General features: G+C 44.1%; 33 protein-coding genes and 1 other annotated feature. Of the genes, 16 read left to right on the forward strand and 17 right to left on the reverse strand.

The window, feature by feature from the left end; genetic code table 11:
• Positions 1-377: 377 nt before the first annotated feature.
• The 3 genes from clpB to rluD form a co-directional block, all read right to left on the reverse strand.
• Positions 378-2,951 (reverse strand): ATP-dependent chaperone ClpB, encoded by a 2,574-nt coding sequence (gene clpB, locus AB6E52_RS16040; protein ID WP_017062851.1) that lies wholly within the window; start codon positions 2,949-2,951, stop codon positions 378-380.
• A 142-nt stretch (positions 2,952-3,093) separates the two neighbouring features.
• Complete coding sequence (gene pgeF, locus AB6E52_RS16045) at positions 3,094-3,834, reverse strand: peptidoglycan editing factor PgeF (protein ID WP_065584732.1); 741 nt, start codon at positions 3,832-3,834, stop codon at positions 3,094-3,096.
• 2 nt (positions 3,835-3,836) lie between these two features.
• Positions 3,837-4,811: a 23S rRNA pseudouridine(1911/1915/1917) synthase RluD gene (rluD, locus tag AB6E52_RS16050; RefSeq protein ID WP_102321443.1), complete on the reverse strand. Its 975-nt coding sequence runs from the start codon at positions 4,809-4,811 to the stop codon at positions 3,837-3,839.
• 137 nt (positions 4,812-4,948) lie between these two features.
• On the opposite strand from rluD, the gene AB6E52_RS16055 reads away from it, so the two are divergent.
• The 6 genes from AB6E52_RS16055 to yjjX all read left to right on the forward strand — a co-directional run bounded on the left by AB6E52_RS16055 (position 4,949) and on the right by yjjX (position 12,619).
• A complete protein-coding gene (locus AB6E52_RS16055) occupies positions 4,949-5,677 on the forward strand; it encodes an outer membrane protein assembly factor BamD (protein WP_017059363.1) in 729 nt (242 codons plus the stop codon).
• Positions 5,678-5,818: 141 nt separating this feature from the next.
• Positions 5,819-7,243: a lytic transglycosylase F gene (locus AB6E52_RS16060; RefSeq protein ID WP_346762950.1), complete on the forward strand. Its 1,425-nt coding sequence runs from the start codon at positions 5,819-5,821 to the stop codon at positions 7,241-7,243.
• Between the two features lie 424 nt (positions 7,244-7,667).
• Entirely contained in the window at positions 7,668-8,003 is a 336-nt protein-coding gene (gene hpf / locus AB6E52_RS16065) for a ribosome hibernation-promoting factor, HPF/YfiA family (protein WP_004735034.1), read from the forward strand.
• 110 nt (positions 8,004-8,113) lie between these two features.
• Positions 8,114-8,235: a sequence feature (Phe leader region), on the forward strand.
• Between the two features lie 12 nt (positions 8,236-8,247).
• The gene (gene pheA / locus AB6E52_RS16070; RefSeq protein ID WP_017059361.1) at positions 8,248-9,423 is read left to right on the forward strand and encodes a prephenate dehydratase; all 1,176 of its coding nucleotides are present in this window, start codon (positions 8,248-8,250) and stop codon (positions 9,421-9,423) included.
• Between the two features lie 333 nt (positions 9,424-9,756).
• On the forward strand, positions 9,757-12,135 hold the full coding sequence (locus AB6E52_RS16075; protein ID WP_017059360.1) for a bifunctional diguanylate cyclase/phosphodiesterase: 2,379 nt from the start codon (positions 9,757-9,759) through the stop codon (positions 12,133-12,135).
• The gene (gene yjjX / locus AB6E52_RS16080) at positions 12,098-12,619 is read left to right on the forward strand and encodes an inosine/xanthosine triphosphatase (protein WP_017059359.1); all 522 of its coding nucleotides are present in this window, start codon (positions 12,098-12,100) and stop codon (positions 12,617-12,619) included. The genes AB6E52_RS16075 and yjjX overlap by 38 nt, the downstream gene beginning before the upstream one ends.
• 128 nt (positions 12,620-12,747) lie before the next feature.
• Here the strand turns inward: yjjX and trpR are convergent, their stop codons facing one another.
• Positions 12,748-13,041 carry a trp operon repressor gene (gene trpR / locus AB6E52_RS16085; protein WP_017059358.1) on the reverse strand — a complete coding sequence of 98 codons (294 nt, stop codon included), beginning with the start codon at positions 13,039-13,041 and terminating at the stop codon, positions 12,748-12,750.
• Between the two features lie 172 nt (positions 13,042-13,213).
• Complete coding sequence (gene sltY, locus AB6E52_RS16090) at positions 13,214-15,163, reverse strand: murein transglycosylase (protein ID WP_102321444.1); 1,950 nt, start codon at positions 15,161-15,163, stop codon at positions 13,214-13,216.
• Positions 15,164-15,426: 263 nt separating this feature from the next.
• On the opposite strand from sltY, the gene ettA reads away from it, so the two are divergent.
• The 3 genes from ettA to AB6E52_RS16105 all read left to right on the forward strand — a co-directional run bounded on the left by ettA (position 15,427) and on the right by AB6E52_RS16105 (position 18,613).
• Complete coding sequence (ettA, locus tag AB6E52_RS16095) at positions 15,427-17,094, forward strand: energy-dependent translational throttle protein EttA (RefSeq protein ID WP_017056147.1); 1,668 nt, start codon at positions 15,427-15,429, stop codon at positions 17,092-17,094.
• Between the two features lie 90 nt (positions 17,095-17,184).
• Positions 17,185-17,553, forward strand: coding sequence for a PilZ domain-containing protein (locus AB6E52_RS16100; RefSeq protein WP_017059356.1), 369 nt, complete (start codon positions 17,185-17,187; stop codon positions 17,551-17,553).
• Positions 17,554-17,602: 49 nt separating this feature from the next.
• Positions 17,603-18,613, forward strand: coding sequence for a M23 family metallopeptidase (locus AB6E52_RS16105; RefSeq protein ID WP_102321445.1), 1,011 nt, complete (start codon positions 17,603-17,605; stop codon positions 18,611-18,613).
• A 179-nt stretch (positions 18,614-18,792) separates the two neighbouring features.
• On the opposite strand, the gene tyrA is transcribed toward AB6E52_RS16105, so the two are convergent.
• From tyrA to nagZ, 3 genes are all read right to left on the reverse strand, one after another.
• Complete coding sequence (gene tyrA / locus AB6E52_RS16110; protein ID WP_017062859.1) at positions 18,793-19,920, reverse strand: bifunctional chorismate mutase/prephenate dehydrogenase; 1,128 nt, start codon at positions 19,918-19,920, stop codon at positions 18,793-18,795.
• Between the two features lie 117 nt (positions 19,921-20,037).
• The gene (locus AB6E52_RS16115; protein ID WP_017059354.1) at positions 20,038-21,111 is read right to left on the reverse strand and encodes a 3-deoxy-7-phosphoheptulonate synthase; all 1,074 of its coding nucleotides are present in this window, start codon (positions 21,109-21,111) and stop codon (positions 20,038-20,040) included.
• 246 nt (positions 21,112-21,357) lie between these two features.
• A complete protein-coding gene (gene nagZ / locus AB6E52_RS16120) occupies positions 21,358-22,347 on the reverse strand; it encodes a beta-N-acetylhexosaminidase (RefSeq protein WP_102321446.1) in 990 nt (329 codons plus the stop codon).
• A gap of 121 nt (positions 22,348-22,468) precedes the next feature.
• Between nagZ and AB6E52_RS16125 the strand changes: the two genes are divergently transcribed.
• A complete protein-coding gene (locus AB6E52_RS16125; RefSeq protein WP_017066925.1) occupies positions 22,469-23,584 on the forward strand; it encodes an anhydro-N-acetylmuramic acid kinase in 1,116 nt (371 codons plus the stop codon).
• A 45-nt stretch (positions 23,585-23,629) separates the two neighbouring features.
• The gene (gene murQ, locus AB6E52_RS16130; protein ID WP_102321447.1) at positions 23,630-24,550 is read left to right on the forward strand and encodes an N-acetylmuramic acid 6-phosphate etherase; all 921 of its coding nucleotides are present in this window, start codon (positions 23,630-23,632) and stop codon (positions 24,548-24,550) included.
• A 109-nt stretch (positions 24,551-24,659) separates the two neighbouring features.
• Here the strand turns inward: murQ and AB6E52_RS16135 are convergent, their stop codons facing one another.
• A complete protein-coding gene (locus tag AB6E52_RS16135) occupies positions 24,660-25,010 on the reverse strand; it encodes a DUF2799 domain-containing protein (protein ID WP_102321448.1) in 351 nt (116 codons plus the stop codon).
• 252 nt (positions 25,011-25,262) lie between these two features.
• Between AB6E52_RS16135 and AB6E52_RS16140 the strand changes: the two genes are divergently transcribed.
• From AB6E52_RS16140 to btsR, 3 genes are all read left to right on the forward strand, one after another.
• Positions 25,263-26,753 carry a carbon starvation protein A gene (locus AB6E52_RS16140; RefSeq protein WP_102321449.1) on the forward strand — a complete coding sequence of 497 codons (1,491 nt, stop codon included), beginning with the start codon at positions 25,263-25,265 and terminating at the stop codon, positions 26,751-26,753.
• Positions 26,754-27,017: 264 nt separating this feature from the next.
• Positions 27,018-28,688: a sensor histidine kinase gene (locus AB6E52_RS16145; protein WP_102321450.1), complete on the forward strand. Its 1,671-nt coding sequence runs from the start codon at positions 27,018-27,020 to the stop codon at positions 28,686-28,688.
• Between the two features lie 105 nt (positions 28,689-28,793).
• Entirely contained in the window at positions 28,794-29,525 is a 732-nt protein-coding gene (btsR, locus tag AB6E52_RS16150; RefSeq protein WP_017106772.1) for a two-component system response regulator BtsR, read from the forward strand.
• Positions 29,526-29,665: 140 nt separating this feature from the next.
• Here the strand turns inward: btsR and ispH are convergent, their stop codons facing one another.
• The 6 genes from ispH to murJ all read right to left on the reverse strand — a co-directional run bounded on the left by ispH (position 29,666) and on the right by murJ (position 37,533).
• On the reverse strand, positions 29,666-30,622 hold the full coding sequence (gene ispH, locus AB6E52_RS16155) for a 4-hydroxy-3-methylbut-2-enyl diphosphate reductase (RefSeq protein ID WP_029235087.1): 957 nt from the start codon (positions 30,620-30,622) through the stop codon (positions 29,666-29,668).
• A gap of 156 nt (positions 30,623-30,778) precedes the next feature.
• On the reverse strand, positions 30,779-31,210 hold the full coding sequence (gene fkpB, locus AB6E52_RS16160; RefSeq protein ID WP_102321451.1) for an FKBP-type peptidyl-prolyl cis-trans isomerase: 432 nt from the start codon (positions 31,208-31,210) through the stop codon (positions 30,779-30,781).
• Between the two features lie 149 nt (positions 31,211-31,359).
• Complete coding sequence (lspA, locus tag AB6E52_RS16165; RefSeq protein ID WP_004739521.1) at positions 31,360-31,860, reverse strand: signal peptidase II; 501 nt, start codon at positions 31,858-31,860, stop codon at positions 31,360-31,362.
• Between the two features lie 164 nt (positions 31,861-32,024).
• A complete protein-coding gene (gene ileS, locus AB6E52_RS16170; protein WP_017059344.1) occupies positions 32,025-34,901 on the reverse strand; it encodes an isoleucine--tRNA ligase in 2,877 nt (958 codons plus the stop codon).
• A gap of 63 nt (positions 34,902-34,964) precedes the next feature.
• Complete coding sequence (gene ribF / locus AB6E52_RS16175; protein ID WP_017062867.1) at positions 34,965-35,900, reverse strand: bifunctional riboflavin kinase/FAD synthetase; 936 nt, start codon at positions 35,898-35,900, stop codon at positions 34,965-34,967.
• Positions 35,901-35,970: 70 nt separating this feature from the next.
• Positions 35,971-37,533: a murein biosynthesis integral membrane protein MurJ gene (murJ, locus tag AB6E52_RS16180; RefSeq protein WP_032545655.1), complete on the reverse strand. Its 1,563-nt coding sequence runs from the start codon at positions 37,531-37,533 to the stop codon at positions 35,971-35,973.
• Between the two features lie 251 nt (positions 37,534-37,784).
• Here murJ and rpsT point away from each other — a divergent pair, with 251 nt between their 5' ends.
• Positions 37,785-38,045: a 30S ribosomal protein S20 gene (rpsT, locus tag AB6E52_RS16185; protein WP_004739529.1), complete on the forward strand. Its 261-nt coding sequence runs from the start codon at positions 37,785-37,787 to the stop codon at positions 38,043-38,045.
• 305 nt (positions 38,046-38,350) lie between these two features.
• On the opposite strand, the gene AB6E52_RS16190 is transcribed toward rpsT, so the two are convergent.
• Together AB6E52_RS16190 and nhaR are read right to left on the reverse strand one after the other, a co-directional pair.
• Positions 38,351-38,644, reverse strand: a complete 294-nt coding sequence (locus AB6E52_RS16190) for a metalloregulator ArsR/SmtB family transcription factor (RefSeq protein WP_004735028.1) — start codon at positions 38,642-38,644, stop codon at positions 38,351-38,353.
• Positions 38,645-38,744: 100 nt separating this feature from the next.
• Complete coding sequence (gene nhaR, locus AB6E52_RS16195; protein ID WP_017070067.1) at positions 38,745-39,635, reverse strand: transcriptional activator NhaR; 891 nt, start codon at positions 39,633-39,635, stop codon at positions 38,745-38,747.
• A gap of 389 nt (positions 39,636-40,024) precedes the next feature.
• Between nhaR and AB6E52_RS16200 the strand changes: the two genes are divergently transcribed.
• On the forward strand, positions 40,025-41,170 hold the full coding sequence (locus tag AB6E52_RS16200) for a Na/Pi symporter (RefSeq protein ID WP_017059340.1): 1,146 nt from the start codon (positions 40,025-40,027) through the stop codon (positions 41,168-41,170).
• Positions 41,171-41,453: the final 283 nt, after the last annotated feature.

Raw genomic sequence — 41,453 nt, forward strand, 5'->3', positions numbered from 1 at the left:
TATTCATCAACGAGTGCCCACACAGATTGATAGGTTTAAATTGTTAAAGAGCTTTACTTGTTGAGCCTTCCTTTTAGTAAGGAGCCTCTCGAAGTGGACGGCCATTCTAGCGGATTAGATTCCAGTGTCAAACACTTTTTCCAGCTAATTTTTCAAAGCATCTTAAATGCTTATCACCGTCTTGTTACTCAGTTCAAACCGCTTGGTTATCCTTGGCAACGGAGGCGCATTATAGAGAGAATAATCCTTTGTACAAGGCTAAAAACGAAAAAAAAGCCGCCACCGGCGACCGTTCGAACACTATTCACACAAAGCGTTTAAAATAGGTACGATTAAGCCTTAATTTCGGCCAATCGTACCTACCGCTCTTACTTCAACTATTGGTGAGCAATAATGCGGTCGTTGTTTACTAATAGCTGCACTTTCTTATCTGGATTAATTTTTCCTGCCAGTATCGCTTTCGCTAACGGGTTCTCGACACTTTGTTGAATCGCTCTTTTCAAAGGTCGCGCGCCATATACTGGATCAAAGCCAACTTGAGAAATCAACTTGAGTGCTTTATCCGAAACTTCAAGCTCATAACCATTGTCTTCCATTCGCTTCTTAAGGTGCTCAAGCTGAATAGCAGCTATCGACTGAATGTGCTCTTGACCCAATGGATGGAACACCACGCTTTCATCAACTCGGTTCAAAAACTCAGGACGGAAATGTTTACCTACCACTTCCATCACTTCATTCTTTATTCCTTGGTAGTCGAGCGTATTGAAGTTCTCTTGAATTCTCGAAGAGCCAAGGTTGGATGTCATGATCACTACCGTGTTTCTAAAATCGACTGTACGACCTTGTCCATCAGTTAAGCGTCCATCATCAAGCACCTGCAATAAGATATTGAAAACATCCGGATGCGCTTTCTCTACTTCATCTAGCAAAATCACTGAATAAGGCTTGCGACGCACTGCTTCTGTTAAGTAACCACCTTCTTCATATCCAACGTAACCCGGAGGAGCACCAACCAAACGAGCAACAGAGTGTTTCTCCATAAACTCAGACATGTCGATACGCACCATTGCATCGTCACTATCAAACATGAAGTTCGCGAGTGTTTTACACAACTCCGTTTTACCAACGCCAGTTGGACCAAGGAATAAGAAAGATCCAATCGGCTTGTTTGGATCAGATAAACCTGCACGGCTACGACGAATCGCATTCGATACCACTTCGACTGCTTCCGCTTGGCCAATAACTCGCTTATGTAGAACACCTTCCATGTTAAGAAGCTTCTCTTTCTCGGCTTCTAGCATTTTAGAAACAGGTATGCCTGTTTGCTTCGATAGCACGTCTGCAATTTCTGCATCAGTGACCTTATTACGCAGCAGCGTCATTTCTTGCATTTCAGCTTGAGTCGCAAGATCTAACTGCTTCTCTAATTCTGGGATTCGACCGTATTGCAATTCAGACATTCGGTTAAGATCACCAGCACGTCTCGCAAAATCCATATCCATACGAGCTTGTTCTAGCTCTGACTTGATGTGTTGCGTGCCAGAAAGCGCGGCTTTCTCTGCATTCCACACTTCTTCAAGCTCTGCGAAATCTCGTTCTTTGTCAGAAAGCTCTTCTTGTAATGTTCGAAGGCGTTTTTCACTGGCTTCATCATTTTCATTGGTAAGAGCTTGCTGCTCGATCTTCAATTGAATGATTTTACGCTCGAGCTTATCTAGCGACTCAGGTTTTGAGTCGATCTGCATACGGATACTCGAAGCCGCTTCATCAATCAGATCAATCGCTTTATCCGGCAGTTGACGATCAGAAACGTATCGATGAGATAGTGTTGCTGCAGCCACGATTGCTGGGTCGGTAATTTCTACATGATGATGAAGTTCATAGCGCTCTTTCAAACCACGAAGAATCGCCACCGTGTCTTCCACGGTTGGTTCATCGACAAGCACTTTTTGGAAGCGGCGCTCTAACGCTGGATCTTTCTCTATGTATTGACGGTATTCATCAAGAGTCGTTGCGCCAACACAGTGGAGTTCACCACGAGCCAACGCTGGTTTTAGCATGTTACCGGCATCCATAGAGCCTTCACCTTTACCAGCGCCGACCATAGTATGAATTTCATCGATGAAGAGAATGATATTGCCCTCTTCTTTAGACAATTCATTGAGGACTGACTTCAAACGCTCTTCAAACTCACCACGATATTTAGCGCCAGCTACCAAAGCACCCATGTCTAATGAAAGTACGCGTCGGCCTCTTAAACCTTCTGGCACTTCATTGTTAATAATGCGCTGAGCCAAACCTTCAACGATAGCTGTCTTACCAACACCAGGTTCACCGATAATGACTGGGTTGTTCTTAGTACGACGCTGAAGTACTTGGATAGTACGGCGGATTTCGTCATCTCGGCCAATTACCGGATCCAGCTTGCCTTGCTCCGCTCTTTCAGTCAGATCGATGGTGAACTTCTCTAACGCTTGGCGTCGGTCTTCGGCATTTGGGTCATCAACTTTTTGACCGCCACGAACCTGCTCGATAGCTTGAGATAATTTTTGCTCAGTAAGACCTAGCTCTTTAAGCAGGTTACCTAAAGGGCCTTTATCTTCAATTGCGGCAAGTAGGAAGACTTCCGAAGAAATGTATGTGTCTTGACGCTTTTGTGCGACCTTGTCACATAGGTTGAACAAAGTACCCATTGCATTCGACAGTTGAACATCACCACCGATACCACTTACTTTCGGTACACGGTCTAATATTTCGCTTAGCTTTGAACGCAATTGAACCACATCAATATTCAGCATGGTGAGCAATGGACGAATTGCACTACCATCTTGATTAAGCAAAGACACCATTAGGTGCACAGGCTCTATATATTGGTGATCACGACCTAATGCGAGCGACTGAGCATCAGATATCGCAATTTGGAATTTACTAGTGAATCGATCGAGACGCATGCCAACCTTCCTACTCTTAGATATGTTTATCTTATGGTTAGAAGATGGATACGGTAACGCGGATTTTCAAGGGATAAGAATGAAGAATAGAGCTGTTATAAAAATATAAATGAGCTGGATGACTGGTTGCACTAGTTAAAGGTTACTCTAACCAAATAAAAGTAGCTTGGCGTCCAGTAATACCATCACGACGATAAGAATAGAACGCATCGGCATCAGCGAAGGTACATAGATTAGAGTCTGTCACAGAAGTTACACCAACTTTGTTCAGTCGTTGCGTTGCAAGCTGAGACATATTCGCTAGCCATTTGCCTGGTTCAGCTTTGGCTTCAAATGCGAGCTTAGCTTGAGAGTCAAAACTAACGAAAGCTTCCAACACATCATCGCCTACTTCAAAAGCTTGTTTGCCTATTGCAGGACCAAGCCAAGCAATGATCTTATTCTCTGAACCTAAGTTTGAAAACTTTGCGACGGCATTTTCAAGAATGCCACCAGCAAGACCACGCCAACCAGCATGAACTGCAGCAACTTGAGTGCCTTTGGTATCAGTAAGGATTACAGGTAAGCAATCGGCTGTCATCGCAGAACAAACAACATCTTTAGCTGTGGTAAATGCACCGTCAGCATCAAGAATATCTGCCGTAGGGTGTAAAACCGTAACGACATCTGTTGAGTGAGTTTGATGTAGCCATACCGGAGCGGCAGGCATATTAGCGTGTTGCTTGAGCCAGGCTCTGTTGTTTTCAACAAGCGAAGCATCATCCCCAACATGCGTACCTAGGTTTAATCCTTGATACGCACCAGTAGAAAAACCATCAAAACGTGTCGAAGCAAATGCTTTCACGTTTTTTGGTGCATTCCAGTTAGGGATGATCATCGACATGATTAAATGTCGTCTTCCAAGTTTTCGCGCGCATCAACACGTAACGCTTCAGCCATCACGACCATGTCATTTGGCACAGGAGCGTGGAACTCAACTTCTTCACCTGTAATTGGGTGAACAAATTTAAGCATAACGGCGTGCAGTGCTTGGCGATCAAAAGAACGAATCATTGTTGTTAGTTCTTCAGATGCACCTTTTGGAATACGAGCACGACCACCGTATGCAACGTCACCTAGCAGCGGATGCTGAAGGTATGACATGTGAACACGAATTTGGTGAGTACGACCCGTTTCTAGGCGTAGACGAATACGAGTATGCTCGCGGAAGTGCTCAGCAACACGGTAGTGAGTTACCGCTGGCTTTCCTAATTCATTTACATCCATCAAGGTACGCTTAGTTGCATGACGGCTAATGCCTTTCTCTACCACACCACCAGCGGTCATTTTGCCAATTGCAATTGCTTCATATTCACGAGTAATACGACGCTTAGCAAGAGCACGCACAAGACGAGTTTGAGCTGGAACCGTTTTAGCCACAACCATAAGACCTGTTGTGTCTTTATCAAGACGGTGCACAATACCTGCACGAGGCACTTCTGCAATCTGTGGGTAATGGAAAAGCAATGCGTTTAGTATGGTTCCATCCGGTGTGCCTGCGCCTGGGTGTACAACCAGATCGCGAGGCTTATTGATAACCAATAAGTCATCATCTTCGTAGACAATGTTTAGAGGAATATCTTGTGCTTCCCAGCGCTCTTCATCTGCAAGTTCAGCTTGCAAGATGATCTCTTCACCGCCCAAAACCTTAACGCGCGGCTTTGTAATAACTTCGCCATTCACTTGGATTTTGCCGTCAAGAAGCCACTCTTTAATGCGAGAGCGAGAAAAATCGGTAAATAGTTCAGCGACAGCTTGGTCTAAACGTTGACCTAACTGGCTGCTTTTTACTGTGTCTGTTAATGTGATCTGCTGAGCCATATCGAACTTTTTTAAAAACCGTGAGACTAATACCCATTAGTATGGATAAAATAGAATAATTGCATCATTGTATCTGTTACTGGTTAGAAAGTAACGGAAGCTTACGAAATATTTAATTCAAGGAATCGACGCCTGACATGAAACACCTTACTTTATCGGGTCTATTAGCCGTATCACTCTTGGTTGGTTGTTCAAGTAGTGAAGAGATAGTGCCAGATGTACCACCATCGGTTCTCTACTCTGACGCTCAAGAATCACTGCAGAGCGGTAGCTGGCTTTCAGCAATAGAAAAGCTAGAAGCCCTAGACTCACGTTACCCATTCGGCGCCTATTCTGAGCAAGTACAGCTCGATCTGATTTACGCTTACTACAAAAATGATGACTTGGCACTTGGCCTCGCTACCATTTCACGTTTCCTACGTTTGAACCCAACGCATGAGAAACAAGACTGGGTTCTTTACATGCGCGGCTTAACGCACATGGCGCAAGACCGAAACTTCATGCACGATATTTTTAATATCGACCGTAGTGACCGAGATCCTGAACCAGTGAAACTTGCGTTTGCTGACTTCAAGCGACTACTCGAACGTTTCCCTAGTAGCCCTTATGCTGAAGATGCACAAAAACGCATGTTCGCACTTAAGAACCGCCTAGCAGAGTATGACTTAGCAACCGCTGATTTCTACCTACGCCGCGAAGCTTGGATTGCTGCGATCAACAGAACGCAAGAGCTGCAAAAAACTTACCCAGACACCATTGCTGCGCGTAAGTCTTTAGATATCCAGCTAAAAGCTTATCAACAACTCGGCCTAGATGACGCTGTGTTAAGAACAGAAAAGTTGATTGAGTTAAACCCACTACCTTAATCAAACCTCTTACATCTCAATCCTAAAAGCGCGCTAATTTACTAGCGCGCTTTTTTTTCATCTACATATCGCAAACTTGATGGATCGCATAATACACGGTATCTTCAAAAGATAACTTTTAACAAAACATCAACATGGAGTGTGGATGTGAGTAGGTTGTTATTATTTATCTGGATATCGCTATTTAGCCACTTATCCTACGCATTAGAACTGTCTCCATTAAGCAATAAGCCTTACATGGGTGACTTGGATGTGCTCAAAACCAAAGGAACGGTTAGAGTGCTAGTGTCTGCCGATCTTGGTTTCTATTACATCGAGGATGGCAAGCCAAAAGGCATCGTGGCAGAAATGCTCTACCACTTTGAGAAAAGCCTTCGTAAGAAACATCCCTACCTCAATGTTCAAGTCATCCCCGTGCAACGAGATGATCTACTTCCCTCTTTAGAGTCTGGCTATGGTGATGTCGCTGTCGCTAACCTAACGATCACCGATAAACGATTACGAACCATCGATTTTTCGGATCCGATGATTAAAGATGGTAAAGAACTCATTATCACAGGGAAAAAGGCCGAACCTATCACCGAAATCAAGCAATTGAGTGGCAAAGAGGTGTGGATACGAGCAAGCTCGAGTTACTTCGAGAGTGTACAAAGAGTTAATAAGGAGCTTAACGAGCTAGGTTTACCACCACTGCATGTCCATTTTATCGAGGAGTCATTACAAGACTACGAGCTGATAGAACTGGTTAACCAAGGTTATATACAAGGCACAATTCTGGATAACCATAAAGCCAAGCTCTGGATCGATGTAATGGAAAACATTCAAGTCCATAACGACTTACCTTTACGAGAAAATGGTCGTATTGCTTGGGCTTTAAGAAAAGACAGCCCTCAACTGAAGAAAGAGATAAACAAATACGTCAAGACCGCACGAACAGGCACCCTGCTTGGGAATGTCATCTACCAGAAATACATCGACAATACTCGCTGGTTAGGCCGAGCACTCAACCCCAATAAAGTAGACCGAGTAGCTAAACTCTCAGATGTCTTTGAAAAGTATTCGAGCAAGTATGAATTTGATCCTTTAATGATGTCAGCTCAAGGTTTCCAAGAATCAGGACTGGATCAGAGCCGGATTTCTCATCGCGGGGCTATTGGTGTGATGCAGGTATTACCGAGTACCGCCAAAGATAAAAACGTCAACATCAAGAACATCCATAAGGTGGATAACAACATCCATGCGGGTGTGAAGTATATGCGCTTTATCAAAGACCGATATTTTGACGACCCGGCAATATCACCCGACAATCAAATCTACTTTACCTTGGCTTCTTACAACGCTGGTCCTGCTAAGATCAGAAAAATGAGGAGCATTGCCAAGCAGAAAGGTTACAACCCAAACATCTGGTTTAAAAACGTAGAAATCATCACTCGCAAATACGTGAGTAAAGAACCCGTAACCTATGTTGCCAACATCAATCGTTACTTCGTAATCTATAAACAATTACAAGCTATCAATGCTATCCGAGAGGACGGCACAGCGAGATTACTGAACACTAACGACTAGGATCGCCTCCATCCCAGAGCTGGGGAGCCAAAGGTATTAGGTAAAGCTAAAAAACACAAAAGCCGCATAAGAATACTTATGCGGCTTTTGTTTATCTAATTCTGAAGAAGCTTATGTAGCGACCTATATTACAAGACCTATATCACAAAACACTATTGAGTAAATTTCAATCAAGCACTTTCCATAGGCTGTAGGACGCCCCTAAAAACTGATTTAATTTTTAGCGAAGCCTTGCCTCCAAGTTATCGTTTTTCATAAGGATAACAAGCATTTTTCGCCAAAAAGATACTAAGACTTGCGTAAGATCACATTTGATTTTAATGCTTATCCCACCCAACCAAAACAAGATCTAGATCACATTCTTTATTCCTAAAAGTCGTAATCTGAAGTTAACCCATGAGGGATACAACAGAGGAAAACTTCTATGAAAATGAACATCACTGGTAAAAACATCGACATTACCTCTGCAATCCGTGATCACATAGAAAGCAAATTTAAAAAGCTAGATAAATGGCAAGTAGACATCATTGGCTGCCAAGCGAGCTTTAGCGAAGAACCAAACAAGAAGAAGAAATTTGAAGCGGTACTAACCGTACCAAAAGGCCAACTTGTTGCTTCATCAATCCATGACGACCTCTACGTAGCGATCAACGAAGTAGAACAAAAACTAGAGCGTCAACTCAACAAGCTACGCCATAAACCAGAAGCGCGCCGCGCTGAAAAGCCTGAAATCGAAGAGCTAGAAGCTGAAGTAGAATAAGGAAAGAGAACAGATTAAAAAATAGCGCCTCAGGGCGCTATTTTTTTGCTTGACGCTCGTAGCTCGCTTGCTTATTGTGTTTAAACATTCATAAAACAATCACTTTTTATGCACACTCAATCTTTGTTTATTTTTGACTTCTTTTTTCTTCCGTAAATCGGAGGCTAAGTCGTTTTAGAAAAACAAGTCAAAAACGAACAAGAAGCCTCCCACACTAGGGAGGCTTTTTTATAAGGACACATTTATGACTGACCGCTCAATTTCACTGGATGATATCCGCCTTCGTCTTAATGATTTAGACGACGAACTTCTGAAGTTACTTTCAGAGCGTCGCAAGCTAAGTATCGAAGTCGCTAAAAGCAAAGTAGAGACATCAAAACCAGTTCGTGATGCAGTACGAGAACAACAACTATTAGTTAAGCTGATCAACAACGGCAAAGATAAATACGAACTTGATGCGCAGTACATTACCAAGCTGTTTCACACCATCATCGAAGATTCCGTTTTACTACAACAGTCATACTTACAAAACCTAGCGAACCCGCAAAGCCGTAAACCATTGGCTCGCGTTGCATTCTTAGGTTCTAAGGGATCGTATTCTCACCTTGCGAGCCGCGAATACTTCAGCCGCAAGAATATGGAATTGATTGAGCTGAACTGTAATCACTTCAAAGAAGTCGCATCAACAGTAGAGTCTGGCCATGCCGACTACGGTGTCCTGCCGATTGAGAACACCAGTTCAGGGTCAATTAACGAGGTCTACGACCTGTTACAGCATACGACTCTATACATTGTTGGCGAACTTTCTCAACCGATTGAGCACTGCCTTGTTGCTAAAAGTGATATCCGTTTAGAAGACATCAAAACACTCTACTCGCACCCACAACCTCATCAACAATGCAGTGAGTTCTTGAGCCGCCTTAAGGGTGTCAACCTTGAGTCTTGCGCAAGCACCGCTGATGCAATGAAAAAAGTTAAAGAATTGGGCGGTAATGACGTAGCTGCTATTGGTAATGCATCGAGCGGTAAGCTTTATGGACTACAGCCAATCCAGAGCAATATTGCAAACCAAACAGAGAACCACACTCGTTTCATCGTTGTGGCGCGTAAGCCTGTTGAAGTATCGACTCAAATACCAGCGAAAACAACGCTCATCATGTCGACATCTCAAGAGGCGGGTTCTTTGGTAGAAACACTACTGATCCTGCAACGCTTAGGCATCAACATGACTAAGCTAGAATCTCGTCCTATCATGGGTAACCCTTGGGAAGAGATGTTCTATGTCGATTTAGAGGCGCATCTGGATTCAGATAATATGCAACAAGCGATAACGGAACTAACAGCCATTACTCGCCACCTTAAGGTGTTGGGTTGCTACCCAAGTGAGAACATCAAAGCGACTCAAGTTAAGTTGTCATAGCTGAAAGTGAGTATCAGCTTTTAGCTAACATAAGTATTTGGCCTACAGCAGGCCAAATACTTAAATCACCCTCTAGTCGAGTACTATTCTCGCTAAGAAAACTCACCCTAGCATGCCTGAAACACAATTCACTTGTTTCGCACATTCGGCACGCTTACTCTCTCCACTACTTGAGCCTTTCTAACAAAAACTCATTAGTGGCTTTTTTTATCAATAAAGACAAAACCTTACCCCCTTCACAGGAAATCATCGAACTACGTATAATTAATAGCGAGTAAGCATTAAGTAACATAAACTTATGCGCTTAATTTATAAATAGTGTTGTCATTAACTATGAAGCTAAGTACTAAAATCTTACTACTAATAGCCCCTGTGATACTGATCAGTACCGCGGCTTCTAGCTATATTATTTATTCGACGCAAAAAAGCAGTTTCATCAAACGCGAAGACAACGCACTTCAACTGAACATGGAAAAACTAGCCGGATACTTTCGCCAATCTCGTTCGTTCCTCAATAGCTACTCTTACACCTTGACCCAGAGTGATATGGTGAAGCGTTATTTTCTCACTGATCAAAATCTATCTCGCGATCTTGAACTGGTCAGTAATCTTCGAGAAGCCATTCATTTCCTGCAAGATGACGATGAAAGCTATACAGGTTTAGCGCTTCTTAATGGTGATCGAAAACTGCGTTATTACGCGGATAATAGCAATGACTCACGCACTCAGATTGACAGTAAGATATTGGAGTATGTTGACCTGCACTATCAAGACACCTTAGCAACATCGAGTACCAACTATATTCAAAACTCCCAAGGCGAAGGGATGTTGGTTCACTATGACAAGGTAGATAGAAAAGCGATTTTCCCAACCGTTAACAATCAACCCGACGATGTGTTCTTTGTTGTTGTCTCTGTCTCTCTCGACAAATTTAATGCGCTGAGAAAACAGATAGAGTTCGACTACCAAACCAGTTTATTCTTCACATCCATAGCGGTTTCTTTGGAAAATGATGTCACCCACTCAGTCAAGCTTGCTCCAGAACTGTACGCCACGGTCGATCCGGCGCAATTCCTATTAGAAAACAAGCTCGATTCAATTTGGAACAAGCTGAGTTTGTCGTTTGCCCTGTCTGCGTTTGTGACTGTCGCTCTTCTACTCATGCTTCTGTCTCGCACTGTGATTACTCCAATAACGCGGCTCGATCGACAGCTACAGCAAGTCGAAAAAAAACAACGTAAGAACATCGAACGCTTGGGCACTCGTGATGAGCTTGGCCGCCTATCACAGCGTTTTTATGACATGTACCAAGAGTTAGATAACACCTACCAACAGACCAAGCTCTTGGCCGAAAATGATCAGTTAACCCAAATAGCCAATAGGCATCAGTTTCAAACCTTCGTTCAGCAATCGTTGCCAAAACCGAGTTCGAATACCGAAACCTGGGTTCTCTATTTTGACTTGGACAACTTCAAGTTTGTGAACGACAAATACGGACATCAAATCGGCGACTCGATTCTGGTCTCTTTTGCTCAGCGTATTTCAGATATTTGTCGTCACTATAAAGAGGAGTTCGACGCTCATTGTATGCCAGCCCGACTTTCTGGAGACGAGTTCGTTGTCTACATTAACGCTCCTAGTCACCGAGGAAATGTCGCGCATCGATTCTCGAATGATTTACTGACTCCACTGCAAAAAGGTTTTGTCACCGAATCAGGCAGCTTTCCGATCACGGTCAGTATTGGTATTGCGACCTACCCTAATGATGGCAACTCAATCGAGAAGCTACTGTCCAACGCGGATACTGCGATGTACCAAGCCAAGCGTGCCGGTAAAAACCAATTTGCTGACTATTCACGGGATTTAGACAAAGCCATTCAGCGCCAAGCAGACATTGAACGTGCGCTCAGAGGTAAGAATTTTGATGATGAATTCAGGCTCGTTTACATGCCCTACATGGATTCTACCGGGACTGATGTTATTGGCGTTGAGGTGTTATTACGTTGGAATTCAAAGCAACTTGGTTTGGTTCCACCAGATGAGTTCATTCCAATAGCCGAACAAACCGGGCTGTTCGAACATGTTGACCGCTGGGTAATACAGAATGCGTTTGCTTCATTCCATCGACTTCAGACTCAATTTGATCACTCGATTCAATTGTCGATCAACTTATCTTCTGCTGGCATTGAAACCACTCACCTTGCGGGTTTCATTAAAGAACACGCGGAGTTAAATCGAATTCCACCAAGCCTAATCGATTTTGAAATCACTGAAACCTTTTACTCAAACTCAGAAGGCTTCCCATTGCTGAATGAGCTGTCATGCATGGGTTATCGACTTGCGATTGATGATTTTGGTTCCGGTTACACCTCTATCACTCAACTGGTGCAGTATCCAACTCAGAAAATTAAATTGGATAAAGCGTTTTTGGATACCTTAATTGAAACCGATAACCAGAACATCGTAAAACCAGTTATCGGGTTGTGTCATGCTCAGGGGAAAAAGGTCACCGCCGAAGGGATTGAAACTCAAGACATGCACCAGTGGTTACAGGATGCACAGTGCGATATGCTGCAAGGCTATTACTTTGGTAAACCCATGCCACTAGAAGAGTTGAGTGACTGGTACCGACAACATCAACTCAATCTAATCGACAACAAAAAGAATCCGACACATGAAATCTGTAATCATCGCATCGCTGAACCCAGCTAAAATAAACGCCGTTAAAAGTGCGTTCTTATCTGCTTTTCCTGATACTGAATTTGATTTCAAAGGCATCAGCGTCCCTAGTGGTGTCGCCGATCAACCGATGAGCAATGATGAAACCTATCAAGGTGCCGTGAATCGAGTTCACAACGCAACTCAAGCTCAGCCTGATGCAGACTTCTATGTTGGTCTAGAAGCGGGAATAGAAACAAACGTCACCTTTGCCTGGATGGTGATCGAAACGAATGGCCAACGTGGCGAGTCTCGTTCAGCAAGTCTGATGCTGCCACCAGCCGTGCTTGAGAAACTAGAGCATGCAAACGAGTTAGGGGATGTGATGGATGAAGTGTTTGGTACCGACAATATCAAACAGAAAGGTGGTGCCATTGGCCTACTGACACATAACCAATTGTCACGCAGTTCGGTCTATCATCAAGCTTTAATTTTGGCTCTGATCCCATTTGTGAATCCTGAACACTTTCCTATTTAGTATTTGAGGCTTCCTTAAACTTCAAAAGATTCCAAGAACAATCTTCAGAAACAAAAAACGCTAACATCCAGTTAGCGTTTTTTATCGAATTCGTATTCATACTATCGCGTGATAGCTTAATTCCATTATTACTTTAGCAATAGGTCGGCGATCACGACTTTCTCTTGCTCAGATTTGGCCTTTAGCTCATTTGAGCCTCTGGTTATCGTCGCTACGCCTACGCCCAGCATTTGACTCACCTGTCGTTGAGACATATCGCCTTTCATCAGCTCACAGAAGATATTAATTCGAGCAACCAGAGCATCTCGCTCGTCTGGTGTCATCATCATAGTCAACAACAGCTCGTGCTGATCTTTTTCGACAGCCGTCTTTACCAAGTCCATCAGTTGTTGCCAATTATCATATTCAGGTTGTGATGCCATATCTCTACACTTACTTTTAAATTCTGACTTTAAAGAGTCGCTTAACGATTGAAAGCGTTTAACACTTTATACCGAAACACTTGATGCGATCCAATGTAAAAAGGCAGTAAGTGGAAATGGTTAGCACTCACTGCCTTTATTCTTACTCAGTTTCGGGCCAAATGCCGAAGGCTTAGTATTTCGTTTTTGCCTCATGGGGCGCTAAAAACGTCCCTTTCTCACCCAAGATATCTCGATAGTAGGTCTCAAACATCAAGATATTCTGAACGTAGCCACGTGTCTCTTTGAATGGGATCATTTCGATAAATGCAAAGGCATCGAGCTTTTCATCGCTGCGTGAACGCCACTGTTTCACACGGCTAGGTCCAGCATTATAAGCCGCAAACGCAAAGATACGGTTGTCATCATATTGAGCGAGTAAACCATCTAAGTAGTGACTGCCAATCTCAATGTTTTTGCCGACATCATAAAGATCATCGCTGCCCTGATACTTAATCTTATGTTTGTTCGCTGTGTATTGCGCCGTCTTGGGCATAATTTGCATAATGCCACGCGCGCCAACTGGAGAGCGAGCTTCTGAATCCATCGCACTCTCTTGTCTTGCTAAAGACATCAAAGTGATTGGATCGAGATCGTGCTTTTCAGCGTAGAAGTTAAACCACCACTTATGAGCAACAGGGAAGCGCAGCGCAATGTTATCCCACATCTTCGCAGAGATACTCGCTGTTACGGTAAAGTGATTCCAACGCTGTGTCGCAGCGTAAGCGGCAAGCATCTCTTTTTGCTCTTTATCTGCATTGGTCAGTAACCAGCGCCATTCACTTTTCGCTGCCGCAATTTTGTCTCGGTCAATCAGTTCACCAATACGCACCAAAGAGGTGTCGAATGGCTTCACTGTTTCAGCATTGTATTTAAGTGTCGATGTTGGATATTGAACTGGCTTACCTAACTGCTTAGCCGCAGCCACACTGTAGAAATTACGCTGACCCAAGATATCTGACAGTCGCTTATTGCCTTTGTCAGTATCGCCCGTCGCGATTTCAGCTCTGCCCTGCCAATATTGCCAACGAAGCGAAGCCTGATGTTTATCATCCAAGCGCGCTATCCACTCTTTCAAACCCGTCCAATCGGCATGTTGAATTGCTAAGCGAGCACGTCGTTCCAGCAGAACTTGCTTTGATGAACTCGCGAGCATTTTGTCGCGCCACACCATTAACTCTTCAGAGTCGGTGTTGATCAGACGAAACGTTAGGTAATCAGCGAGCTCTTGAGATTTCTCTTTCGAAAACTTCTGAGCCTTGATGACATCATCAAACACCTTTTGAGCACTGCTTGATGATTTCCTTGCTAGCTTCTCGAAAGCAAACTCGGTTTGAGCTTGGTAGAATTCATTCGCTGGATGTTTTTTAGCAAACGCGAGTACATTTTCAGGCTTGTTGTACAACGCCTTCATCTGCTTCGCTTGAGCAATTGACTCATCATGATCCAATTGCTTAATCAGATAGCTCATTAACTTACCGTTACGGCCCTCGAACGCTAGCAGCATTCTATCCAGAATCAGCTCATCAGTTCTTAGCCCAGCTTGATCCCAGCTTTTAAATAAAGGGTCACAAGCGTCATCAACACCACTACCACTCAACCAAAGTTGTTTAGCTCCTTTAAAGGCAAGCTCTTGGTTACCTTGCTCGTAATGCGCTCGATAATAAATACATTGGTATTTTTCACCGACAGGCTCTTTGGTTTGAAACTCAAGGATCGTCTTCCACTGTTTTTGAGAAGCCAATGAGTCCAAATAAGGTGCGCGCATTCGATTGGAGAAAGGCAATGCCTTGTTCTCTTCAATGAAAGCATCGACCTCAGCAGGTGTGCGATCACCTAAGCCAATCAGAAAGGCCCGATAATCGGTGTAAGGTGTTAAAGGGTATGTTTGAATTTTGTTACGCAGCGCGGAGTAAGCTTTTAGATCACGGCTGTCTAAAACCTCTTGCGCTTTGTCATAAACGTCACGCTGCATTTCAAGCTCGGATGCATTGCTAGCCATAGCGACCGGAGCCAGTGAAACCGAAGACAAAATTGCCGATGCAGCCACAGCAATTTTCGTATTACCAATGCGGAAAAACATTCGCTCTTTCCTTAGTGCGTGTATGAATACGTGAAGTCTATTTACGCCCGACATCACATCAAATGTAAAGGATTTGAGTGTAAATATTATTAATATTTAACACTTCGCCTCAGAAGCCCATTAAATATAGTTTTAATGACCAATGTGACAATAATAGGTAAGGATTAGTTCAAGAGTGGCTTTTCTGCCCTAGGAGTAACATCTTTGAGGATATTGGTATAAAATAGCAGACAATTTTGAACAATAATTAGGATCGATCGGCAATGGCTGAATACGTATATACCATGTCTCGGGTGAGCAAAACTGTTCCACCTAAGCGTCAAATTCTTAAAGACATTTCTCTTAGCTTTTTTCCTGGCGCTAAAATCGGTGTTTTGGGTCTAAATGGTTCAGGTAAATCTACCCTACTACGTATCATGGCTGGTATTGATACTGATATTGATGGTGAAGCACGTGCACAACAAGGCCTTAAAGTAGGTTATCTACCACAAGAGCCTGTGCTAGACGAATCAAAAACTGTTCGTGAAATCGTAGAAGAAGCGGTTTCTGACGTTGCTGACGCACTTAAGCGTATTGATGCGGTTTACGCAGCTTACGCAGAACCAGATGCAGACTTCGATGCACTGGCAAAAGAGCAAGGCGAACTAGAAGCTCTGATTCAAGCAAAAGACGGTCACAACTTAGAGACTGCTCTAGAGCGTGCTGCTGATGCACTTCGTCTTCCTGAGTGGGATGCGAAAATTGAATTCCTATCAGGTGGTGAGCGTCGTCGTGTTGCTATCTGTCGTCTACTTCTTGAAAAGCCAGACATGCTGCTTCTTGATGAACCAACCAACCACTTGGATGCAGAATCAGTAGCATGGCTTGAGCACTTCCTTGTTGATTACAGTGGTACTGTTGTGGCGATTACCCACGACCGTTACTTCCTAGACAACGCAGCTGGCTGGATTCTAGAACTTGACCGTGGTGAAGGTATCCCATGGGAAGGTAACTACACGTCTTGGCTAGAGCAAAAAGACGAGCGTCTTAAGCAAGAAAAAGCGGGCGAAAGCGCACGTCAAAAGACAATCGAGAAAGAACTTGAATGGGTTCGTCAAAACCCTAAAGGCCGTCAAGCTAAGTCTAAAGCTCGTATGGCTCGTTTTGAAGAATTGACAACTGGCCAATACCAGAAGCGTAACGAAACTAACGAACTGTTTATCCCGCCAGGTGAGCGTCTAGGTGACAAAGTTCTTGAAGTGAACAACCTAACTAAATCGTTTGGTGATCGCGTTCTTATCGACGACTTATCGTTCAGCATGCCTAAGGGTGCAATCGTCGGTATCGTTGGTGCCAACGGTGCAGGTAAATCAACACTATTCAAGATGCTAAGCGGTGCAGAACAGCCAGATTCAGGTACAGTTGAACTAGGCGAAACCGTTAAGCTTGCTTCTGTTGATCAGTTCCGTGACAGCATGGACGACACTAAGACAGTATTCCAAGAGATCTCTGAAGGCGCTGATATCATTAAGATCAACAACTTCGAAATCCCTGCGCGTGCTTACTGTTCTCGTTTCAACTTTAAAGGCAACGACCAACAGAAGATCATCGGTGAGCTTTCTGGTGGTGAACGTAACCGTGTTCACTTAGCGAAACTGCTAAAAGCGGGCGGTAACGTACTGCTACTCGATGAGCCTACCAACGACCTTGACGTTGAAACGCTACGTGCTCTTGAAGAAGCACTGCTTGAATTCCCGGGCTGTGCAATGGTTATCTCGCATGACCGTTGGTTCCTTGACCGTATTGCGACCCATATCTTAGACTACCGTGATGAAGGTCAAGTTAACTTCTACGAAGGTAACTATACTGAGTACACTGAGTGGCTTAAGCAGACTCTAGGCGCACAAGCGGCAGAGCCGCACCGTATCAAGTACAAGCGTATAGCTAAGTAAATAAGCTTGTATTTTGAACAAAGGCCGCGATAATAGCGGCCTTTGATATATCTGGCTTACGTGTAATGCATCGATATAGAGAGATTACTTATGGTTGAAAGACGTCAATTTTCACGAGTTATTTATCAAGTCCCGACTGAGATCTCACAAGGACAAGTAAAGGTATCAGGCTCAGTGCAAGACTTATCACTCCATGGTTTACTCATTCAATGCAATGAATCAAAACAACTTAGCCATGATGTCCCTGTTCAAGTGAGCTTTAAACTCGAAAACAGTGATATCAATATTCAGTTAGAAGCAACGATAGTCTCTACCATCAATACCTCAATGCGTTTACGCATAGAGCATTTAGATATTGATAGTATCAGCCACCTTAAGCGCCTTGTTGAGCTTAATGTTGGTGACGATGACCTGCTTTATAGAGAGATTGAACACCTTACCGACTTAGGTAAGGAATAATATCTCCATTACCCTTTTTCTATTAGAAGCATTTAGTTAATACAGAACCATGTCTAAAAAAGTGTCCATTACTATTCCCTCTAGTCAGGGGGAACAGACGTTTTACTTCGGCCGTAAAGCCGTGCTCATTTGCACTACTGCCATTTTTTCAGTACCGCTATTGATTGGCGGAGCGGCGTACATGCACTTCGAGAGTAAACAAGAACTCGCACTGCAAGCGGGTGATGCCCAACAGTTGATTGAAACACTGATTGTTGAAAAAGAACAAACAGAATTTCTTTATGCTGAGCAAGTAGAAACCAACCATTCGCTATCGCAAACACTGACCGAGAAAGAAGGCACGATTCAGCTACTTGGTAAGCGTGTATTCGATGTGGAATCAGTACTGGGTCTTGCTGATGAAGATCTGCTTACCGATGATATTTCTTTAGAAGATCGCATTGATGCGGCTGCAGTCGATTCAGCAGTAAGAGCCACAATGTTCCGCTTGATTCCAAACGACAGTCCGATGGCTTATCAACGTATATCTTCTTCTTATGGTAGCCGCACTAACCCTATTTCAGGGAAACGCCATGTACATACTGGTATCGATCTAACGTGTAAGCGTGGTGAAGATATTGTCGCGCCCGCAGATGGAGTCATTGAAACGGTACGCCCAAGTAAAAAAGGCTTCGGCAACTTTATTACTATGCGTCACTCGTTTGGTTTCATGAGTTCTTATGCGCACCTACAGAAGTTCAAGGTACGTAGCGGTCAGTTTGTGAGTAAAGGCGATGTGATTGCGAGCTGTGGTAACTCAGGTAACTCAACCGGCCCACACTTGCATTATGAAGTACGCTTCCTTGGTCGTTCATTGAACCCTCAATACTTGATGGATTGGACACCGGAAAACTTCAACTACGTGTTCGAGAAAGAGAAAAAGGTTAAGTGGGGCCCACTAGTTCAGCTGATTGATAATGTGGTTCGCTTGCAGATCAACCTGACTAACGTGCCTTACATTAGCTCGACCATCGACACCGTATCGAGTGAAGATAGCAAAAAACCTATCACGACTAACTAGTTGTTAATGGCTAACTAGTTGTTAATGGCTAACTAGTTGTTAATAGCTAAGACCTGTTGATTTGGCCTATGATGATCTAATTGCTTTTAGTCTACTGTAGGCAAAATGCTTTCATAGCGTTCAGCACAAACAAAAAGAGCGACCAGATGGTCGCTCTTTTTTATGATTTCAAATCAGTATTAACCACGATGAATCGAGTCATGTGCTTGTTTTAGAAGACTTTGGCTCTCTTGCAAGAATTGTTGTGAGTAGTCACCAAACCAATCACTCACTTGGTTGAAGCTCTCAACAAACTTAGCCTTATCTTTGCCATCTAGGATTTCTAACGCTTCTCCGAAACAGCTATGGAAGCGTCGAATCATCTCTATATTCTCATCCGAAGACAGAATGATATCACCGTACAAGTTCGGGTCTTGAGCAAATAGACGACCAACCATCGCAATCTCAAGTCGGTAGATTGGTGAGCTTAGCTTCAGAAGCTGATCAATATTCGGGTTCTCTTTACTCAGGTGTAAGCCGTAAGCAAAAGAGGTGAAGTGACGAAGTGCTTGAATCAAGGTCATGCCGTGATCGTGTTCAGCTGCATCCATCTGGCAAAGGCTCGCGCCCCAAATACCAAATTGATTCAGTAGCCATTGGTAGCTCTCAGAACCACGACCATCACTGTAAACAATCACCTGCTTAGCAAGGCTTGGAACATCAGGACCAAACATTGGGTGCAATCCAACCACTGGGCCTTGGTGCATGTTCATCATTGCTTGCAGCGGTTTAGATTTAATTGACGTCAAATCACATAGAATACAATCACTTGGTAGATTACCTAGCTTCGCAATCACACCTTCAGTTAAGTGAATTGGAACAGTCACAACCACAAGTCCTGCATTATCCAAGATTTCATCGGCTGTATCCCAATCTTGGCTGCCAAGGACTTTCACTTCGTAGCCAGACAGTTTGAACATACGACCAAACAAGCCACCAAGTTGACCATTACCACCAACGATCACCACTGAACGTAACTCTGGGTTAAGACACTTAAAGCCAGAATCTTTCTCACTGGCATAAGACTCACGCATAGTACGACGCAAAATATCTTCGATTAACTGTGGTGGAACCCCTATTTTCTCGGCTTCTTGACGACGAGATGCCAGCATCGCAGCTTCACGTTCTGGTACATAAATAGGTAAACCATGTTCACTTTTTACTTCGCCTACTTTCTCTACTAGAGCAAGGCGTTGAGCCAGTAAATCCAACATTTGTTTATCGACAGCATCGATTTGGTCGCGTAATTCGTTCAGTTCAACGGCCATTTTATTCCTTACTAATCTATAAGCCCGTGCCAATCTATCATCCCACAATCACGTAGGTTCGCTAGCAACAGACCTTAAAATGCCCCATTAGATGAGGCACTTAAATTTAAACTCTGACTAACCTTTCAAGCGGTTCTCTAAGAACGGGACTAATTCCGTATGTGCATGTTTCAATAGTGCCTCAGTTGAATCCCAATTGATACACGCGTCGGTAATAGAAACGCCGTATTTCATCTCATTGAGAGGTATATCCGAAGATTGATTTCCTTCGTTAATATGGCTTTCAATCATCAGGCCGATAATCGACTTGTTGCCTTCACGAATTTGGTGAATCACATCTTCTGCAACTAAAGGTTGGCGACGGAAATCTTTACGAGAGTTCGCGTGGCTACAGTCGACCATTAGCGCGGCCTCTAAGCCAGATTTACCCAGCTCTTGCTCACATTCGTGTACCGATACTGAATCGTAGTTCGTCTGCTTACCGCCACGTAAAATCACGTGACCATTTGGGTTACCTTGCGTTGTTAGTAGTGCAACTTGACCTTCGCGGCTGATACCCATGAAACGGTGGCTAGAAGAAGCCGCCTGCATTGCATTGATTGCAGTGCCTAGGTTGCCATCGGTACCGTTTTTAAAACCGATTGGCATTGAAAGACCACTTGCCATCTCACGGTGAGTTTGAGATTCAGTCGTACGTGCGCCGATAGCTGCCCAGCTGAAGGTATCTGCTAGGTATTGCGGGCTGATTGGATCTAATGCTTCAGTCGCCAATGGAATTTCCATCTCAGCGAGTTCAACAAGTAGCTCACGACCCACATGCAGACCATGCTCAATATCGAAAGTGCCGTCTAGATGCGGGTCATTGATCAAACCTTTCCAACCTACAGTGGTACGAGGTTTCTCAAAGTAAACACGCATAACAATATACAGTTGATCGCTAAGTTGCTCAGATAAGGCTTTAAGGCGTTTCGCGTACTCTTTCGCAGCTTCAATGTCATGGATAGAACATGGGCCACATACAACAAGCATGCGATGATCTTTCTTATGAATGATGTTTGCGATAGTTTGACGAGACTCTTGAATGAAACGACGAGCATTATCACTCAAAGGCAGTTTTGCTTTTAACTCCTCAGGAGTAATCAGTACCTGTTCGTCGATGATATTGACATTGCTTAATTCACTTTTCTGCATAACTCAACCTGTATATTTATTTTTACACCCAACATTTCCGTTTGGGTTAACAATCTTTAAAAACACAATAACAGCTAAAAAAGCGATTGCAAGTGTAAACAATAAAAAACATTGGCTGTAAATTTTATTTTACACATTAAATTTAACTCACTCTAAGAGATAAATAGGTTTAAACCACGGATCACACATACAAAAAAGGCGATATTTATCATATCGCCTTATCTAAAATTATAATGTGTTTATTTATCACTCACTGCCTAGCATTCGCTTAATCGTCTCTGAGGTCTTTTTCCACCTAGCATCCGAGTGAAGTGTCGACAAATCAAAGCTGTGTTTTTTAAGCAATGAGTTGGCTAAAGGCACCTCTTGAATCGCTAAGTGATCCAGAGCTTCAATTTGTGCATCTCGTTTATTACACATCAACACCATGTCACAACCTGCATTCAAGGCCGCTTTCGCTCTGTCGGCTGGTCCGCCCATAATGGCAGCGCCTTCCATCGTTAAATCGTCAGAGAATACCAAGCCTTTAAACCCAAGCTGCTGCTTCAATACTTTCTGTAGCCAATACTGTGAACCACTCGCAGGTTGATCATCATAGTGAGAGAAAACCACGTGAGCTGGCATCATGGCATCCAATATTCCAGCTTCAATTTGCGCCTTGAAGATTGCCATATCTGTTTCGAAGATGTCGTCTCTAGGGTCATATGGCGTCTCTAAGTGTGAGTCAGCAATCACGCCACCATGTCCAGGGAAGTGCTTGCCTGTCGTCGCCATGCCAACCGACTTCATGCCTTTGATGAAAGCGCTGCTATGACGAACAATGGTATCAATATCTTCACCAAACGCTCGGCTACCAATCGCTTTACACTCGTGGCCTTTGTCTAATACTGGCGCAAAGCTCAGATCGATATCATGGGCAATCAATTCTGCCGCCATCAACCAACCCGCTTGTTCTGCTAACTGTTCGCCATTATTCTTAGTCGCGAATTCTTGAGCAGCTGGGATAATTGAAAAGCCATCGCGGAAGCGCTGAACTCGGCCACCTTCTTGATCGACACCAATCAAAATAGGACGTTTCGCTACCTTGCGAATTTCTTTGTTTAACGCCGATAACTGTTTGCTATCGTGGTAGTTTCGAGCAAATAAGATGAGACCACCAACAGTTGGGTGCTCTAAAATTTCTTTGTCTTCCGCAGTCAGTTCGTAGCCTGCAACATCAACCCACAACGGTCCCATATTTATCCCTTATTAAACCTAATTTCATAAACTTCCCGAGGTTATTCTCTTTAAATTTGCTTTACAATGTTTTTAAACCAATCTGTGGAAGACTTTAAGAATGCAGTGCAAGAGCTTAGGAATGGATCATAAAGAACTGTATATCGGTGTGATGTCAGGGACGAGTATGGACGGTGTTGATACGGCCTTAGTGTCGATTGAAGATACACGTATAATATTGCTTGCTCATGATGAGTTCCCAATGCCTGATGATCTCAAAGCGCGTCTACTTGAAGTCTGTATTGGTCAGAAAACCGATTTGATTGCCATTGGCGAACTCGACCACCAGCTTGGCCATCTGTTTGCTGATGCGGTTCTGCAACTTCTCGAAAAGTCAGGCACACCAGCACCTTCTGTAACTGCGATAGGTAATCATGGTCAAACAGTGTTCCACCAGCCAACAGGCGATTCGCCATTTACCATGCAGTTGGGTGATGCCAACATCATTGCCGCTAAAACACAGATTCAAACGGTTGCCGATTTTCGACGTAAAGACATGGCATTAGGCGGACAAGGTGCGCCATTAGTCCCCGCCTTCCACCATACGATTTTCCACCCGCAAGACAGCTCGGTTGTGGTGTTGAATATTGGTGGTATCTCGAATATTTCAGTGCTGCGCCCTAATCAGCCAACGCTTGGTTATGATACAGGTCCGGGCAATATGTTGATGGACGCTTGGGTTGATAAACACACGGGTGAGAAGTTTGACCGTGATGCGCAATTTGCGCTTAAAGGTCAACTCAATCAAGCTTTACTCGAACAGTTGTTAAATGAGTCTTATCTATCTCAAATGCCACCGAAAAGTACTGGTAGAGAACTATTCAACCTACCTTGGCTAGAGCAACAATTAACAGAATTTAAAGATCTTGCAGTAGAAGATGTTCAGCGCACGCTTTGTGAATACACCGCATTGACGATAGCCAATGAAGTGGAGACTTATCGCTTGGGTAACCAGCCTGCACTGTATGTGTGTGGCGGTGGTACAAGAAACCCATTGTTGATGAAGAGACTGTCTGAATTGCTTCCAAGTTGGGAGGTTGACTCAACCACCAGTAAAGGCGTGGATGCCGATTACATGGAAGCAATGGCCTTTGCGTGGCTTGCTCAGCGTCATGTTCATAAACTGCCAAGCAATTTACCAGAAGTGACTGGCGCAAGCAGAGCGGCCTCTCTAGGCGTTCTCTATCGAGCTGACTAAACAACTTTAGAACCATAATTTTAGAATCACCATTTAAGGATCATTATGAGTAACGACGCTCTCATATCAGCGCTCTCGCACCTCGTTTCGGAGGGGAGAAACCCTGACACTATGGATATTGATCTGCTCACCTCTCTCGAAGTGGTTGAAAAGATTAACCAACAAGACAAACAAGTCCCACTGGCGATTGAAGCGGAACTGCCGCAGATCGCGAAAGCGGTTGATAAAATTGCTCATGCCTTTCAAAACGGTGGTCGACTGATTTATATGGGTGCAGGTACCAGTGGTCGATTAGGTGTGTTAGATGCCTCAGAATGCCCACCGACTTTTGGCGTTTCAGACAAGATGGTTATCGGTCTCATCGCTGGCGGACCCGAAGCGATTTTAAAAGCCAAAGAAGGCGCTGAAGATTCGCTGACTCTCGGTATTGAAGACCTAAAAGCTATTCAATTTACAGAAAATGATGTCGTGGTAGGCATTGCAGCCAGTGGCCGTACACCTTACGTGATTGGTGCGCTCAACTATGCGAATCAGATTGGTGCAGTAACGGTTGCGCTGTCTTGTAACCCTAGCTCTCCGATCGCTGAGATTGCTCAAATCGCGATAAGCCCAGTGGTTGGCCCAGAAGCCTTAACCGGTTCCACACGTCTCAAATCAGGTACCGCGCAAAAATTGGTGCTCAACATGCTGACCACTGCCAGCATGATTCGTATTGGTAAGAGCTACCAGAACTTGATGGTCGACGTAAAAGCGACCAATGAAAAATTGGTTGCCCGCGCAGCTCGTATCGTAATCCAAGCAACGGAGTGTGACAAAGCCCTTGCAGTTTCGACACTTAAAACCACCGATTATGATGTGAAGCTATCTATTTTGATGATTCTAACAGGGCTAGATTTAGAACTGGCCAAGGCTCAACTTGATCAACAAAATGGTTTCTTGAGAAAAGCTGTCGAGAATAATCAGTAATCTTAATTTGGTTTGTGGTTTCTCATTTAGACAGCTACTTTAACGACATACAAAAAGACCAGTACACATACGGCACTGGTCTTTTTAATTTCTAATCGCTAGCTTGAGCTTAGTAGTCGTTAGAAAACTCATCCCAGCCGCGCTGCCATTCCATACGGAAACGTTGAGCGTCTTCCGTACCTGAACAAATGCCTTCATAAACCTGGCCCGATAAGCCAATTTGATAAGCATGGTTTGGGTTGCAGTATTCAGTCACACCTAGGTGGTAACCTTCTGTGTAACTCGCTTGATCGACTGCGCCAAGCTCAGTCATCTCTGAATACGAACGCTGAGTGTGCCCTTTAATACCATCACGATAGCCAATCTCTTGCCAATTGCCTTCGGCCGCTAAATCTTGAACATTGGCGCTGCATCCTGCAAGGCTAAATGCCACGGCGAATAGTGCTATTATTTTTTTCATTTCAATCCTTTATATTGTTACTTCACCACTTCCTGACGAAGTGCTGCCTTTGTGGCGATTCTCCGCTGAACACGTACTGATGTCCACTCATTGTATGTTGTTGCCCTCTTAAGCAAGAGAACAAACCGCTCAATCAGTTATAACACCACTTAATTAGCTATTCGACCACTCACTCTGATAGCGGAAGTTTCTTCTCATACACTCCTTTAATATACACCCTGACTTAATTAATACATTCAGGGATAACAAATTATGATGTGGTTTCTTACCTGTGTTGCAGCACTCATTGGTGGCTACTTTATTTACGGTGCCTTTATCGAGAAGATTTTCGGTATCAATGAAAAGCGTCAAACACCCGCTCACACCAAGCAAGACGGCGTGGACTTCGTTCCAATGTCGACGCCAAAGGTTTACCTAGTTCAACTGCTTAACATTGCAGGTGTAGGTCCAATCTTCGGCCCTATCATGGGTGCCCTTTACGGCCCAGCAGCAATGCTTTGGATCGTGCTAGGTTGTATCTTCGCAGGTGCCGTACACGACTACTTCTCAGGTATGTTATCTATCCGCAATGGTGGCGCTTCAGTTCCAACCATCACTGGACGTTACCTAGGCAATGGCGCAAAACACTTTATGAACATCTTTGCCATTGTTCTACTGCTTCTTGTTGGTGTGGTATTCGTTTCGGCTCCAGCAGGCATGATCACTAACCTAGTGAACGACCAAACTGATTTCGTAATGTCTACGAGCACCATGGTTGTCATCATCTTTGCTTACTACATCATCGCAACGATTGTCCCTGTCGATAAAATCATTGGTCGCTTCTACCCACTGTTCGGTGCACTGCTTATCTTTATGTCTGTTGGCCTAATAACTGCGATTGGTCTGTCTGACGAGCACCAAATCATGGGTGGCTTCGAGATGAAAGACATGTTCACTAACATGAACCCTAACGATCTACCGCTTTGGCCTGCTCTATTTATCACCATCGCTTGTGGTGCTATCTCTGGCTTCCACGCAACTCAGTCTCCACTAATGGCGCGCTGCATGGAAAACGAGAAAAACGGTCGCTTCGTATTCTACGGTGCAATGATTGGTGAAGGCATCATCGCTCTAATCTGGTGTGCGCTTGCTCTGTCATTCTTCGGTTCAGTTGAATCTTTATCTGACGCGATTGCAAACGGCGGCCCTGGTAACGTGGTATACAGCGCTTCATTTGGCCTACTGGGTGTATTTGGCGGTATCCTTGCTTTCCTTGGCGTGGTTATCCTGCCTATCACTTCTGGTGATACAGCGTTCCGTTCAAGTCGTCTTATCCTTGCTGAATACTTCAACATGGAACAGAAGACACTGCGTAACCGCCTACTGATGGCTCTACCACTGTTCGTTATCGGTGGCATCCTGACTCAAGTAGACTTCGGCATCATCTGGCGCTACTTCGGTTTTGCTAACCAATCAACAGCAGTCATGATGCTATGGACAGCTTCGGCTTACCTACTTCGTCACAATAAACTGCACTGGGTAACAACGGTTCCAGCTGTGTTCATGACATCTGTGTGTATCACATTCATCCTGAACAACAGCCAACTGGGCTTTGGTCTACCAATGCAAATCTCAACCATCATTGGTGTGGTGAGTGCGCTAGGTGTTGCGGCTTACGTTATTAAAATTTCAAAAGGCAAAGGCGATATCGACCTAGCTGATGAAGAAGAGAAAGAAGCAAAAGGCGTTACCAAAACAGCCTAGTTCTTTAAGGCTCTTGGGAACAAGAGACCAATCTTCAGAGAAAGAGACAAAAGAACAGCCAAACACAACTTCGCTTGCTCCCGTAATCACTCAGTGATTCGTGGAACCTAAGACTAAAGCCCGTCCACTGTGATGGGCTTTATTGTTTGTAGGCGTTAGTGCTTTCGACTCTGGGAAGCGAATATAGGCTACTAAAACACAAGCAAAGCTACCGTTACCAAGCAATGAGCTTTACACTTAACAAGCGTCTCAATAGGTGAAAATATGGAACTCATTCTCTCTCTGCTGCAACAAACCTGCGTCTACTTAGTGATTGCTTACATGCTGAGTAAAACCCCACTGATTCTCCCTTTGTTGAGCATCTCTTCACGCTTAGGCCATAAGATCAGCTGCTACGTTCTGTTCTCCCTATTCTGTATTATGGGCACCTATTTCGGACTGCAAATCAATGATGCCATCGCCAACACGCGAGCGATGGGCGCGGTAATGGGCGGTTTGTTTGGTGGTCCTGTAGTTGGCTTTGCGGTCGGCTTTACTGGCGGGATTCATCGCTATTCATTGGGTGGATTTACGGACTTAGCTTGTGCTATCTCAACGACAGCAGAAGGCTTGATTGGTGGCCTGCTGCATGTGTACTTAGTCAGAAAGAACAAAGCCAGTCAGCTGTTTAATCCGCTGGTAGTGTTCTCTGTCACCCTATTTGCAGAAATTATTCAAATGTTGATTCTGCTCGCAGTCGCCAAACCCTACGAACAATCCTATGCTCTGGTCTCCGATATTGCGGCGCCAATGATCATCGCTAACTCGGTCGGTGCAGCACTGTTCATGAGCATCATCCAAGACAGAAAAACCATCTTCGAAAAGTACTCGGCTACCTTCTCACGCCGCGCACTGACCATTGCCGAACGTTCGGTGGGTATTTTGCATGGTGGGTTCAATTCCGATAACGCACAAAAAATCGTACGTATCGTTTATGAAGAGACCAACGTAGGGGCGGTAGCGATTACCGACCGAGAGAAAATCCTCGCGTTCGTTGGTATTGGTGATGAACACCATATTCCGAACACCCCGATTTCATCGCAAAGCACGCTCACTTCGATGGAACAGAACGACATCATCTACCTTGATGGCAAAGAGAACCCATACCAATGCTCCTTGTCGCAGGATTGTAAATTGGGTTCTGCGTTGATTATTCCATTGCGCGCGGGTAACGAAGTGGTCGGCACCATCAAGCTCTATGAGCCAAAGCTGAAACTATTCTCAACTATCAATATGTCGATGGGTGAAGGTATCGCTCAGCTATTGTCGAGCCAGATCCTATTCAGCAACTATCAGCAGCAGCAAACGCTGCTGACACAAGCGGAAATCAAACTGCTGCACGCTCAAGTGAATCCACACTTCTTGTTCAATGCGCTTAACACCATCAGCGCAGTAACACGTCGTGATCCAGATAAAGCTCGAGAGTTGATTCAGCACCTGTCTCACTTCTTTAGAAGCAACCTAAAGCAGAACATCAATACCGTGAAGCTCAAAGACGAACTGGCACACGTCAACGCTTACCTGACCATAGAGAAAGCACGCTTTACTGATCGACTAGAAGTGGAATGGGATATCGACCCGCAGTTATATGAATCTCAATTGCCGAGCTTTACCCTGCAACCGCTGGTAGAAAACGCCATCAAACATGGGATATCTAACATGTTGGAGGGCGGTAAAGTGAAGATCTCTAGCGAGGCTTTCAAGGGTGGATTCAAGTTAACCGTTGAAGACAATGCAGGTAATTATCAGAAGCCATCTCAAGATCATGTAGGATTAGGGATGGAAATTGTTGATAAACGACTCACTAATTTCTTTGGACAAGATTCAGCACTAAAAATAGAATCTCAACCACAGCAATTTACTCGAATGAGCTTTATCATACCTATACTCAAATAATGGTATTTTCGGGGACGGATCGCTCCGAGTTGAAACATTTAGAAGCAGACATTTAACAGATAAGCGTGAACCAAGCAGGGACAGAACCAAGATGAAGATTGTAGGATGTTAAAGGCATTAGTTGTCGATGATGAGCTTTTTGCTCGCGAAGAGCTGATTGAGCTGCTGACCGAAACCGGAGAAGTGGAAATCATCGGCCAAGCGAGTAACGCGATCGAAGGACTGAAACAGATCAACCTACTCAAGCCTGATGTCGTGTATTTGGATATCCAAATGCCGCAGGTTACCGGGATTGAGCTGTTAAGCATGCTTGACCCAGATACCATGCCTTACGTGGTATTCGTCACCGCCTACGACCAATATGCGATTCAAGCCTTTGAAGATAACGCTTTTGATTACCTACTTAAACCAGTCGAGCCTTGTCGATTAAACAAGAGCGTTTGTCGCCTGAATAAGGTCATCAAGCAAAATCAGAAAGCACCAGAACAGAACATCTCGGCGATTGCTCCCTGTCACTTAGAGCAAATCCCATGTATTGGTCATAACCGCATTGTGATCATGGCAAGCCAAACGGTAGAGTGCGCCTATTCCGATATCAGTGGTGTGCATGTTCGTAGCTCATCGCAAACTGCGACCTCACAGTTAACACTAAAGATCTTGGAAGAAAAAACCGATTTGATCCGCTGTCATCGCCAATATTTGATCAACATAAAATCGATCCAAGAGATCAAACTGCTAGAGAATGGATTAGCGGAGATCATTACCCTGACTGGCTTTGAAGTGCCTGTCAGTCGACGCTACTTAAAGACTTTAAAAGAGCAACTCGGTCTCCAATAACGCGTTAGAAGTTCGACGCCTAGTTCCAAAGCACGATCAAAAAAGCCAACGTATCAACGTTGGCTTTCTGCTGTTTACAAATCAATAGTGTTTGCAAATCGATAGTGTTACGCATCGATCTTGTCACCAATCAATAGAGATTAGTCGACTTGCTTAATCTGTAGCTCTTTTGGTACTTCAAAGAACATGTTCTCTTCACGACCTTGAATCTCTTCAACGTCAGTCGCACCTAGCTCACGAATACGATCTAGAATTTGGTTTACCAGCTCTTCAGGAGCAGAAGCACCGGCTGTTACACCGATTTTCTTTTTCCCTTCAACCCACTCGGTTTGAATATCTTCAGGACAGTCAGTTAGGTAGCCTGGTGTGCCTAGTTTCTCAGCTAGCTCTTTTAGACGAGTTGAATTCGATGAGTTCTTAGAACCAACAACAATCACTACATCAACGTCATTCGCCATCTCACGCACGGCATCTTGACGGTTTTGAGTCGCATAACAGATGTCGTCTTTACGAGGGCCTTGAATCTCAGGGAATACACGACGCAACTCTTCAATTACATCTGCCGTTTCATCAACAGACAAGGTAGTTTGGCTAACATAGTGCAGGTTACTCGGATCGTTCACCACTAGATTCTGTACGTCCTCTGGTCTTTCAACCAAGTACATACCACCAGTTTGGCTCGCGTACTGACCCATAGTGCCTTCCACTTCAGGGTGACCCGCGTGGCCAATCAGTACTACTTCCATATGTTTGCGGCTCGCACGAGCAACCTCCATATGAACTTTAGTCACCAAAGGACACGTCGCATCGAATACCGTTAACTCACGCTCTTTCGCTTCTTTACGAACCGCTTGAGAAACACCGTGAGCCGAGAAGATCACGATGTTGTCGTCTGGTACTTCACTCAGTTCTTCGACAAAAATAGCACCACGCTGTTTGAGCCCCTCAACAACAAAGCGGTTGTGTACCACTTCATGGCGAACATAGATCGGTGGCTGATACATTTCGAGTGCACGCTCTACGATGCTGATCGCACGATCGACACCGGCACAAAAGCCACGAGGGTTAGCTAACATTATTTTCATTTCATTGCTCATCATTTACCGCGGTACTAAGGTTGTTTCTATAGAGTTCGCCGTCAGCGAGGTTCGCATTCTACAGTGAAGCGCCTAGACAGTGAAGCTCTGGGTGACATCACAGCTGTAAGGCTATCTTGTTCTAGCGTGAAGACAGCTATTCTAACGTTAAGATAGTTATTCTACCGCTAAGATGTTGACGTCAAACGTAACGTCTTGACCAGCAAGTGGGTGGTTAAAATCAACCGTCACTGAATCACCTGCGATGTCAGTAATAATCCCTGGGATTTCCATACCGTCAGGACCAGAGAATGCCATGATAGTGCCCACTTCAACTTCAGAATCGCCAACAAACTTAGCACGATCCATATAGTGAATATGATCAGGGTTTGGCATACCAAACGCGTCTTCTGCTTTCAGTTCGATAGACTTTTCAGTTCCAGCTTCAAGTCCGAGTAAGCACGCTTCAAAGTTCTCACTTAGGCTGCCATCGCCCATGACGAACTTTGCTGGTTTGCCCATATTTTCCGTACTATCGGCAACTGAACCATCCTTCATTTTAATCGTAAAATGTAGAGTTACTGCTGAATCATTTTTAATTGCTGCCACGTTACTTTCCTTAGATTTCTTTATTATTTGAAAACGCAATTTGCTTCGCTCTCATATTACTTGCAGCATAAAAAAAAGCGCCGTCGGAATCAACCGACAGCGCTTAGGGCTATTCTATTCTGTGAGTCATAGACTGACTTTGAGGCAAGCTATTTGCTTTCGTCTTTCTTACGGAAACCATCTAAGATGATCATCGCAGCACCGATACAGATTCCCATATCCGCTAAGTTAAATGCAGGCCAGTGGTAAGTGCCCCAGTAGAAGTCTAAGTAATCGACAACAAAGCCATGTACGACTCGGTCAAACACATTACCTACTGCACCACCAATGATGATCGCATAAGCAATGTTATTCCACTTCTCTGTTGCTGGTAGTTTGCTCATCCAGTACGTCAGCATACCTGTTACCGCAAATGCGATACCCGTAAATAACCAACGCTGCCAACCACTTTGATCACTCAAGAAGCTAAACGCTGCACCGTAGTTATGCACGTACAAAAAGTTAAAGAATGGCAGCACCTCAATACGGTTTGCCCAACCATAACCCATATTGTCCATGACAAAGAGTTTAATGCCGATATCAGCCAAGAAGACCAATAGAGCCAGCCATAACCAACGTACACCAGATTGTTTTAACGAAACTTCACTCATTTCTATTCCTAGTATTTACGAAGTTGGTATTCATTGTTAGTCACCTTACGTGACCTTGATTACCAACTTGGTTAAACACATTTCCTATAACTAAAAATAACCCCAGTTGATACTGGGGCTATGATTTTTACAAAAAGTTCAGTCTTTCTCTGAGTCGTGAGTCGTTATGCGAACTTACGCACTTCGCCTTCACCGTCGATGTTCGACACACAACGACCACAAACTTTCTCGTGACCTTCGATAGTGCCTACATCTGGAGTGTGGTGCCAGCAACGGTCACACTTCTCAGCTTCAGTAGCCGCAACTTCAACGAATAGACCAGCAACGTCTGTCGCTTGCGCTGCATCAGACTTCTCGCTCAGTGGCTTAACAACAGCTGCAGAGGTGATAAGTACGAAACGTAGCTCATCTTCTAGCTTGTTGATTTTAGCCGCTAGTGCATCGTCAGCGTATAGAGTAACTTCAGCTTGCAGTGCACCACCGATCGTTTTCTCTTTACGAGCATCTTCAAGAAGCTTGTTCACTGCGCCACGAACAGACTGGATTTCAGTCCAGAATTCGTTGCTTAGCTCTTCGCCTTCTGCAAGACCAAATAGACCTTCGAACCACTCACCTGTGAATACGAACGTGTCGCGCTGCTCTCCAGTTGGTAAAGAGCTTGGCATTTCGTTCCAAATTTCATCTGCAGTGAACGACATGATAGGTGCCATCCAACGAACTAGAGCTTCTACGATGTAGTAAAGCGCCGTTTGACAGCTACGTTGAGCATGGCTGCCCTGCTTCGCTGTGTACTGACGGTCTTTGATTACGTCTAGGTAGAAAGAACCCATTTCGATAGAACAGAACTGCATTAGACGTTGAGTCACACCGTGAGTGTTGTACTCGCCGTATGCTTTAACAATCTCTTCTTGTGCAGCTTGAGCACGGCCAACAGCCCAGCGATCAAGTGCAACCATCTCTTCAGCAGGAACTAGGTCAGTTTCAGGGTTGAAACCGTTCAAGTTCGCTAGGAAGAAACGAGCCGTGTTACGAATACGACGGTAAGCATCCGCTGAACGCTTCAGGATTTCATCAGAAACCGCAACTTCACCCGTGTAGTCTGTAGAAGCAACCCATAGACGCAGGATATCTGCACCTAGCTTGTTGGTTACGTCTTTAGGAGCAACAACGTTACCGATAGATTTAGACATCTTACGGCCGTTACCATCCACTACGAAACCGTGCGTTAGTACTTGCTTGTACGGTGCTTCGTCTTTCATCGCGATAGATGAAATTAGAGAAGACTGGAACCAGCCACGGTGTTGGTCTGAACCTTCAAGGTAAAGATCAGCACTGTGAGTGCGCTCTTCGTTCGGGAAGTTGTACTCTTCACGAGAATCAACAACAGAGAAGTGCGTAACACCTGAGTCGAACCATACGTCTAGCGTATCCATTACTTTTTCGTACTTATCAGCGTCTTCTGCGCCCATAAGTTCAGCAGCGTCTACATCCCACCAAGCTTGAATGCCTTTCTCTTCAACTAGCTTCGCAACTTTTTCAATAAGCGCTGGGCTTTCTGGGTGAAGTTCTGCTGTTTCTTTATGAACAAACAAAGCAATTGGCACACCCCAAGTACGTTGACGAGAGATACACCACTCAGGACGACCTTCAACCATGCCTTCGATACGGCTTTGACCCCATTCAGGCAACCACTCAACACTCTTGATTGACTCTAGTGCTTTAGCACGTAGGCCAGCTTGATCCATAGAGATGAACCATTGTGGTGTTGCGCGGAAGATGATTGGAGTTTTGTGTCTCCAACAGTGTGGGTAACTGTGCTCGTAAGCGTGGTGATGCAGAAGTGCACCTTTCTCTTTTAGAACTTCTAAAACAGAGTCGTTCGCTTTGAATACGTGCTGACCAGCAAATAGCTCTGTATCTGGCAGGTAAACGCCGTTAGAACCAACTGGGTTAGCGATTTCTAGGTTGTACTTTTTACCAACCACGAAATCTTCTTGACCGTGACCAGGCGCAGTGTGAACCACACCAGTACCTGAATCTGTTGTTACGTGATCGCCAAGAACTGCAGGAACAGTAAAGTCGTAGAACGGGTGGTTGAACTGAGAAAGCTCAAGATCAGCACCTGTAGCAAAACCAAGGTTGTGGAAGTGCTCGATACCTGCACGATCCATTACGTCTTTTGCTAGTTCAGAAGCAACAACGATACGTTGAGCAGGCTGGTCGCCATTCGCTTCAACTTGGATAAGCACGTATTCAAGATCATCACGTAGACATACTGCGCGGTTAGCAGGCAGAGTCCATGGTGTTGTTGTCCAGATAACGATAGAAATTTCGCCTTGACCCGCATGACCTTCAGCTAGAGTAAATTTCTCTAGAAGCGCCGCTTCGTCAGCTGCTGTAAATTTCACATCGATAGATGGAGAAACTTTATCTTTGTATTCAACTTCAGCTTCAGCCAGAGCAGAACCACAATCAGTACACCAGTGAACGGGTTTGAAACCTTTAAGAAGGTGACCTTTGTCTGCGATTTTGCCAAGAGAACGAATGATGTTCGCTTCTGTGCCAAAATCCATAGTGCGATAAGGTTTGTCCCACTCGCCCATGATGCCAAGACGTTTGAAGCTCTCTTTCTGACCTTCAACTTGACCCGCAGCGTACTTTCGACACTCTTCGCGGAATTCAGCCGCCGAAATCTTCTGACCAGGCTTACCTTTCTTCTTCTCAACCATTAGCTCGATTGGAAGACCGTGACAGTCCCAACCAGGGATGTACGGTGCATCAAAACCAGAAAGGGTCTTAGATTTGATAATAATGTCTTTAAGAATCTTATTCAGCGCGTGGCCAATGTGAATATCGCCGTTCGCGTATGGAGGGCCATCATGCAGTACGAAAGATTTTTTACCTTTCTTTGCCTTACGGATTTCGCCGTAAAGATCTTCTTTGTACCAACGCTTCAGCATTTCTGGCTCACGATTTGCCAGATTGCCGCGCATTGGGAACCCTGTTTCTGGTAAGTTCAGGGTATCTTTATAATCACTCATCGATTCTTAATTCCGTTATATTGGGCGAAGTTAGACATTATGTTAATCGGTGGAATCATCCGATTAATTCTTTAGCTGAAGCAGCCACACCCTTGCGGCTTCAGCATCCAATTCTATTTGATTCTTTAGTGCGTCGAACGATTCAAATTTTATCTCGTCGCGCAGTTTGTGCAAAAGTCGTACTTCTAACTGTTTACCATATAAATTGGCTTTAAAGTCAAAAAAATGCACTTCCAATTGCTGCCTTACCCCATTAACTGTTGGTCGTTGTCCAATATTAGCAACGCCACCGACAGGAACACCGTCGATATCCAAAGCTTCAACAACATACACTCCCGATACAGGAGAAACACAACGCTTTAATGGAATATTAGCGGTAGGGAAACCGATAGTTCTCCCTAGTTTTCGACCATGGGACACTCGACCACTAATACTGTAATCACGTCCTAACATGGTAGCACTTGCAGCCAAGTCATCGACCGCTAATGCATTTCGTATCTCAGTACTGCTTACTCGTAATTGGTTTAAGCAATAGCTTTGGGTGCTGACCACCTCAAAACCGTACTTCTCGCCCGCCTCTTTGAGCATAGCGAAATTACCGGTACGACCTTTACCAAAGCAAAAATCGTCACCAACCACCAAGAACTTCACACCAAGCTTATCAACCAAAAGATCCTTAATGAATGCTTCCGCGGATAAACTTGCAAAATACTGATTAAAATTAACACACAATAAGCGACTGATATCTAGCTTACTCAGTTGCACGTATTTGTCTCGTAAACGAGTTAAACGTGCTGGCGCTCTATCTCGGGCAAACAGCTCCATAGGCTGCGGTTCAAACGTCATAACAACAGAAGGTAGCCCTAATGCTGCAGCTTGTTTAGAAACCTGACTCAAAACCTCTTGATGTCCTAAATGAACACCATCGAAGTTACCTATGGTTAATACACAGCCATGATGCTGCGCTTTAATATTGTGTATACCTCGGATCAGTTCCATTATGATCAGCTAAAACCTGTTATTTGCATCATTTATTGTGTGAAACCGACGGATTATATACTAATCAGTATTAATCTGTCGCTGCTTTTAAATGTTTTACTCGGATACCTAAAATCAGTACCGAAACAATATAAACAAAGCCACCAAGTCCAATCAAGCCAGTTAATGTCAGCGCTCTCTGGCTAAAGCTCCATTCAAGCCAATGTTGCATATTATCCAGCTGCCATAAAATAGCCGCTACCATCACCACACCTGAGATAATTAATTTGGCACTGAACAACAAGGTTGTCTTAGTTAATTGATACACACCCGCAAGGTGCAATCCTCGATATAACAAGGCCATATTCACAAAGGCAGACAGTGCCGTCGCAATCGCCAGACCCACATAGCCATAAAAATAAGCAAAGATCGCGTTAAACACCATATTGGTCACCATAGCGATAATGCCGTACTTAACCGGTGTTTTGGTATCTTGGCGAGAGTAATAGCCCGGAGCTAAAACTTTAATCAGCATGAAATTAAGCAAGCCTGATGCGTAAGCTACCAATGACATCGATGCTTGCTGTACATCGTGTGGAGAGAACTCACCACGCATAAATAGCACCATCAACATGGGTTTAGCTAAAACGATAAGACCTAACATCGCAGGAATACCAAGCAGCAACACCATGCGCACGCCCCAATCCATGGTATGCGCGAACCCTTCCCCTTGAGCATCTACGTGTTTACGAGACAAAGCAGGAAGAATCACAGTCGCAATCGCGATACCGAATAAACCGAGAGGAAATTCAAGCAGTCGGTCTGAGTAGTACAACCAACTGATAGAGCCTGTTGCGAGGAAGCTGGCAATAAAGGTATCAAACAATAAGTTGATTTGGCTGACCGATACACCGAACAGAGCAGGGATCATTAATGTGCGGATCTTAACCACACCCGGGTCTCTCCATCCCCACTTCGGCTTAACCAACACACCCGCTTTGATCAAGAAAGGCATTTGGAAAAGGAATTGGACTAAGCCACCAAGAAACACACCAATAGCCAAACCAATTTCTGGTTGTTCTAAATTAGGTGAGATAAACCATGCAGCGCCTATGATCATCACGTTCAAGAACACAGGAGTAAAAGAAGAGACCGCAAATTTACCTAATGTATTAAGAATGGCACCAGATAAAGCGACGAAGGTGATAAACCATAAATAAGGAAAGGTAATCTTGAGCATAAAGCTCGCTAGCTCAAATTTGGGTGCTGATGGGCCATCATTTAGCCAGTCGATAAACCAACCCGCACCAAACATCGCGGTGATCACGCCAGAGCCCAATACCCCGATGACGGTGACAATAGAAACTAAAACCCCGAGCGTCCCCGACACCTTAGCAATTAAATCTCGTGTCTTATCTTTATCACCTGCGGCGTGATATTCCGTTAATACAGGAACAAACGCTTGAGAAAACGCACCTTCTGCAAAAAGTCGACGTAAGAAATTAGGAATTTTATTAGCGAAGAAAAATACGTCGGCACTCGCTCCTGCCCCCATCAAATTTGCTACTACTACATCACGTACTAGCCCCAATACACGGGAAACAAAAGTCATTGCGCTGACAATCAGGCCTGACTTTAATAGTCGTTTACTCACAGAAACCTCTGACACTGGTTGATTACTTTCAAGCGAGGATAAATACTATCCTGTCCTAAGAAGCATATTTATTAGCATTGGTCTAAAAATGCTGTTAGAATCCCCGCCATCTTAACCGCGATGACCTTTCCATACCAAAGTTTGTTTGGCTACGATTGGTTTTTGCACAAATCATTTGACAATTAAGCGCTAATGAGGGATAGTCCTCGCCCTTAAATTGTCACCGAACTAAGTTTTTGGGAGTTAGACCCTTGGCAAACAGTAAATCTGCTAAGAAGCGCGCTATCCAAGCTGAGAAACGTCGCCAGCACAATGCTAGCCGTCGTTCTATGATGCGCACTTACATGAAAAAGACTATCGCAGCTATCGCAGCTGGTGATAAAGAAGCTGCAACTGCTGCTCTTGTAGAAGTTACACCACTTCTTGACCGTATGGCGACTAAAGGCCTTATTCATAAGAATAAAGCTGCACGTCATAAGTCTCGTTTCGCTGCTGCAATCAAAGCTCTTTAATAGAAATTTGATTACAACGCAAAACGAAAAAAACCGGCCTAGGCCGGTTTTTTTATATCTAAATTTTGAGTAACGCTTTTATTTTACGTGCTAACAGCCGTTTTTCTGACCGATAAACAATTTAAGCAGATAGATAAAACAAACAATCAGAAAAATAAATAGAGAAGCAAATTGGTACGTAGATAGGTAGATAGGTAGATAGGTAGATAGGTAGATAGGTAAACACTAACGTTCAATGTGAAATGCTAACACTTCCTTGTGTCATTCTATCGCTGATAAGAAATCCCCCTCCCACCAGCAATAAGCTACTTGCAGTAAATACCATGCAGTAGGTTAATCATCGCTTTTACTTCTTCACTACTCAATGTGTAATACACAGTTTGAGCTTCTTTGCGAGTTTCGACCAAACCATCTCTTCTCAACCAAGCAAGATGTTGAGATAAAGCAGACTGACTCAGTTCCAACTTGCCGCACAACTCCCCAACCGACAGTTCAGTACCATGTAATAGGCATAAGATCTGTAAGCGACGCTCGTTGGCCATGGCTTTGAGTAGAATCACAGCTTGTGCTGAGTTCTTCTCCATCTCTTTTAAGTTCATAGTTTGGCTCCCTACAACCTTTACGCCAACTACGGGCTATCAGTATTTCCGGCATATTGCGGAGTTATGATAATCGATATCAATTCATTAACAAACTATCTCACTCGAACAATTTGCTAAAATCTGCGTCACATACGTTTTTTACTGCTGGATGTTGGATCATCCTCTCAGCAAATATGACGTAGTACTCCTCTTTTAACTCTTCAATACCGCCTAATAGTTGCAGTGATGTGTCGTCTTCCACTTCAGACATATAAAGCGTCGGTGCTAAAAATATTACGTCATGATGGTAACGAGCAAAAGCCTTCATCAATGCGGCATCATCAAACTCACCTAAAATATCTGGCTTAAGCCCTTGTCTATCAAACCATTGCAGCACTTTACGACCCATTGAGGTTCGGCTGCCAGGGATCAAAAGCTTTCTTTGCTCCAATACAGCAGGGAAATTAACCCCTTCAACCTGACCTGAACTAAAAAAGCTCATTCCACTCTCACCCAGCTTTTTACTGAACAGGCCCGGGCTTTGACTAGAGTCCACCGGACAGTCAGACAAAATCATATCGAGCTTATGTTGAGAGAGTTGCTCAAGTAGCATTTCATGGGTCGATTCAAAACAGCGCAAGTGAATGCTGTTATCTGGAGGGATGGTCGACATCAGTATCTTACTGACGAGTCTTTTAGAGAGCGCATCCGCGACGCCAACATCAAACAGAATATTGGAGTGCTGGCTGTAATTCACGATGTCCAGCATCTCGTAACTCAGGCCAAACATACGATCGGCATATTTAAAGACCAGTTGCCCAAGCTCTGTAGGCTCAACACTTCGGCCATTACGCTTGGTCAACTTGCCATCCATGCGTTCTTCTAAGGCTTTTATCTGCCCCGTTACCGTTTGTGGTGTTAGGAATAGGGCTTCTGCAGCTTTAGTAACAGAGCCTTGCTTGCAAACCATCCAGAAGTAATACAGATGGTTGTAGTTGAGATGCGACATAGATGTGCCGTAATAAAAGAGTAGATACCCTTTTATATCAAATATGACACCGCCACTCAACAAACTCGAAAAAACCTAACCAAACATAGATTTACCACTTATTTTTTCGAAGTGTCTGATTTCATAATGTAATATTTCATCGATTATTTTCAATTTTTTTCTAACTTTTAAGATCTATATCACCTATAGAATTTCCATTAAAAAACAATTTAAAACAACAACTTAAAACAACCACATTAGCAATTGGAATATTTAAAGAGTAAATCATCACAAAAAAGTCGCACCTAAACCAAAATGTAATATTACTGAAATATTTCCCCTCTAACATCACGCTCAGATTAAACAAACAGACCAAACACAGACTTAAACGGTCCAATGGAGAAAACATTATGAACCAAGCTACTACTGCAGCAGCGCCTATCTCGAGCACTACTCGTTGGCTACGCTGGGCTAACTTGGCATTCATGCTTTACCTACTATTACTTTCAGTTTCAATGGTTGGTACAGGCTTCAAATGGGCAACAGGCGAGCAAGCAAAGGTTCTTTTCGAATTTGCTTCACACCCAGTTGCAGGCTTAATGATTGGTTTAGTAGCAACAGCGCTTATTCAATCATCAAGTACAGTTACTTCAATTATCGTTGGCCTTGTGGCAGGTGGTTTACCTGTTGAGCTAGCAATTCCTATGATCATGGGTGCTAACATTGGTACTACGGTAACCAATACGCTAGTTAGCCTTGGTCACGTTCGTTGTAAAGAAGAGTTCAAACGTGCATTCGCAAGTGCGACAATCCACGACTTCTTTAACCTATTAGCCGTTGCTATCTTCCTACCACTAGAGATGGCGTTTGGAATTCTAGAGAAAATTTCTCACTGGTTAGTATCACCGATGCTAGCAACAGGTGATATGAGCATGGGTGGTCTTAACTTCATCAAGCCAATCACTAAGCCTGTTGTAAGTGCGATTAAAGAACCACTATCAACGTTTGGCGACACTGTTGGCGGCATCATGCTTATCGCTCTAGGTATCGCAACTATCTTCGTAGCTATTACTGTAATGGGTAAGCTGATGAAGAGCCTAATGGTTGGTCGTGCTCGTGAGATTCTAAAGAACGCAATCGGTCGTGGTCCAATCCACGGTATCGCTTCTGGCTCTATCGTGACTATCCTTGTTCAGTCTTCTTCTACGACAACAAGCTTGATGGTTCCACTAGTAGGTTCAGGTGTTCTTAAAGTACGTGACGTTTACCCATTCACTCTGGGTGCAAACATCGGTACATGTATTACGGCTCTACTTGCAGCTACAGCAGTGTCTGGTGAGTTCGCAGTATTCGCACTACAAATTGCTCTAGTACACTTGGTGTTCAACATCATGTCAACGGTATTCATCTTCGGTATCCCGTTCCTACGTGAACTTCCAGTTAAAGCGGCAGACATGATTTCAGACATGGCTGTGAAGAACAAAGCTGTAGTGGCTGGTTACCTTGTTGCGGTATTCCTTGTACTGCCTGGTAGCGTGTTAGCTCTTACCGCTTAATAGCAAAATAAACATCGCTTATAGCAAAGCCCGCTACCTCCTAGGTTGCGGGCTTTTTCTTTTTAAGAGCAGATACGGGATTCGTGTAAGCGAGTATCGAAGAGAAAGAGCCAATGCGCGTTGAGAGTATACGAGTAACATAAAGCATCACACAGCATATGATTTCTCTGCTCTTCGAATCTCGATTACTCGTCACTGTAACTTAGATACAAAAAAGGCTGCACAGAGGCCTGTCTCTTATACACAAATCCCTAAGCCACGCTTGGGGATTTTTTTTGAACTA

Source organism: Vibrio sp. 10N.247.311.13 (assembly GCF_041467595.1).
GTDB classification, from domain to species: Bacteria; Pseudomonadota; Gammaproteobacteria; order Enterobacterales; family Vibrionaceae; genus Vibrio; species Vibrio crassostreae_C.

Coding starts and splice junctions, on each gene's coding strand:
- clpB (WP_017062851.1), bottom strand. CDS start 2,951: ATGCGTCTCGATCGATTCACTAGTAAATTCCAAATTGCGATATCTGAT.
- pgeF (WP_065584732.1), bottom strand. CDS start 3,834: ATGTCGATGATCATCCCTAACTGGAATGCACCAAAAAACGTGAAAGCA.
- rluD (WP_102321443.1), bottom strand. CDS start 4,811: ATGGCTCAGCAGATCACATTAACAGACACAGTAAAAAGCAGCCAGTTA.
- AB6E52_RS16055 (WP_017059363.1), top strand. CDS start 4,949: ATGAAACACCTTACTTTATCGGGTCTATTAGCCGTATCACTCTTGGTT.
- hpf (WP_004735034.1), top strand. CDS start 7,668: ATGAAAATGAACATCACTGGTAAAAACATCGACATTACCTCTGCAATC.
- pheA (WP_017059361.1), top strand. CDS start 8,248: ATGACTGACCGCTCAATTTCACTGGATGATATCCGCCTTCGTCTTAAT.
- AB6E52_RS16075 (WP_017059360.1), top strand. CDS start 9,757: ATGAAGCTAAGTACTAAAATCTTACTACTAATAGCCCCTGTGATACTG.
- yjjX (WP_017059359.1), top strand. CDS start 12,098: ATGAAATCTGTAATCATCGCATCGCTGAACCCAGCTAAAATAAACGCC.
- trpR (WP_017059358.1), bottom strand. CDS start 13,041: ATGGCATCACAACCTGAATATGATAATTGGCAACAACTGATGGACTTG.
- sltY (WP_102321444.1), bottom strand. CDS start 15,163: ATGTTTTTCCGCATTGGTAATACGAAAATTGCTGTGGCTGCATCGGCA.
- ettA (WP_017056147.1), top strand. CDS start 15,427: ATGGCTGAATACGTATATACCATGTCTCGGGTGAGCAAAACTGTTCCA.
- AB6E52_RS16100 (WP_017059356.1), top strand. CDS start 17,185: ATGGTTGAAAGACGTCAATTTTCACGAGTTATTTATCAAGTCCCGACT.
- AB6E52_RS16105 (WP_102321445.1), top strand. CDS start 17,603: ATGTCTAAAAAAGTGTCCATTACTATTCCCTCTAGTCAGGGGGAACAG.
- tyrA (WP_017062859.1), bottom strand. CDS start 19,920: ATGGCCGTTGAACTGAACGAATTACGCGACCAAATCGATGCTGTCGAT.
- AB6E52_RS16115 (WP_017059354.1), bottom strand. CDS start 21,111: ATGCAGAAAAGTGAATTAAGCAATGTCAATATCATCGACGAACAGGTA.
- nagZ (WP_102321446.1), bottom strand. CDS start 22,347: ATGGGACCGTTGTGGGTTGATGTTGCAGGCTACGAACTGACTGCGGAA.
- AB6E52_RS16125 (WP_017066925.1), top strand. CDS start 22,469: ATGGATCATAAAGAACTGTATATCGGTGTGATGTCAGGGACGAGTATG.
- murQ (WP_102321447.1), top strand. CDS start 23,630: ATGAGTAACGACGCTCTCATATCAGCGCTCTCGCACCTCGTTTCGGAG.
- AB6E52_RS16135 (WP_102321448.1), bottom strand. CDS start 25,010: ATGAAAAAAATAATAGCACTATTCGCCGTGGCATTTAGCCTTGCAGGA.
- AB6E52_RS16140 (WP_102321449.1), top strand. CDS start 25,263: ATGATGTGGTTTCTTACCTGTGTTGCAGCACTCATTGGTGGCTACTTT.
- AB6E52_RS16145 (WP_102321450.1), top strand. CDS start 27,018: ATGGAACTCATTCTCTCTCTGCTGCAACAAACCTGCGTCTACTTAGTG.
- btsR (WP_017106772.1), top strand. CDS start 28,794: ATGTTAAAGGCATTAGTTGTCGATGATGAGCTTTTTGCTCGCGAAGAG.
- ispH (WP_029235087.1), bottom strand. CDS start 30,622: ATGAGCAATGAAATGAAAATAATGTTAGCTAACCCTCGTGGCTTTTGT.
- lspA (WP_004739521.1), bottom strand. CDS start 31,860: ATGAGTGAAGTTTCGTTAAAACAATCTGGTGTACGTTGGTTATGGCTG.
- ileS (WP_017059344.1), bottom strand. CDS start 34,901: ATGAGTGATTATAAAGATACCCTGAACTTACCAGAAACAGGGTTCCCA.
- ribF (WP_017062867.1), bottom strand. CDS start 35,900: ATGGAACTGATCCGAGGTATACACAATATTAAAGCGCAGCATCATGGC.
- AB6E52_RS16190 (WP_004735028.1), bottom strand. CDS start 38,644: ATGAACTTAAAAGAGATGGAGAAGAACTCAGCACAAGCTGTGATTCTA.
- nhaR (WP_017070067.1), bottom strand. CDS start 39,635: ATGTCGCATCTCAACTACAACCATCTGTATTACTTCTGGATGGTTTGC.
- AB6E52_RS16200 (WP_017059340.1), top strand. CDS start 40,025: ATGAACCAAGCTACTACTGCAGCAGCGCCTATCTCGAGCACTACTCGT.